Origin of the sequence: Paraburkholderia sp. XV, assembly GCF_020177535.1 — a bacterium.
Lineage (GTDB): Bacteria > Pseudomonadota > Gammaproteobacteria > Burkholderiales > Burkholderiaceae > Paraburkholderia > Paraburkholderia caribensis.
The window spans coordinates 1-57671 of sequence record NZ_JAGUUD010000047.1 but is presented as its reverse complement, the minus strand read 5'-3'; the positions used below and the strand labels follow the sequence as shown (position 1 = coordinate 57671).

Below are 57671 nucleotides of genomic sequence, written 5' to 3'. Positions count from 1 at the left end.
TGCGCCTATGCCCAGGCCGACAAGCGCCGCGCTCATCACGGGGCCTAGCGCGCTGCGCGCAACGCCCCAGTCCTGCACCAGCGAAGGCGCGATGAAGCCGACCGCCGCCGTGTCGAAACCATCGGCCGCGACGACCAGAAAACAGAGGACAAGTATCGTCCATTGAAAAGGCGAAAAGCGTTGGCTGTCGATAAAGTCCTGCACATCAACGGTGTGTTTGGGCTGCTGCATTGCGTGTCTCCTTGAATGCGTCCGATGCTTCTCGCGCATGTTTGTGATGTCGCTGCCTGTTCTGTTCTTTTCTGTTAGCGCAACGCGGTAAGGGTTCTGAATTCGACGCGCCGGATAATCCTGCTCTCCTGCGCCACGATCAGATGCGCCGATGCCTGCAAATAAGCGGGCCATTCGGGGTCTGCGTCGCGTGCGGTGCGGCGCTGGTCGTAATCGCCAATGCTCTCGTAGCCCCACAAATGCACGACCTGGTTGAGCGCGCCAATATCGCTCATATAAAATCCGACTGGCGCGCCGAGGTACTTCAATTGAATGGGCATCGCCAGTCGATCGAATACCTCGATGAACTCCGCCATGCCGCGTGGCCGGATCGTGTAGATGCGATGGTCGATAAAAGGTTTGCCGCTACTCATGGTTCTGTCCTCTATACCGTTTCGGATTGCCGCCTCTGTTGCGCGCTCGTCGCGTTATCGGAAATTCCCGCAAGGCGCCGCCCCGTGATGTAGCCGAACGTCATGATCGGGCCGAGTGTGATGCCCGCGCCTGGATAATTTCCGCCCATCACGCTGGCTCGGTCGTTGCCGACTGCATACAACCCGTCGATCACCGCGCCGCGCGCATCCAGCACTTCCCCCGTGACAGCCGTGGTGATGCCGTCGAACGTTCCCAGGTCGCCCATCACGACCTTGAGCGCGTAGTAAGGGCCACGGGCTATCGGCGCGACGCATGGATTCGGCTTGCATTCGGGATCGGCGAGATAGCGATTGAACGATGTCGACCCGCGTCCGAACTCCGGGTCTTCGCCGCGTGTCGCGCCTTCGTTGTAGATACGCACGGTGGCTTCTAGCGCCTCGGCGTCGATGCCCGCGCGTTGCGCGAGTTCGGCAAGCGTTCGCCCTTTGACAAGATAGCCATTGCGCAACAGCGGCCCCAATGGCACAGGCGCCGGCTTTGCATAACCGAGCCCGTACTTGCGAATCGTCGCGTGATCGCAGATCAGCCACATCGCCGTATCTTTTTCGTCGCGACATGCTTCGATCATCGCCGCGCCAACGTCGTGATAAGAATTCGCTTCGTTCGTAAAGCGCTTGCCCTTGCGCGTCACGCCGATAATGCCCGGCTTGTAGCGGTCCAGAAGATGCGGAAACACACCGAACGTGCCGTCGCGCATCGGCACGCGCGAGACGGGCATCCACGCAGCCGGCTGCGGATAACGTATGGGCACCCGAGCGCCGACGCTTTCTGCCATGCGCGCGCCATCGCCCGTGTTGCCTTTCGGCACTGGCGAACAATGCTCCCCGCCGCGCTTCACATGCGGGTACGCTTGGGCAATGCGCGCGACGTCGTGCGAGAAGCCGCCGCATGCAAGCACGACGCCACGCCGCGCGGCAATACGCATCTCACCTTGCGGGCTTTTGACGATTGCACCCGTCACACGCTTATCCGAAACCATGAGTTCCTGCGCGGCCGTATTCGTGTGAATCGGAATGCCCAGCGAAAGTGCTGTTTTAGCGAGCCGCGCCGCAAGCGCATTGCCACTCGTGATCTGCACGCCGCGCCGGTAGAGCGCGAGATCCTTCAGATGGCTCGCCAGACGCTTCGCCACATAGGCGGCGGATTTGATGGAACGCGTCGCGTTGAAGAAATGCTTGAGATCGGCATTCGACGAATTGAACATCATGCCGATGAACGTGATTGTCTTTAACGGAGGGCGCAGGCGCGCAATGTCGTCGCCAAGCCCGCGCGCGTCGAACGGCGCAGCAACCACCGAGCGGCCGATATCGACTCCACCTCCCACATTCGGGTGATAGTCCGGATAAAGCGTCGGGACGAATTTGACTTCCGTTTCGCGCTCGAAGAAATCGAGCATCTGCGAGCCGGTATCGAGGAATGCATCGACGGCCGCTCCGTCGTAGAACGCGCCTGTTTCGTTGCGCATGTACGTCTTCGCAGCCTCGCGCGTATCGCTCACGCCGTTGGCGCGCGCGTGCCGGTTGCCCGGTATCCACAGCACGCCGCCCGAAAATGCCGTCGTGCCGCCAAAGTACGCTTCCTTTTCGATCACGACGACATCGAGGCCGTGCTTGCGCGCCGTGATCGCCGTCGACAGTCCGCCAGCGCCCGAACCGATGACGAGTACATCGCACGTCAACGGCGCGGGCGAATGGGTGTTGGAATTCATGATGATTGTCTCCTGCCAGATGTCTTTTGGCCTCTAGCGCGCCGGATTGGCCTTTGCGTCAAATCCGGGCCGCGGCACCAGATCCATCAGCATGCATTCCAGCCCGCCGTCGACCACGAGTTCCGTGCCGTTCACGTAGCCCGCGCGCGGGCTCGCAAGAAAGGCCACTACGTCTGCGATATCGACGGGCTCGCCGATGCGGCGGCTTGCCGTCATCGCGCTGCGCCGCTGTTCGACATCGCCTTGCTCGTAGAACGATGCCGACAACGGCGTGCGGATCATCCCCGGACAAACCGCGTTGCTGCGCACGCCACGCGGTCCCCACTCGGCCGCGATCTGCTTCGACAGCATCGCGACGGCCGCCTTGCCGGGGCTATACGCACCGCTCCACGTCTGCGGATGATGCGCAGCCACCGACGCAACGTGCACGATGCTGCCCGCGCCCTTGCGCAGCATCGCGCGGCCGAATGCCTGCGAGCACAGCATGTAGCCGGTGAGATTGACCTGCAGCATTGCGTTCCATGCATCGAGCGCAATGTCTTCGATACCGCCCGGCCGCAACAGGCCGGCATTGTTGACGAGCACATCGGCTGCCCCGAGCTTTGCTTCGACGCTTGCGGCTGCCGCTTCGACGCTTCTCGCATCGCCGATATCGCAGGCGAATGAAAACGCTTCGATGCCGTTCGCGCCGAGTGTCTGCGCGAGGTCTTCACACTTTCCGGCCTCGCGGTCCAGCAATGCGAGATGCGCGCCGCTCTCACCAAGCACTTTCGCAATTGCACTGCCTATGCCGCCCGCCGCGCCCGTGACCACACAAACCTTGTCATTCAGAGCGAGCCATTCATATTCATTTTGTTTAGTCATCCCAATCTCCATGTACTGATCGTTATCGACGAACCCCGAGAGAGTCCGCTCGTTTCATGGAGAAAAGTATAGGGACGCGCCGCCCCGCGAGATTGGACAAAGAGCGCACATCGCAGGACAATCCGTACACGGCAGAGGAAATAGCATGAGGAAAATCCCTAACTACGATTTGTACGGCGAATCCGCGCGGCCGCCGTGGTTCGACGCGTTCAATTTCGAGTGGATTCCCGAGCGAAGCCGGCCCAACGACTGGCATATCGCAGCGCATCGGCATGACGCGTTGCTGCAGGTTCTGTACATTCGGAGCGGCAGCGGGCACGTCGTGATCGAAAGCGAGAAGCATGTGCTCGCGCCGCCGTGCATCGTCGTTTTGCCCGCGCAAACCGTGCATGCGTTCGTGTTTTCGCCCGAGATCGACGGGCTCGTGATTACGGCCGCGCAGCGCGCACTGGAGTCGATTTCGAAAGCGGTGTCGCCGGGTCTGCTGCCCGTCTTTCAGCGCGCCGCCGTGATTCCCGTGAAGGCGTCAGCAGGCGACGACATATTGATGCCGCTCTTCACGCTGCTCGAACAGGAATACCGCGGCAATGCACGCGGTCATATCGCGGCGGGCATGTCGTTGATGATTGCACTTTTCGTGCAAGTCGCGAGGTTGGGCGACGCGGCCGCAATGCCCGCGACGAACGCCGTCGCCGACCGTCGAAGCGGCCAGATCAAGCGCTTTCGCGAACTGGTTGCCGCGCATTTCCGCGAGCATCGAACCGTCGAGTTCTACGCGGAAAAGCTCGGCATTACGACGGCACAGCTAAGCCGCATTTGCCGCGACGAACTCGGCCATTCGCCGATGTCGCTCGTGAATGAACATCTGATACGCGAAGCACAGCGCGATCTCGTCTATTCGGGCCTGACGATCAAGCAGATCGCGCACGCGCTCGGCTTCGAGGACGCGGCGTATTTCAGCCGCTTTTTTCGCAAGCAGACAGGCGCGACGCCGAAAGAATTTCAGGCCGCCGCGCACACTGACCTGTCATTGAACTGAATGCAAGCCGCTTATACCGGCACCGCGCCGACATAGTTCTCGGCCATCGAAATCGCCGCGCTGCGCGAGGTCGTCACGTGCTCGAGTTCCGCGACCTGCAATTGCTGTTCGAACGGCGAGGCATCGTCGAGACGGTGCATCATGCGTGTCATCCAGTACGAGAAATGTTCTGCGCGCCAGATGCGCTTGAGCGCCGTTTCGCTGTAGCTATTGAGCAGGTCGTTGCGGTCTTCCTTGTAGAAGGCGCGCAATGCGTCGGACAGAATACGCACGTCGGAGACGGCCAGATTCAGGCCTTTCGCGCCCGTCGGCGGCACGATATGCGCGGCGTCGCCCGCAAGGAACAGGCGGCCATGCTGCATCGTCGTCGATACGAAGCTGCGCATACCCACAATGTTCTTCTGGAAGATCTTGCCTTCGACCACCTGGTGGCCTTCGTCGGAGTCGACGCGCGCATGCATCTCAGCCCAGATGCGATCATCGGACCAGTTGTCGACGGTGTCTTTCGGATCGCATTGGAAGTACATGCGCTGCACATTCGGCGAACGGGTGCTGACGAGTGCAAAGCCGCGCTCATGGCGTGCGTAGATCAATTCGTCCGATGAAGGCGGTGCTTCGACCAGAATACCGAACCAGCCAAACGGATACACACGCTGATAATCGCGGCGCAGTGCCTCGGGAATCGCATTGCGCGAAATGCCCTGTGAACCGTCGCAGCCAATGATGAAATCGCATTGCAGTTCGTGCGCCTCGCCTTGATGGCGATAGCGAATGCTCGGCGCCGTGCCGTCGGTACCGTGCAGCGATACGTCCGACACTTCGAATTTCAGCGCGCCTTGCGCCGCCACCCGTGCCGCGACGAGATCCTTGATGACTTCGTGCTGCGCATACACCGTGATCGATTTGCCCGTGAGGTCGGTGAGATCGATGCGGCGGCGCTTGCCTTCGAAAGCGAGCTCGAAACCGTGATGCAGCGCACCTTCTGCTTTCATGCGCTCGCCCACGCCGGTTTCGGTGAGCAGATCCATCGTCCCCTGTTCGAGCACGCCAGCGCGTATCGTCGATTCGATCTGCTCGCGGCTGCGCGATTCGAGCACGACGGAATCGATACCTTGCAGATGGAGAAGATGGGAAAGAAGCAGTCCGGCAGGACCGGCGCCGATAATGCCGACTTGAGTACGCATGTGTGTCTCCTAGATGCGTGGTGCGTGTCTTTGATGTGGGTCAAAGTGTGCCGTCGGCGCCTCTATCGAGCAACGCAATAGCGTGAATAAGCGTTATCTCTATTTGCGATAGTAGCTGGATGCGGGTTTTCCCTGAGAACGCAAACGCAGCTTTGGCGGAAGCGGATTGTTGGCTTATCTTTACTGAGCGGTCCAACAAGCAAACAAGGAGAAGCAACCATGAAGATCCGCAACGTCCTGAGGCTGCTCGCCGTCGTCGGTTGCGTCACGCTGACGTCGAACGTGTACGCGCAAGCCAGCGATTCGATGTCGATGGCCTCCACGCCTTCAGCACCGTCGAAGAAAGCGACACCTGCGGACAAGAAGCTTGGCCGCGATGTGCGCAAGGCGTTGTCGAAGGCGCCGGGCTTCAACGTATCGAACGTCTTTGTCAAAGCGCGCGGCGGTGCGGTGGTGTTATCGGGCAGCGTCCCCGATGGATCGCAGATTCCGCAGGCGACGGAAGTGGCCAAAGGCGTGGCTGGCGTTACGTCGGTCAGCAACAAGCTGACGCTGTACTCGCATGGGAACAACTAGCCGTTGCGACAATGCGGGACGGGGTAGCGTCACGTTAGTTTGCCTTGCCCCGTCGCTTCGAGAATCGCCTGCCTGATGCGCGGATAGGTGCCGCAGCGGCATATGATGCCGTGCATCGCGCAGTCTATTTCTTTCCGGCTCGGCGTCGGATTGCGCCGTATGAGAGCGCTTGCGGCCATCAACTGCGCGCTCTGGCAGTAGCCGCATTGCACGACATCGACATGCGTCCACGCTTCCTTCAGCGCGCGCGCTTGCGTCCCTTGCAGACCTTCAATCGTCGTGATGCGGCTGGTGCCGATATCCGAGAGCTTTTCCTGACACGAGGTCTTCGCCTCGTTGCCGACGTGCACGGTGCACGCGCCGCATACGCCGACACCGCAGCCGAACTTCGTCCCCGTCATTTTCAGTTCGCAGCGCAAGACCCAGAGCAGCGGTGTCGCGGGATCGGAGTGCACCTCGACGGTCTTGCCATTGATGTTCAGCTTCAGCATGTTGCGCCCCCGGAGTACAGCTTCATGTTCAGCGGCAATGCGTAGCTGCGCGTGCCCGTCAACGCAAATAGCGCATTCGCGACGGAAGGCGCGACAGGCGGCACCGCAGACTCCCCGACGCCTTGCGGATGGTTTTTCGACGGCATGATCTCGACGGATATGTCGGGGCACTCGTCCATCCGCACCACGTCGAACTGGGTATACAGGCCCTCTACGACTGCGCCATCGGCAAGCGTGATGGCTTCCTTGAACGCAGCGGAAAGCCCGAACACGATCGCGCCTTCCACCTGCTGACGGATCAGGTTCGGATTCACCGGCAAGCCGCAATCGATCGCGCAATACACGTGATCGACCTTCACCGTGTTGTCCGCTTCGAGCGATACATCCGCAACCTGCCCCACCACGCTGCCGAATGCTTCATGAAGCGCGACACCGCGCGCATGCCTGACGCCTTTTTCCGACCACACGGCAGGCGCTCGCCAGCCGGACATGCTGGCCACTTTCTGCAGCACGGCGAGATGACGCGGATGCCGCCTCAGCAGGCTCGCGCGAAATGCAACAGGGTCTTTGCGTCCCAACGCCGCCAGTTCGTCGATAAAGCTTTCGATAAAGAACGCCTGATGCGAATGCCCGACAGAGCGAAAAAAGCCGACGGGCATCGGTAACTCGACAACGCGTTGGCCAATCCACACATTCGGCATTTCATAAGGTTGATCGAATGCGCCTTCGGAAACGGTCTTGTCGAGGTTGAGGCCGAGATCGGGAATGCGATAGTTGCGGGCCAGCCACGTCGCGACGACCGACTGGCTCACTGACGTGTTATGCCACGCAATCAGCTGTCCCTGCGCATCGAGTCCCGCCCTGAAGCGCGACAGGCACGCGGGGCGATAGAAGTCGTGTTGCATGTCCTCCTGACGCGACCAGAGCGTTTGCACGGGACGCCCACCCGCTTCGCGCGCAATCGCGACCGACTGGGCGATGAAGTCGACTTCGAGCCTGCGTCCAAACGCGCCGCCCGGCATCTGCTGCTGCAAATCGACATCGTCCGTGCCGATGCCGAGCAGCCGCGCGACATGCATGCGCGCGACAGCGGGAACCTGCGTCGCCGCCCACACCGTCGCCTTGCCGTCTTTCACTTGCGCCGTGCAATTGACGGGCTCCAGCGGCGCGTGCGCAAGATAAGGCGCGCGATACGTTGCCTTCAACGTGTGCGCGGCACGGTTCAGCGCATCTTCGACGTCGCCATGGCGATACCAAGCGTGGCCTTCGCCTTCGTCGAGCGCCTGCACGAGGCGCCTGTCGACCTCGGCATTGGTCAGTCCTCTGGTCGGTCCATCGTTCCAGTGAATCGTCAGCATGTCGAGTGCGTTCATCGCGATGAAGAGGTTGTCCGCGATCACCGCCACGCCGCCCGTGCCGCCGTTGTACGCATCGACGGCCAGGACCTTGCGCACGCCGGGCAACGCCGCTGCCGCCGCGCCGTCGAAATCCCGCACCGTGCCGCCGGGCGTGGGACACATCTTGATGCTCGCGTAGAGCAGGCCGTCCGGCACGACGTCGATACCGAAGATCGCGCTGCCGTCCAGCTTCGAAGCGGCTTCGATGCGCGTCAGCGGCTTGCCGATCAGTCGAAACGCGGCGGGATCTTTCAACGCGGGATTGCGCGGCAGCGGCTGCCGCGCGGCCTCCATCGCGAGTTGCCCGAACGATGCGCGATGTCCCGCGTCGTGCACCACGATGCCTTTTTCGATGCGGCAATCGGCGGCCTTCACGCTCCAGCGTTCGGCCGCCGCCGCGATCAACATGGTCCGCGCGCACGCGCCTGCTTCACGCATCGGCCGCCAGAGATCGTTGATGGTCGACGAACCGCCCGTCATCACGGTACCGAAATCGCGTGCAAGCTTGCGCGTGAGCCACACCGCGAGTTCCTTGACGACGCTGTCGTCGTCGGGACGAAACGGCAAGTCGCCGACCACGCTTTCGACATTGTTATAGATCTGGTCGAGCGGCGCATTGGCGACGCGGATGTCCGCCCAGTTCGCGTCCAGTTCTTCCGCGACGAGCATCGCCAGCCCGGTATGCACGCCCTGCCCCATCTCCGTCCTGCACATGAGGACCGTGATGGTGTTGTCGGCGGCGATCTTCACGTAGCCATTGAGCGCCGCTTCGCCGGGACGCACGGGCAACGCTTCCGACCCGACGAGCCGCTGGCGCGGCGGCAGCGCCGACCATCCGACCACCAGCGCGCCGGCTAAGCCCACGCCGCCCAGCAGGAAGGTTCGACGCTTCAGCATGGCATCTCTCAGAGGAATCCAGCACGGACACCAGTAAAACGCACCAGCCGCGGCTCGACTGAAATTGCGCATCCGAATACCGGCGTCGCGCCGCTTCACAAGTTCGCGCTCGCCGGTTCGACAAGCGTCAGTCGATCCCGTCAAAGTTCATATTAGTGCGCGTTATGATTTTCGCCGCATTGAATGAGTGGGAATGAGAGGCTGAAAAGTTTGCGAAGACGCGGCAATTCGCGCATTCCTGGCAGGCGCGACGCGCGCGCAAGACACGTGCGGAGCCGCAATAAGCGGATGCCGTCAAGAGGCGTTAAAGCGTGCTGCGACAAGGCTTTAGCGTGCGCCAACGGGTATGCTGCGCTGCAATCCGAACGCTGTGGCATATCGCTTGCATTAATGATCGCCACAAGCGCTGTGTCACGACGACCTCGTGGTCTCGGCAGTCGCACAGGGAGAAAGAGATGCCTTATCTGATTGGTTGGTTGCTAGGTGTGCCGCTTATCGTCCTTGTGATCCTGTATCTGATTTTCCACTAAGGACACGCAGTTACTGCGCGCAGCCATCGCGGTCATTGCGACCGCTACTTTTCCGCAGAACCACGGGCATGCCTGCGGTTCAATGCAAGGGCGGCGACTGTGCATCGCTGATGCACGGCCGCCGCACTGCTTTCCAGCATCAGGTTCCGCCAGCCTGCTTTTTCAACGCGCCGAGAATGTGTTTTTCGAGCGCGGCATAGTCGTGTCCGAAATGATGATCGCCGGACGTGCGGATAACTTCAATACCCGTCTTCGTGAGCGTCGGGCACAGCGTGTCTTCTTCATGCTCGCCGTAGAAACACTGCACGATCTTCGGCGGCAGGCGCGTCAACTCGGGCTTCACCTGCAGCGCCTTGTCGCTTGCTGGCATGCCGAGCCAGCCTGTGACGCGAATCTGGAAGTCCGCCGAGGGCGCGAAGCCAAGCAGCGAAATCAGCGCAACCTTCGCACGCACCGCATCGGGCAAGCGGTTGTACGCGAACGGCATCACGTCGGCACCGAACGAATAGCCGATCAGCGCGACGTGATCCGCATGCCAGCGCGTCGTATAGGTTTTCAGCACACGTGCAAGGTCGTTGCTCGTCTGCTGCGGGGAACGCTCCGACCAGAAGTAACGCAGGCTGTCCCAGCCGATCACCGACACGCCGTCTTTCTGCAGTTCCTCGGCGATCGTCTTGTCGAGATCGCGCCAGCCGCCGTCACCGGAAATCACGATTGCCATCATGCCCGTCGGATGCGCGGCGGGCAGTTCGATCAACGGCAGGTCCGAGACGTCCTCTTCCTTCATGGCGGCGACGCGCAGATGCGGCGCCGTCAGCTCGACGATACGCTGCGTACCCGCCGAAGCGTTCGCGTCCGTTTCGGCAAAACCCGGCAGACCGGGGCCGTGCGTCACGGTCGGGTCCGGCGCGCACGGATTGAAACGCTTGTCGAGATCACGCTGCGCGGCTACGGAGACGGCGCCCGCCACCGTGTTTTCAGGCGCCTGCTTCAGCACTTGCATCGCGAGCGTCGCGCCCTGGCCCGAGCCCGCGACGATCGGCATGAAATAGCGGCTCGACTGCACCTGCCGTTCGAGTTGATGGCTCACGGCTTCGGCATCGCCCACCAGTTGATGACACGCTTCTTTCTTCGCTGCGAGATTCGCCGCGTACTTCGCGGTATCGACACCGACCACCATCGCGCCGTTTTTCGCGAGGGCGTCGGCGGCCTGCTGGTCCGCCGGGTTCCAGCCGCTCTCGCGCGAGAACAGCACGACAAAGCCGCGCACGTCGCCGGTGGGCCTGGTCACCGTGACCTGGCCGTAACGGCCGCCGGATACGGTCTCATAAGCGTGCGCCGCCGGCACCACGCCCGCGAGCGAGCACAACGAAACGCTCGCCAGTGCGGCGAGCCGGTAAAACTTTTGCATGATCATGAACGCCGGCCCCCTGCCAGCAGCGAAAGGTCCGCGAGCGTGAAGAACACGCCGACGGAACCGGATGCAGCGAGATAGCGCGGCTCCCATTGAGGCTGGAATTTGCTCTTGAAAGCGCGCAGTCCGCGGAAGTTGTAGAAGCGGCCGCCGAAGCGCCACACGATATTCGCGAGCCGGTGCCAACGCGACGCGAGCGGCGTCGGCGACATGCCGGAGAACGGCGCGATACCGAGGCTGAGCGAGCGGAACCCCGCGTGCTTCAGATGCAGCGCGAGTTGCGTGAACAGATACTCCATCGCATACGGCGAAGCCTGCGGCACGTGACGCATCACGCCGACGGTGGCCTCGGTGTTGAGGTCCGTCGTCATGAACGTGACGAACGCAACGGGCGCGCCGTTCTGACGCACCAGCATCACCGATTGCGCGGCGAGATAGTCTTCCGTGAACGCGGCGACCGAGAAGCTCTTCTCACGCGCATCGCGGCTGTCGAGCCAGCCATCGGAAATCTCGCGCAGCGTCGCAATCGATTCGGGCACGCGCGCCGGCTCGATCACTTCGACGGCAAAGCCATCGCGCTCGCCACGCTTGAGCGCATAGCGCAAATGCGCGCGGTGCGAGCCCTTCAGATCGAATTCGTCGAGCACGACGTGCGCTTCCTCGCCGAGCTTCATCAGCGTGAGGCCGGCGTCGAGATAGAGCGGCAAGGCGTTCGCGCGCACCTGATAGAACGCCGCGCGGCCGCCGTGCGTGTGCGCGAGCGCCACGAACTTGCTGATCAGCTCCGCCCATTCCGCACGCGGACCAACGGGGTCGTGCAATGCGGCCCACGTGCGCCCGTACTTCGCGTACATGAGAAACGCCTTGCGCGACTCGGAGAACAGAAAGCTCTTGTCGCCCATCAGCGCGAGGCCCGCGTCGCTGCGCTCCTGCGCGCGGAAGATGCGCGCGGCGTCGTCGAGATCCTGCTTCACGGGCTTCACGAAGCGGCCCGCAGCCGGACGCAGCAATTGCCAGAACGCGAACGTCGCGGCGAACAGGCTCGCGGCGAGGGTCGCGCGCAAGGCACGGGGCGCGCGCTCGTCGAATGCGAATTGCCACCACAGGTCGCGGGTGTAGGGCACGTCGCGGAACGCGAACAGCATCACCCACACCGCGAGCATCAGCACCATCGCCACCGAAACCAGCCAGCCCGCCGTAAAGGGCTCGGCGAACAGCGACGAGCGGCGATTGAAGCGCGAGCGCGTCGCGACCAGCAACACGATCAGCGTCGTCAGCACGCCGGCTTCGACGAACGCGAGCCCCTTGGTCAGCGACAGCGCGAGACTCACGACCGCGAGACCCAGCGTAAGCCACCATGCGGCATCGAGACGCCGCGACAGGCCACGCGCGACGAACAGCAATGCAACGCCGACCACGCTGCACAGCATCTGCGAGCTTTCGAGCACCCACAGCGGCACGAAGTCGCGCAGGATCGCGATGCGTTGCCAGAACGCGGGTGTCGCGCTCGAAATCACCAGCATGCCGCCGACCACGAAGGTCACGAGACTCAGGAACAGCGGCGCGAGCTGCGACACGGTGGCCGCGTGATGCAAGGGCAGGTGCTTCTTCAGCGCGCGTCCTTCGAAACCGGCCAGCAGGCCCGCCGACACGATCAGCGGCAAACCGAAATAGATTGCGCGGTACGCGAGCAGCGCGGCGACCATCGAATGCGTCTGCACGCTGCCGCCGAGCGCGAACACCATCGCCGCCTCGAACACGCCCACGCCGCCCGGCGTGTGGCCGATCAGGCCCAGCAGCATCGCCGCCGCGTAGATCGTGATGAACGACACGAAGCCCACCTGCGCGTGCGGCAGCAGCGCCCACAGCGCGAGACCGGCCGCGACGACGTCGAGCACGGCCAGCAGGACCTGTTCGATGAAATCGCGGCGCGCGGGCACGTCGAACGACAGCCAGCTCCAGCGCGTGCGGATCTGGCGCGTCTGCTTGCCGCAGGCGAGCGTCAGCAGACCGAGCACGGTCAGCAGCGCCGCGCCGCCCCAGGCGAGCGCGCCCGTCGGGCTGTGCAGCATCGGCGCGAGCGTGCGCGCGTCGCACAGCATGCCGAGCGCGGTCATCAGAACGAGGGCCAGGGCGAGCGAAACGCTCGTGAACACCGTCATGCGGCCGATTTGCGCCGGGGTCACGTCGGCGACGGCATACACGCGCGCGCGCACCGCGCCGCCCGTCAGCGCGCCGAAGCCGGTCGCGTTGCCGAGCGCCGAGCCCGCCGTCGCGCCGATCCACAGGGCCGCGCGCGGCACGGCCTTGCCGATGTAACGCAGCCCGACGGCATCGCGTCCAACGAGGGCGATATAGCTGAGAATCGTCGCGCCGAGCGCAGCCGACCATTCGCCCGCCGTCAGATGCCGCAGATGGCGGATCACCGAGCGGTAATCGACGGCCTGCGACAGGTGCTGCAGCACGATCAGAAGCAGCACGCAGACACCGAGCGACAACGCGGGCGACAGCACGTGCCGGCTGCAGGCCACGGCGCACGCTCGCTGAAGCAGCGCGGCGGCGCGGCTAATAAAAGAACGGGGAAGGTCAGACATGGATGAACCCGGGTAATGCCTGATGCAGTAACAATGGTCTCGTTGCTATTGCATCGAATGAGGTTGGATTTCGGAGCGCGCCGGACGGGCGTTATCGCCGTCCTGATCTCGCCTTTTCAACTCTTTACAAATGGACAACGGCAATTTATCCAAAAGGTTGACACCGGGAGCAACCCGGAGGCGATTATTTGCAGTTTTCGCTTAAGAAATCCTGATGTGGCCGATGATCGATCGGTAATTGAGTCGAATCTTCCTGTGGACCCAGCGCGGCGCGGCTCGCGAGCGTGACCCCGCGCCGCACGGCCGCAGGCCGCATGGGCACTCGCTTTACTGCCGGCGCGTTCGCGGCGAATGTACCGGTTGGTACAAACCCTGACGGCATTCGTCTCACGTTCCGGCTAGTCGAGCCCGGACGCACGATACCAGATTTGACCTTGCGTTTAGCTTTTTCGCAGATTCATCTTGCTTTCGCCGCCCTACGGTTGGCGAACGGACGAGCCGCGCAAACCGGCTGTTTCACCTCATATGGGACGCCCGGGCCGCCTTCGATATGACGTGTACGTTGCTACTCCGCCATCTCGCAGCCGCAACGCACTCGAACGCGCGGCTACGTCAGCGAAAAAGGCCCCGGCTGCATCTGCGAGCCGGGGCCCTCTCTACCCGGCGAGTGCGCTCAGTGCGCGCCCGCTGCCGCTGCGCCACCGCCGCCGCCCTTGCGCGGCTTCGTCAGCCAGATCAGCGGAATGATGACGATGAAGATCATCGCCGACAACCAGAAGATGTCGTTCAAGCCGAGCATCGCCGCCTGTGCATTGAGCGATTGCTCGAAAAACGCTCGGGCCTGATCCATGCTGCCGCCGAGCGTCGCGTGAATGCTGGAGAGCGCGTTCGTGAAGGCGGGGTTGTTCACGCTCGACTGTTCCGCGAGTTGCGCGTGATGCAGGATCGTCCGGTTGTTCCAGCCCGTCGAGATCAACGACGTGCCCACGCCGCCCGCGAAGATCCGTACGAAGTTCGACAGGCCCGCTGCGGCGGGAATCTTTTCGGCGGGCAGGCCCGACAGGATGATCGCGGTCAGCGGCGTGAAAAAGAGCGCCATGGGAATGCCTTGCAGCAGCGTCGGCACGACCAGGGTGGTCGGGTCGACGCCCGTCGTGTATTGCGAGCGCATGAAGAACACGCCAGCAAAGCCGAGGAACGCCAGCGTCGCGAGCAGCCGTGCATCGGTCCTCGGCATGATCTTCGCCATCACGGGCGCGAGCAGTACGGCGAACACGCCAAGCGGTGCGGTCACGAGACCCGCGTCCACCGAACGATAGCCGAGATAGCCCTGAATCCACTGCGGCAAAATCACGAGGTTCGCGAAGAACACGCCATACGCCACCGAAATCGCAATCGTCCCGCCGCGGAAATTTTGCACCGCGAAGAGCCGCAGATCGACGATCGGGTTTTTTTCCGTAAACTCCCAGATCAGGAAAAAGATAAAGCTTACGGCCGCGACAGCCGTGAGCGTGCAGATCACGGGCGAGCTGAACCAGTCGAGATCCTTGCCCTTGTCGAGCATGATCTGCAGCGATGCGACCCAGACGACCAGCGACAACAGGCCGATCTTGTCGATGGGCAATTTGCGCGTCTGCGATTCGCGGTCGCGATAGAGCATCCACGTCACGCCGGCGGCGAACAGTCCGACGGGAATGTTGATATAGAAGATCCACGACCAGCTGTAGCTGTCGGTGATCCAGCCGCCGAGCGCGGGGCCCGCAATCGGACCGACGGTAGCCGTCATCGCCCACAGCGAAAGTGCCGTCGCGCTTTTCTCCTTCGGATACGAAGCGAGCAGAATGGCCTGCGAAAGCGGCGTCAACGGCCCCGCCACGAGACCCTGCAAGATGCGCGCGGCCAGCAGCACGACCAGGTTCGGCGCGATGCCGCACAGCCACGACGAGAACACGAACAGCAGGATCGAGATGACGAACAGCTTGATCTGACCGACGCGCTGCGTGAGCCAGCCCGTCAGCGGAATGGCGATCGCATTGGCCGCCGAGAACAACGTGATCACCCAGGTGCCTTCGTCGACGGAGACGCCGAGATTGCCCGAGATGGTGGGAATCGCAACGTTCGCGATGGACGAATCCAGCACGTTCATGAACGTCGCGAGCGCGACGGCGAGTGTCGCGAGGACCAGCTTGCCGCCTGTGAACGGGGCCGGTGCGGTTTGCGTCGAGGGATTCATGGCGCTTTCTTTATCTGACCTGTCAATTATCTGAGCGAACGAGGACGCACCTTGTGTTTGCGTCCTCCGTTGCGGCTTAGCCTGCGCGCTGCGCCGTGGCGCGCTTGTCGCCTGGCTTGTCGCCTGCGTCGCGCTTCGCGAGCGGCCGCGACGCATCACGCGTCGTCACCATGTTCTGCGCGATGATCCTGTCGATCTCGGCATCGGCCTGTGCGCCGTATTGCGCGAACACATCCGTGCGATACGTCGTGTTCATCGCCGCGCCGAGTTGCGGACCCGCGTTGTCGTGCGTGTCGACATCGACGTCCATCGACAGGCCGATACGCAGCGGATGCGCCTCCAGTTCCTTCTGGTCGAGCTGGATGCGCGCGGGCAGGCGCTGCACGACCTTGATCCAGTTGCCCGTTGCGTTCTGCGCGGGCAGCGTCGCGAATGCGCTGCCCGTGCCCGCTGAAAAGCCGACCACGCGGCCGTGATATTCGACCTTGCCGCCGTACACGTCGGCCGTCAGCGTGACGGGCTGGCCGATGCGCATGTTGCGCAACTGGTTTTCCTTGTAGTTCGCGTCGACCCAAACGCCGTCGAGCGGCACGACGGCCATCAACGGCGTTCCCGGCGACACACGCTGTCCGACCTGCACGGAACGCTTCGCGACATAACCGGTGACGGGCGCGGGCAGCGTGTTGCGCGCATACGAGAGGTACGCGTCGCGCACCTTCGATGCCGCGGCCTGCACGTTGGGGTGCTGGGCGATCGTCGTGTGGTCGGTCAACGCGCGGTTCGCTTCCGCCTGCTGACGCGCGGCGTCGAGCGCGGCCTGCGCGGCGTTCACGGCGTCGCGTGCATGTGCGATGTCTTCGGCGGATACCGCGCCCGTGCCCGCGACAGCCTGGCGGCGGCGCAGATCGTCCTGCGCGCGCGCCAGGTCCGATTGCTTCTGCGCGACGTTCGCCGCGTAGAAATCGTTGTTCACGTACAGGCTGCTCACCTGACGGACGGTCTGTCCAAGCGCCGCTTCCGCGTTGCCGAGCGCGATCTTCGCGTCGGCGTTGTCGAGCGTCACGACCGGGTCGCCGGCCTTCACGATTTGCGTGTCGTCGGCGTTGACGGCAATCACCGTGCCCGTCACCTGCGGCGTCAGTTGCACGAGGTTGCCGCTGACGTATGCGTCGTCGGTGGTCTCGTGGTAGCGCGAGTAGGTCATGTAGTACGCGCCGTAAGCCGCAGCCGACACGACGACGGCCGCGCCCAGCAGCGAGAGCAGCAACTTGCGCTTGCGCGTGTTGGGTTCGTTCGCTTCGACAGCTTGGGCCGGTGCCGCAGCGGACTTCGCACCGGGCTTTGCATCCGGCGCTTGCGTCGTTTCGCGCTCCGGGGTGTTGATTTCGCTCATTTTCAGTTCTCCAGGCAATGCGATGAAAGGCCGCTCAGTGCGCAGCGGCGGCAGACGTTTCTGTGGCCGAGGCGACGCGCGCGTTCTGACCGGCGTTCGACGTGTCGACGAAACCGCCGCCCAATGCCGACGCGAGCGCGATCTGCTGGTCGCGGCGATCCATGCGCAGGTTCGCGACGGACTGATCGGCGGCGAGCGCGTTGACGTCGGCATTCAGTACGGTCAGCTGGTTCGTGAGTCCCGCCTTGTATTGCACGAGCGCAAGCTGGTCGGCCTGACGCGCGGCGGTCTGCGCCGCTTGCGCATCGACGAGCTGGCCGTCCGTCGAGCGCACGCCGGCGAGTTGCGTGGCGACTTCGCTCAATGCGGTCACGAGCGTCTGGTTGTAGGTTGCGACCGCATAATCGAAGTCGGCGTAACGGCCCTTCAGTTGCGCGCGCAGTTCGCCCGCGTCGAAGATGGGCAGATGGATCGCGGGACCGGCCGAGGCCGTGCGGCTCGCCGCCGTCAGGAAGCGGCCGAAGCCGAATGCGTCGAGCCCGATCGCGGCGCTCAGATTGATGTCGGGATAGAACTCGGCCTTCGCTTCCTTCACGTCATGCGTCATCGCATCGACGCGCCAGCGCGCAGCGACGATGTCCGGGCGACGGCTGACCAGATCGGCGGGCAGGTTGTCGGGCAGGTTCACCTCGTCGCCGATACCCAGCGTCGGCCGCGCGATTTGCAGCCCACGGTCCGGACCCGCACCGAGCAGCGCGGCGATCTGGTAGCGCGTGGTGAGAATCTGTCCGTCGAGCGCCTTCAGCGCGGCGCGGCTCGTCGCCAGATTCGCCTGCGCCGTCTTGCGTTCGACCTCCGTGTCGAGCCCCGTCGCGATACGGCCCGCCGTAATGCGGTCGATCTGTTCGCGCTGCGCGATCTCCTGCTGCGCGATGTCGCGCAACACGTAAAGGCGTGCTAGCTGGTTATAGGTGCGCGCAATCGACGTGGTAAGCGTCAGTTTGACGACTTCCGCATCCGCCTGACTCGCCTGCAACTGCGAGATTGCCGACTTCAACGCTTCGCGGTTCTTGCCCCACAGGTCGAGATCGTACGAAGCGCTCAACAGGCCCTTGTTCTCCGTCTGCCACGAACCGCCCGTCGGAGGCGGCACCAGCGCCGTGCCCGAATACTGCTGGCGCGTGAGCGAGTAGCTGGCGTCGACGCGCGGCATCGTGCTCGCCTTCGCCGTTTCGCTATACGCCGAGGCCGCCGCCACGCGGGCACGCGCCTGGTCGAGCGTCGGGCTGCTCTTCAGCGCTTCGTCGATCAGCGCCTTCAGTTGCGCGTCGCCGAACTGGTCGGCCCAATCGGCGGCGGGCCAATGGCCTTGCCCGGCGGGAATGCTCTGCTGCGTCGCATACTGCTGCGGCTCGGCCGTCTTCGCATCGCTATGAATACCCGCATAGTTCACGCATGCCGACAGCACCGCCGCGAACATCACGGAGACACCGACTTTCAGTGCCCCCGAAATGCGCCAACTGGCGTTTAATTGATCACTCATTGTCTGACCTATCAGATAATTGGGTAAAAGAAATGTTCAACCGTTGAGGAACTTGTGCAGCAGACGGCGCAGTTCGTCGAATTCTTCTTTGGTGAAGCACTGAAGACGCTCGTTCAGCACGCCGGGCGCGATCTCCGCGATACGCAGCGCGACATGGCGGCCCGCATCGGTGAGTTCGAGATTCACGACGCGGCGGTCGTCCGCGCTGCGCGTGCGCGTCAGCATGCCGAGCGTTTCGAGCTTGTCGAGCGTGCGCGTCATCAGGCCCGTGTCGATGGCGAGATGGCGCGACAACGTGGCCGGCGTCGTGTCGATACCGCGCAACAGCGACATGAATATCCCCACATGGTGTGCCCGCACGTTCAGGCCCTTCACCGCTGCATCCATTTGTCCGACCACGAGGTTGCGCGCCTTGCTGATCGCAAAACCGATGTTGTCGGTCAAATGAAAATCTTCCTTCGAATAGTGCGACATCTCTGACTCCTCGCTATTTGCAGCAACAATAATTGACAGGTCAGATACAGTCAACAGCACGGCGGCGAAACTCATTGTTTCATCGGATGCAGCAGTTCTTATCGCTCAATCGGATAATGCGGCGGACACGCGCCGCCCGAAGGCGGCGGGAAGGAGGCTGAAGCGCGAGCGGCGCTCGGGCGCGCAGTCGTTTAGTCGCTCAGGAACTTGCGCAGCAGGCGGCGCAGCTCATTAAGCTCGGCCTTGGTGAAGTCTTTCAGGCGTGCATTGAGGACGTCGGGTGCGATTTCAGGAATCTGGTCGGCGACCGCGATGCCGGGTCGGGTCAGCGTCAGGTTGACGACGCGGCGGTCCTCATCGTCGCGCGAGCGGACCACCAGCCCTTTCGCTTCGAGCTTGTCGAGCATGCGTGTCATCAGGCCAGTGTCGATGCCGAGCATTTTCGATAGCTCGAAGGGCGTCGACGCGAGCTTCTGCCGGAGCATCAGCATGATGCCCATTTGCTGGCTGGAGATGTCGAGGTCCTTCAGCGCCGCGTCCATCTCCGTGGTGATCAGGTTGCGCGCCTTCACGAGCTGGTAGCCCACGCTTTCCGTGAGCCTGAAATTGTCTTTGGTGTAGTGACGCACGCGAAGCCTCCTGAACGAACGGCAATCTGACTGACCAATCAGATACTACCAAATCAGTTCTCGGCGGCCCGGCAAATTGTGGTTATTTCAGGCCAAGACGTCTCGCGAGACGGTTCAGGTTCGCGCGATCCATGCCCAGCGAGCGCGCGACGGCTGCCCAGTTGTGGTTGTTGCGTTCCAGCGCGTCGCTGACGAGCGTGCGCTCGTACGCGGTGACGGCGCTGCGGAAGTCGGTTGCCGTCGCCTCGTCCGCGCCCATGGAAGCCGAAAGGGACGCGGCCGCCGGCAGCTCGCCGCCATGGTTCGCCGACATGCCCAGATCGGGCGCCGTCAGCGTGAGAATGCGCGGCCGCTCGCGATGACGCGACAGCGCCTTGAACGCGCTGCGGCCGATCATATGTTCGAGCTCGCGCACGTTGCCCGGCCAGTTGTACGAAAGCAGCGCGGCTTGCGCATCCTGGCCGAGCCGGATGCTGAGCAGCCCGAGTCGTGCCCGGTTCTCTTCGAGGAAGTAGCCCGCGAGCAGCAACACATCGCGTCCGCGCTCGCGCAACGGCGGTACGCGCAGCGGATACACGCTCAGCCGGTGATACAGGTCCGCGCGAAAACGCCCCTCGCGCACTTCTTCGGCGAGATCGCGGTTGGTCGCGGCGATGAGCCGCACGTCCACCTTGTGCTCGCTATCCGAGCCGATCCGCTGCAATTGGCCGTTCTGCAACACGCGCAGCAGCTTGGCCTGCACGCCGAGCGGCAACTCGCCGACCTCGTCGAGAAACAGCGTGCCGCCGTCGGCGAGTTCGAATTTGCCGCGCCGGTCAGACGATGCGCCCGAAAACGCGCCCCGCACATGCCCGAACAGCTCGCTTTCGACGAGCGTATCCGGCAGTGCCGCGCAATTCAGGCTGATCATCGGCTTGTTCGCGCGCGGCGAGCCGCTGTGAATCGCGTTCGCGACCAGTTCCTTGCCGACGCCCGTTTCGCCCGTCACGAGCACGGTCAGCTCGCTGTTCGCGACCACGCGGATTTCGTTGACCAGTTGCTGATGCGCCGCGCTGCTGCCGATCAGTTCGCGGCTGCTCTGCCCGCTTGCCTGGCGGTACGCCTCCGCGCGCTGACGCTCCTCTTCGGTGTTGCGCTCGAGCGTGTCGATGCGTTCCGCGACGCTCACGGTCGCCGCTGCGAGGCTCAGAAAGGCCTGCAGCGTGTTCATGTCGATACTGTCGAAACGCTCGGGATCGAGCGAGTCGAGGGTCAACAGGCCCCACGGCCTGCCGCCGATCAGCAGCGGACAGCCAAGGCAGTCGTGCACTTCGAGGTGCCCGCTCACGCCTTGCACGAGGCCGTCGTACGGATCGGGCAGATCGGAATCAGCGGGGAAGCGCGTGGGCTCTTCACTCGACAGCAGCGCTTCGAAGCGCGGATGGTCGCTCACGCGAAAGCGGCGGCCCAGTGTGTCGCCCGACAGGCCGTCGATGGCAAGCGGCACGAGGGTGTCCTCATCGAGACGCAACAGGGCCGCTGCATCGCCGGGGAAAAGCGTGCGCAGCGTCGTCAGAAGACGGCGATAGCGCTCGCGTTCCGGCAAGTCGCGCGACAGGTCCTCGACGAGCGGAATCAGCGCGTCGAGAACCTCAGATGCAGTCAATTTAACCCTGTGTGAGGTCGTTTTAACCCTTGTCATATCCACGTCTGGTGTTTCTAAGTCGCTGATTTTACGGTCGTTTGAAGCTGGCCCGATAGATGCATAAGAGATTACCCGAAGCCCGCCGGATTCGCGCGGGACCCCACTCACCCCAACTGCAAGGAATCAACTCATGCTGTCAGCCGAACATCGCGCAATCGTCAAGGCAACTGTTCCGCTGCTCGAAAGCGGCGGCGAGGCGCTCACCACGCACTTCTACAAGACCATGCTGTCGGAGTACCCGAGCGTGCGCCCGCTGTTCAATCAGGCGCATCAACAATCGGGCGATCAGCCGCGCGCGCTTGCGAATGCGGTGCTGATGTACGCGCGTCATATCGATCAACTCGAACAACTCGGTGGACTGGTTTCGCAGATCATCAACAAGCACGTCGCGCTGAACATCCTGCCCGAGCATTATCCGATCGTCGGCGCATGTTTGCTGCGCGCGATTCGCGAAGTGCTCGGAGCGGAAATCGCCACGGACGCCGTGATCGAAGCGTGGGGCGCCGCCTATCAGCAACTGGCCGACCTGCTGATCGGGCTCGAAGAGCAGGTCTACGTCGAGAAGGAAACCGCGACGGGCGGCTGGCGCGGCACGCGTCCGTTCGTGGTGGCGCGCAAGGTCAAGGAGAGTGACGAGATCACGTCGTTCTATCTGCGTCCCGCCGACGGCGGCGCGCTGCTCGAATTCCATCCGGGCCAGTACATCGGTCTGAAGCTGATCGTCGATGGTGAGGAGATTCGCCGCAACTATTCATTGTCGGCTGCGGCAAACGGCCGCGAATATCGGATCAGCGTGAAGCGCGAGCCGAACGGCAAGGCGTCGAACTATCTGCATGATTCGGTGAATGAAGGCGCGACGCTGGATCTGCTGACGCCGTCGGGCGATTTCACGCTGGAGCACAGCGACAAGCCGCTGGTGCTGATCAGCGGCGGTGTCGGCATCACGCCGACGCTTGCGATGCTGAATGCCGCGCTGGAAACGTCGCGTCCCATTCACTTCATTCATGCCGCGCGTCACGGCGGCGTGCATGCGTTCCGCGACCATATCGACGAACTGGCGGCGCGTCATCCGCAACTCAAGCGCTTCTACGTGTATGAGAAGCCGCGTCAGCAGGACGAGGCTCACCACGCCGAAGGCTATATCGACGAAGCGCGCCTGATCGAATGGCTGCCGTCCACGCGCGATGTCGATGTGTACTTCCTCGGACCCAAGTCGTTCATGAAGGCGGTGAAGCGTCATCTGAAGGCGATCGGTGTGCCCGAAAAGCAGAGCCGTTTCGAGTTCTTCGGCCCCGCTTCTTCGCTCGATTGATCCAGCGTTTGTTCTTGTAGTAGTTGTTGCCTGTTGAGGCTACCCTGGTAGTGCTTTGGAAGAGACGGTACTCCGCGTCTCTTCCTTTTTTTTGTTTGCGCGAGCGCCTAGCGATCGTCTTCGTGAATCGACGAAGGATGACGGCACATTGCATCCACCGTTACTTCCATATATGGATAAAGCGGCAATTGCATGAGGATCTCATTGAGTTGCGCGGGGCTTTCCACGTCGAACACGCTGAAATTCGCGTACAGGCCCGCAATGCGCCAGAGATGTCGCCAGATGCCTTCCTTTTGCAGACGCTGCGCCATGGCCTTTTCGGTGGCCTTCAATTCGTTGGCGCGCTCGACGGGCATATCGGGCGGCAGCTTAACGACCATCTTCACGTGAAATAGCATTCGTGGACTCCCTGTAGATTCATTGCAGTTGCGCAGCTTCCACTGCATGCCGCGCTTTCAGACACTGCGGCCACCTGGAACGGCGGCCGCATTCATACACGTTCGGCGATACCAGTGGTATCAGGCGCGCACGCGCTCCACTTCACTCGTCGGCACGTTATTACGGTCCTTGACGAGGCTGAAATCGAAGTCGATCAGCGCGAACTGGCCGTCGATGCCATAAGGCTTGCCCGTTGCGCCCTCTTCCTTCTTGACGGCGGGCACGAGACCTTCGCGCGTCGCGAATGCGAAGTCATCCCACAGATACGGATCGCCTTCGATATTGATCTGCGTGGTCAGCTTGCGAAAACCGGGCGCCGACACGAAGAAGTGAATATGCGCCGGGCGATGACCGTGACGGCCGAGCAGATCGAGCAGTTGCTGCGTCTTGCCTTCCGGCGGCACGCTATAGCCGATCGGCACCACGCTGCGGAAGCTGTACGTGCCGTTCTCGTCGGTGCGGATCGAGCGGCGCAGGTTGAATGCGGGCTGCGATTTATCGAAGTGCGAGTAGTTGCCCAGATGGTTCGCGTGCCACACTTCGACTAGCGCGTCGCGCACCGGCTGGCCCGCTTCGTCCAGTACGCGGCCGCGCATCACCAGCGTTTCGCCCGGTTCGTTGCCGTTGTCGAGCCGTGCATGGCCCGTCGATTCCGGCGCGCCCGCCACATACAGCGGACCTTCGATGGTGCGCGGCGTGCCGCCCTGCAGGCCCGCCCTGGCTTCCGCTTCGTCGAGACGAACGTCCAGGAAGTGCTCGAAGCCGAGGCCTGCTGCCAGCAGGCCGAGCTCGCCGCTTTGGCCCGCTTCGCCGAGATAGTTCAGCGCGGACCAGAATTCGTTCGGTGTGACGTCGAGTTCGTCGATCGTGATGAACAGGTCGCGGATGATGCGGTTGACCACCTGCTTCGTGCGGGCGTTACCTTCGTGCGTGGCGCTTTCGTTGATCTTGTTCAACAGGGCGTCGATGGTTTTGATGTCCATGGGGATGTCTCCTTTTAGTCCAATCACTGATGACGATGTCAGATACGCTTATTGCGCTGCGGATTCAGCACCGCCATCGCTAAGCCTTGACCACACTCGCGCCGTGCTTCGAATCGCGGCGCAGTCTCCCGATCTTCTCCAGGTCGAGTTGAATGCCGAGTCCCGGGCCGCTCGGCAATTGCAACGAGAAGTTCTCGTAGCGCAGCGGCTCGGTGAGAATTTCTTCCGTGAGAAGCAACGGCCCGAACAGCTCGGTGCCCCACTTCAGTTCGCGGAACGTACTGAACAGTTGTGCGGAAGCGATCGTGCCGACCGCACCCTCCAGCATCGTGCCGCCATACAGATCGACGCCGGCAGCAAGCGCAATGGCCGCCACGCTCGCCGCGCCCGTCAGGCCGCCCGATTGCGCGATCTTCACGGCGAACACATCGGCCGCGTGCGCGCTGGCGACATCGAATGCATCGACGGGACCATGTAGCGCTTCGTCTGCCATGATGGGCACTGTCGAGCGATGCGTGAGACGCTTGAGGCCGCGGCGGTCGTCGGCAGCAATGGGTTGCTCGATCAGATTGCAGCCCGCGTCCGCGAGGCGTTCGCTCGCCCAGAGCGCTTCCGCCTGGCTCCACGCCTGGTTCACGTCCACACGGACTTCGGCGCGATCGCCCACCGCCGCCTTGATCGCGGCGACGTGTGCGATGTCCTCGGCCGGCGCGCGCGTGCCGATCTTCAGCTTGAACACGCGGTGCCGTTTCATTTCCAGCATCTGATGCGCTTCGTCGATATCGCGGCCTGTGTCGCCGCTCGCGAGCGTCCATGCGACTTCGACGGAATCCGTCACGCGGCCGCCGAACAGTTCCGACAGCGGCACGCCGAAACGCTGCGCCTGTGCGTCGAACAACGCGGTTTCGATCGCGCACTTCGCAAAGCGGTTGCCCTGGAAGCATTCGCGCAGTTTCGCCATCGCCTGGCCGGGACGGGTCGCGTCCATGCCCTTGAGCATCGGCGCGAAATAGGTGTCGATGTTGGTCTTGATGCTTTCGGGGCTTTCCTCGCCATAGGCGAGACCGCCGATCGTGGTCGCCTCGCCCCAGCCCGCTATACCATCCGTGCATTGAATGCGGATCAGCACCAGTGCCTGGCAATTCATCGTGGCGACCGACAGGCGGTGCGGGCGGATCGTCGGAACGTCGACGAGAATAGTGTCTACAGCGTGTATCTGAACGGCGCTTGGTATCATACGGCTCTCCTGCTGATGTGCCCATACTAGGGGCGCCGGCAAAATCCGTCCAAGACCGATTAAGTCTATTTCCATACCTTCGGGGCATAGATGGAACTGCGTCAACTTCGCTATTTCGTGGCGGTCGCCGAGGAAAGAAACTTCACACGGGCCGCCGAGCGCCTGAACATGACGCAGCCGCCGCTCTCGCGGCAGATCCAGCAGATCGAAGACATGGTGGGACTTGCGTTGTTCGAACGCGGCGCGCGTCCGCTCAAGCTGACGGAGGCCGGGCGTGTCTTTTACGCGCAGGCCAGGCGCCTGCTCGAGGAAAGCGATGAACTGCTGCCGCTCACGCGGCGGCTAGCACAGCTCGCGGAGCGCATCGTGATCGGCTTCGTGCCGTCCACACTGTATGGCCCGCTGCCCGATGTGATCCGCGCGTTTAGAGAAGCGGCGCCCCTGATCCAGATTTCGCTGATCGAGATGTTCACGATCGAGCAGCTGAGCGCGCTCAAGGGCGGACGCATAGACGTGGGCTTTGGCCGGCTGCGTTTCGACGAATCGCAACTGGCGCGCGAGGTGCTCGTCGAGGAGCCGTTGATTGCCGCCTTGCCTGCGGGCCACGCGCTCGCCGACATCGCGCAACTGACGCTCGACGCGCTGTCGAAAGAAACGCTGATCATCTATCCGTCGACACCGCGCCCGAGCTACGCGGATCAACAACTGTCCGCGTTCCGTGACCACGCCGTCGAACCAGCCGCCGTTCATGAGGTACGGGAACTGCAGACCGCGCTAGGTCTCGTCGCCGCTCAAGTGGGCGTGTGTCTCGTGCCGGAGAGTGTGCGGGGCTTGCGCGCGCGCGGCGTGACCTATCGGTCGATCCAGGAAACGAATGTGTCGTCGCCGATCATCATGAGCCGGCGTTTGCAGGATCAAAGCGCTACGACGGACCTGTTTTGCTCAATTGCGCGCGATCTGTTCAAGCGGCCGTTATCCGTCTAGAAGTCGACGCAGGGCTTTCGCGAAATGCAGTACGTGCAAGGCGCTTTAAGGGCGCTGAATGCTTCCGTCGTCGTCATGCCAGGACGCGATATCGACGGCAGCGGGACGCGTGACACGCGACAATCCCAATGCGAGTAAAGCGCCCGCCTTAAGCACGCATTCGACGAGCGATTGCGTAAAGATCCACGCCGATTCGTTCACTTCGACGGGCAGGCCCGGCACGATCGCGACGAGGCTCAGTCCACACAGAAACGAAAAGATCCACTGCGCGCGCTTCTTGCCACACGCAGCTGCCACGCCGATCACGGTCCATATGATCTTCGCCAGTCCGAGGGCCGCGATGCCGAGTTGGCCAGCGGATGGATCGAACTCCGAAGGCGTTTCGATCAACGACCAGCCGCATACACCGAGTATCAGTAGACGCGGTAGCAAAGCGAGCCGCGTGCTGCCGCGTTGCGACGACAACGGCAACACGTCTTCCGGACGCTGCGCATCGTCGCCCATGGCATTCCGGAACGAACGGTCCACGCCTGCCTTCACGTTCGAAACCTCCGCGTCGATACCCGCACGTCATTGCGAAACTGGAAGTGCGCATTGTCGGTCGCGGAAATCGTGAGCGGTAGTTAATCCTTGTTAACACGACTCACGCTACGCGTCCGGTCATCTTCTCCAAACGACCTGATCGGGTGCGGTTTTCAAACGTTTATAAGCGTCGCGATTTTTCGCCTTATCTGTTGTTCTGTTTTTGACCAGGTTCTCTTGCAAGCAACGGCGCCGCGCAGTCGACTACGACAACGAACGCAAGCGCCACCGCGCCAATTACAAAGAGTAGACGATGGTTGCCACCGCTGCTATTGAACAATGCCGAATACGTGTAGCCCGCTAGCGCCTGAAATGCTGCGAAGGTTGTCGTGGCGCGACTCCATGTCTTGTGCTGCCCGGCGTGATCGTGCGGCACGACTTCATGTACACGCGCAAGCATCATCGGCACGATGCCCGGCGGAAAGCTGCCGATCACGAGCGTCAGCACGCCAATCACGATCTGATTGCTAGACATCGCGAACGCCGCGACCACGACGATCTGCAACAGCGTGACCGCGCGGATCGCAAAGCGCCCGCCCAAGCGATCCGCCACGAGTCCATACACGGGCGCGCCAAAAATCGCACCGACGCCATACAGGATCCAATATGCCGCACCGACATGCGCGCCCGCCCCAAGTCCGCGCGCGATGAAATCAACGAGGAAAACCATCGTGGGAACGAGGCCGACCGCCATCAACGCGTACTCGGCATAAAGCACGCGGACTGTCGACGGATTGTGCGTCTTCGCAGACGGAAGCGCGTGCGAAGGCGCGTGCGCTTTGGTCGCCGACGGCCACCCGTACCACGTTGCCAGCGTCAAAACGGCGGAGAGGATCGCGATCCCGATCCACGTGTTACGCAAGCCGAGGTTGAGCAGCAGCGGGACGATCGTCCCCGATGCCGCAATACCGACGCCAAGGCCGAGAAAGATCGCACCGCTTGCGAGCCCCTTCCGGTCCGCGGGCACATGCGGGAGCACCGTCGCAGCGACCAGCACCATGATGGCTCCGCCCGCCACGCCCGACAGCAGCCGCCAGCAGAAAAACCACGCGACGGAAGCCGGAAACGCGCACGCAAGGAAAGTCGCCGTGACCAGCACCATCATGGCCCGCAACGTATGCGTGTTGGTCAGACGATGCGCAACGGGACGGCCGAGCAGTGCACCGAGCAGATAGCCTGCAAGATTCGCCGCGCCCAGATACACCACGTCCGAGGCCGCGAACCAGTGCGCCTGAATCAGCGGCGGAATCAGGGGCGTATAGGCGAAGCGCGCCAGCCCTATGCCGACGAGGCTCGCACAGAAGCCCGCGAAGATGTGTCGCCATATGGCGGTTCGGGCGATTCGACCGCTGGCGGGTGTTGAAAGTGATGCATCGGTGGACATGAGTATGGATTCCGCTAAAGGCCGCGCGTTGCGTGGCAGTTCTGTCATGTTCGGGTCATTTTCCCGCCATCTTTGACACTGCTGTCAATTGTGCGCATTCTAGACATACATGACAAAGATCGCAAGAATCCATTCCGTGGTGAGGGAAATTGCAAGCTGGGCAAGTTGCGCGCGGCGTTGCATGACATCAAAAAAGCGGTTACTCTCGCAACTACGACTCGCTTAGTCGTAGTTAACCGACGTGTTCGACATGACCGTGTGCCGCTTGCTGCGCGGCGCCATCGCAAACCATTCATCCTTCGGAGAGTTAAAGTGAATTTCGTTCAGACCGCTCTTGCGTCTACGGCGGCAGCCTGTATCGCACTGACGGCGCCTCATGCGGCGCACGCGCATGACGTCGATGGTCCTCGCGAGCACATCAGCCCGGCGTTCCAGACGCCCATTGCTAATGTGCCGGGCAAGGCCATGACGGCCATCGTCGTCGACTACAAACCGGGCGGCGTGTCGCCGTCGCATCGTCACGGTCAGGCGTTCGTGGTGGGCTACGTGCTGCAGGGCGAGATCCGAAGCAAGGTCGACGATGGCGAAGCGCGCGTGTATCACGCAGGTGAGAGTTGGACAGAAGCACCCGGCGCGCATCACATGGTCAGCGAGAACGCAAGCAAGACCAGCCCCGCGAAACTGCTTGCCATCTTTGTCGCCGACGACAACGATAAAGATCTCGTCACATGGGACAAGAAGTAATGGCAATACATCTTTAACGCTGCATCCCGCCGTGGCTAGAGCTGATGCGGGCTTTGCCGGGCCTTAAGGAGTTCAGACATCTGAAGCAGAAAGTCTTTCGTTGCACTTTCCGGTTAACAACGCTTAACTTGCTGTATGGCCGCCTGAACGTCCAATATAGAGTCACCGCGCATTGATGTCGGGACTCAGATTCGCGTATCGCTGCGCGCCATGCAGGCAAGTCACTGATCTGCCTTGCGAGCCACACCGTACAACACTGTTGACGTCAGCAGCAGCACCTCGGCCGCGAAGGAGCGTGCCGCCAGCCAAACTCTGTGACGGAGGTGAATGATGACTCGTCCGGTTGAAGAAGATATCGTTAGACGCGCATTGGTAGGCGTCCTGATGCCTACACCCGTTGAATCCAGCAGGAAAGCACAATACGGTCCAAAAAAGAAATTCCGCATGACCAAGCGGCCACCGCCTGAAGCGCTCGAGCCCGTTGCTGTCGAGCCGCCGCCGGCGCATATCTCCATTCTTGAACAACTTTCATCGAAGACGCTTAGCGTGTGCTGGAGCGATCCGCGCTCAGGCCATTATGCCGATCAGGTGTGGCGGATCGGTCTCGCACGCATGGACTCGTTCTGCGTGCTAACGGGTATGCCGATCCGGCGCGGCGACCCCGTGTTCCGCCCAAGAGCTTGCGAAAGCTATTTCCCCGCGAATCGGGACAGGATGATTCTGGCGTCTGCCGTGCCGTCGTGTCCAAGCGGGATCGTGCTCGAATAGTCTCGCGTGCACGTGCTCGCGTGCGCGCCATAAAACCTGAACAAACCTTAAGCGTCACGGGCTGTCATGCCCCGACGCTTCCACATATTGGTGCTGCGCGCTTTTGATCGGCGCGAGCCGGCCGCATGGCAACATTCGTTGCAGGCGCAGCACCGGGTCCCCTCGTCCACGCATGACCCCGTCTTGCGTGCCTTTGTCATACGCGTGACTTTTGCAAGGGTTACGCGAGAAGCGCCCGCGTGCCAACGCGACGGCTCGACGGGCACACGGGTGAAACCTGCGTCGCAACCGCATTCGTCCCGCGCAACACTGCATCCCGTTTTTCTCTCCTATTAGCCTGCCGCACTGCGCAACATCCTCGCGATGCCTTGCTGCGTATGGCCTGCGGCGATTTTCTGCGAGCACGCGAAGCACGCGTGCACCTGCCCAAGCTCACGCCCTTCTGTTGCTCACTGTCAGCAAACTCGCTATCCTCACAACTACGACAACATTGATCGCAGTTACTGGAGAGCAGGATGAAGATTTTCCACGTCGATTCGAGCGCCAAGCGCGAACGGTCCAATTCCCGCGCACTGTCGCGCCAGTTCATCGAGAACCTGCGCGCCGAGGGCGTCGATGTCGAGGTCGACTATCTGGATGTCACGGTGGATACGCCGCCGCACGTCACCGAGGCCTTCGCCATCGCGACCTACAAGCAGGAGCACGAGCGCACAGCCGACATGCGCGCAACGCTCGCCGCATCCGACGCACTCTGCAAGCGCCTGCTCGAAGCCGACGCCTTCGTCTTTGCAATGCCCATGTACAACTGGTCGATGCCCTCGGCATTCAAGGCGTTCATCGACAGCGCCACGCGTCCCGGCATTACCTACAAGGCGGACGCGGACGGGAACATCGTCGGCCAGTTGAACCGTCAGAAGGTGTTGTTCATCACGACGCGCGGCGCAGATTTGCGCCCTGGCAACCCATTTTCGTCGATGGATGCGCTGACGCCGGCGCTCAAAGCCGCATTTGCTTTCATTGGCGCCAACGATCCGCGTTTCGTCGACGCACAGCCACTGCAATTCTCGGATCAGGAAGCGCGCAGCGACGCGCTCAAACGCGCACATGCCGAACTGGCGGACGTCGCAGCCGACTGGGCCGCATGGGAGCGTGTGCGCGTCGGCAGCGAGTTGCAAGAAACGGTGTAATCGTCAGCACAAAGCGGCAAAAACGAAAAGGCCGCAGCGTTCAAGGCTGCGGCCTTCGTCACGTAGACGGCGTATCGCTCAGGAGCGCGCGCCGGGCGTTGAACCACCGCGCGAACTGCCGCGCTCGCGCCGCCTGCCCGTCGTACGGCCGTCCAGCCACTTCACGACTTGCGGCCCATAGCTGCGCGGCGCCTTTGCCGTCGTGCGGACGGCCAGATCCTCCAGCGATTGCGACGCCAACGCCTCGCGCATGCGCTTTTCGGCGTTCTGCATCACGGCGTGAATCGAGCACACGCCGCTCGTCGCCCAGTTCGGCGCGGTCTCGCCGAACACCGCGCAGCGCGTGCGCACTTCACGGCACTCGAACAAGGACTTGTCGCCATCGATCGCCGTCACCACGTCGAGCACCGAAATCTGGTTTGCCGGACGCGCAAGCGCAAAACCGCCCTTCGCCCCTTCCGTTGCAATGACCAGCCCGGCCTTATGCAACTTCGTAAATAGTTTCGCCACGTAGTCGGCGGGCACGCCTTGCAGCTCCGCCAGGTCGCGCACGCTCGCTTCAGGCACGCCGCCGGGCGCCGCTTCCGTCAGAAAAAGCAGGCAGTGCAACCCATATTCGACGCCTGCGCTGATGTGAGACATAGCCACTCCGACAAATTTAATCGGAGTTAGGCTACCGGCTTTTGCAAGCCGGTGCAACCCGGTGTCGGGCAAGCGGCATTAAAGTCTGAACAATCGAAGCGCGTCGCTAAAGCGGACGCAGACTGTCGAGCGAATGCAGTTCGAGCGTATCGTCGACGGACAACTCGCGGGCGATGAAGTCGATGAGCGTGCCCACGCGGCGGCTCGGCACCGCGCCCGCATAGACGGCGAACAGATCGACGCGCTCGCCGATAAACGCGTCCAGCGCCGTTTCGAGTCTGCCCGACATCAGCTCATGGTAGATATCCCAGCGGTTCTTCAGGATCACGCCATAGCCATTCACGGCCCATTCGCGCAGCACGCCGCCGTCGCTCGCCACGCGATTGCCGGACACTCTCACGGCAATCTGTTTGCCGTCGACGACGAACGGCCAGTTCGAAAACGGCGCATCGGGCCGCGAGAGAATCAGGCAGTTATGCGAGGACAATTGCGCAGGATGCATCGGCTTGCCATGCGTCGCCCAATACGACGGCGCGGCGCACACCACACGCGGCCCCGTTAGCAGCAGGCGCGCCTTGAGCCGCGAATCGATCAGCGGGCCATTGCGCAGCGCGAGATCCAGATGTTGATCGACGAGATCGACATGGCCATCCGTCAGCAGCAGCGACACCTGCACTTGCGGATGCTCGCTCATGAACTTGTCGAGCAATGGCACGACGCGCGTGCGGCCGAAGTCGTTGCTGGCGGTTAGCCGGATCGGCCCGTTCAATGGGCCGTCTTCGCGCAGGCTCAGAATCGCGGCATCCCAATCCGCAAGTACGCGGCGCGCGTCGTCGAGAAAGCGCTGACCTTCATGAGTAAAGGCGAGGCGGCGCGTCGTGCGCATGATGAGGCGCGCGCCCACTTCCTCTTCCAGCTTTTGCAGCGCGAGTGTGACTGTCGATGTCGACACCGTGCTCTTTCGCGCGGCCGCGGAAAAGCTCCCGGCTTCGGCGATTTCGACAAACAGCCTTAACGCGTCAAGCCGGTCCATCTTCGTGTCCGTTCGAAAGTCGTAGCAGTATGGAGTTATTTCGATTCGGTGACCCCGCCGCCATATACGATCGGATATGCACGCATAAAACAGCGGCGCGCCGTCGCACGGCACGAATCGACTCCTGAGTATCGAATACTTTGATCGGTCTCTAAAGACAAACTAGCGCCTAAATCGGTCCATAACGCTATTGCGTCGCTATTCGTGCTATAGCGCCAATGCGGCCGGTTCTGCCTGCATCAGGTTCTGCGTGCAGCGCGCATCATGCCAACGTAGAGCACCGCGCCTGCCACCGCACCGATCAGCCAGCCAAAGTTGTTTTCAGGCAGGACGTGCAGTAGTTGTGTGCACAATTCCCAGCCAATGGAAATGCAGCCCGACAGCGCGAGCGCCGCGACGCCGATCTTGTTCCAGCCGCCGTCGTAGTAGAAGCGGCCCGTCGATGACATCGTGTACAGCTCGGCCGTTTGCACCTGCTGTTTCTTGATCAGATAGAAGTCCGCCATCATCACGCCATAGAGCGGGGCAAGCACGGCGCCGAACACGCTGACGAAAATCGTAATCGCCTTCGGACTGTCGACGAATATCCACGGGCACACGAGTACCGCGAGTATGGATGCGATCAGGCCGCCGCGCTTGAAATCGACGTGTTTGGGGAAAAGATTCGCGATATCGTAAGCGGGCGAAACAAAATTGGCGACGATATTGATGCCCATTGTCGCCACGATAAACGTGACGCTGCCAATCACCACGGCCACCTTGTTCTGGATATGCGCGACGATCGCTACCGGGTCCATGATCATCGAGCCGAACACGGTCGCGCTACCCGAAGTCACGATCACCGTGATGATCGCGAACACGATGAAATTGACGGGCAGCCCCAAGAAGTTGCCCACCTTCATTTGATGTTCGCTTTTCGCAAAGCGCGAGAAATCGCCGAAATTCAACAGCAGTGCGGCGAAATAGCTGACGACGAGCAGCACGGCACTGCCCATGCCCGCGAATTGCTCCGCGCCTGTTAGCGTTTTGCCGCCAAGCGTCAGATTCAAACTGCCAAGCCCGGCCTGCGAGAGTATCCACGCCATCAACACGAACATCACCACATAGACGGCCGGCCCGCAAAAGTCGATGAACTTGCGGATCGTCTCCATGCCGCGTTGAAAAATCACCAACTGGAAGAACCACATGAACAGGAAGCTCACCCAACCTAAACCATCCAGGCGCAGAAAGCTGAAGCCTTGCAATGCAGTCGACGCAGGAACGAACAAAACCAGCAGCGTCGCCACCGCTTTCGAAGCGAAGTAGGTTTGCACGCCATACCAGACAATGCCGACCACGCCGCGAATCACGGCGGCGAGGTTCGCGCCCATCACGCCCATGCTCACGCGCGCCATGACGGGGAACGGAATGCCGTGCATATAGCTCGGCTTGCCCACCCAGTTCATCAGCACGTAGACGACGAGAATGCCGACCGTCAGCGCGATCAGCACCTGCCAGCCGGAAATACCGAGCAGAAACAGGCTTGCCGCGAATGTATAGCCGCCGACGCTATGCACGTCGGACATCCACATCGCGAAGATGCTATAGCCCGTCCACGTGCGCCGGGTGTGCGGCACGGGCGCGAGATCGTGATTGTGCAAGCGCGAGTCGGCCTGTTCGCCGGAATCGCCAAGACCGTGCGGCGCGTCGAAAAGCGGTGACGAGGACATGGCTCCCCCAGCTGGTTGCAGCATGGCCGTCTTCCGAAGACCGCCATGATCTGACGATGCGACGTGGTGCGCAGGCACGGTCTACGACAAGCCCGATAGGAATCGCGATCCGCGATGAAGGGTCTTGTTTCTGCAATATAGATTGTTTTATTAATAAAAGCGTCTGTCGATGCTTTCAAAAAAGCGCGGAGGGATGAATGCTTCCGTGACCGATGAACGCGTCGCACGGCGTGGGTTTCGCCGCTGACCGCCCCCGCCGGCGTCGTCTTGCGAATGACGCGGCGCCTGTTGGAGGAGGGTAATCCGCCTGTCGTTGCGGGCAAGGAAGCATGGGAAGAATATACCGGCCGGCACGCTGGATAGGCTTCCTGTTTACGGGGGACGATCCGCTGAACACGGAAGACTATTCCGTTAAAATAAAAATCATCCGAATATTCTTCCACGCTCAATCATGCAAGCCCGCAACCGCCCGCTGGACAATCAGGACCGCGCAATCATGCGCGCGCTGCAGAAGAACGCGCGACTGTCGAATGCGGAACTCGCCGAGGTGGTCGGCATGTCGACGACTGCGTGCTGGAACCGCACGCGTCAGCTGGAAGCGGACGGCTATATCCGCGGCTACGTCGCGTTGCTGGACCAGCAAAAGCTCGGCTTCGCTGATGTCGTGCTGATCGAAGTCACGCTCGACCGGCACGACGACGACGCGCTGGCCCGCTTCGGCGACGAGTTGGCCACACTGCCCGAAGTGCTCGAAGCGTATCTCGTGTCGGGCGAGTACGACTATCTGATCAAGGTTGCCGTCGACGGCACCGCCGGCTACGAGCGATTCCTGCGCGAAAAGCTCTACAAGATCTCGGGCATTCGCCACAGCCGCTCGATGTTCGCGCTGCGCTGCATGAAGAACATTCCGTCGGTGCAGGTCTGAGCGCGCAACCTCTCAAGGCCCGAACTGCCCGAAGTACGTTTCGCGCTCGACCATCACGAGCGCCGCACGCTTGTGCGGAAAATCGAACTCCTTCAGCGTGAACGCGCCCAGCCGGTGCATCCATGCAATGTGGCGCGTGTGATCGATGCGTGGCTCGCCGACTATGCGTTGCGTGCGCGGATCGTCGAGAAACATGTAATGCAGGATGCCGTTGAACCACGCGCGCAGCTTGCCCGCGCTCTGATAATCGCTGTTGCCGACGAGCAAATGCAGGCCGCGATCGAAATCGCCCGCGTCATAGAACGGCGCGACGCGATCCTCCTTCGCCCAATAGACCTCGAAGTAGGCGAACGGCTCGTCGTCGAAGCACCCGATCAGCGGATGCACATGCGGGTCCGCGCACTGCTCGGCCAGGTACGCCGCATGCTGCTCGCGCGTGCCTTTGAAGTCCCAGAAGTGCGCAACGCGATCCTGATTCTGCCAATGGTGAAAGGTGTCCGTGTCACGCTCGACGTCGACCGTGCGCAGTGTGAACGTCATGCCGACCGTCGGCATGAAGCGTCGATACACGGTGCCCTTCGGTTTCGGCGCGCGCACGGGATGACGCCGGTTGTGATGAATCGTGTAGCGCATCGGCATGCCTGCCGAAGAAGGCGCCGTGAGCCACAGCGACGGCTGCTGCCAGAAGCTCGCGCGCGACGTCGTGAGCCGCAGCATCGAGCCTTCGTGCGCCGCCGTATCCGCGATGCCTTCGCGGATCGCGCGTGTGACGAACGCATGCGCCGCGTCGTCGTCGTGCTCGAACGGCAAGGTCAGCGACACCTGCTGTCGCTTCGCATCGCGGCAAAAAATCTCCGCGAGCGCGGGCAGTAGCTGCACGGGTGCCGCATCACGCGGCCACGCCGACAATGCAAAGCCGTCCGGCGTTGGAACGAGTTCCTCAAAGGCCACGCGAGCGTTCATGCTTGTCTTCCTTTCCTCAAATGATCGAATGGCGGTGCTTACCAGTCGTAACGCGCCGTCGCCAGTACCGTGCGCTGGTTGCCGTAGAAGCACGCAAAGGCGCTCTGGCAACCGGTCACATAGCGGCGGTTGAAAATATTCGTCGCGTTCACTGCAAAGCGCCACTTGCTGATGTCGTAATGCACGGCGGCGTCGTACACGGTATAGCCCGGCACATGCAGCGAGTTGTCCGCCGCGCCCGCGCTATAGCTCGCGTAACGCAAACCCGCGCCGAAACCGAGACCCGTCAGCGGTCCCGTGTGCCATGTCCAATCGGCCCACAGCGAAGCTGTCTGATGCGGCAACGGAATCGCGACGGGCCACTTGTTCAGCGAATCGTCGTTGGCCTTGATGTTTTTCACATCCTGATACGCGTACGAAGCGATGATGCTCAGATCGCGCGTGATGTTGCCGACCGCGCTGAACTCGATGCCGCGCGAACGCACCTCACCCGTCTGCACGCTGAACGTCCCTGTCGGATCGGTTGGGTCGGGTGTCGTGACGTTGGTCTGGTTGATCTGATAGATGGCCGCATTCAACATCAGGTTCTTGTTGAACGGCTGCCAGCGCAAACCGAGTTCGATCTGCTTGCCTTTCGTCGGCTGGAAAGGCGTGCCGTCCGCGTTCACGCCAATCACGGGATTGAACGACGTCGCGTAGCTGATATACGGCGACAAACCGTAATCGCCCAGATACACGGCGCCCACGCGATACGTGAACGCGTGATCGTTCTGCCGCTGTTCGGTGTCCGCGACGGTGTTCGTCGTCGTGTTGCGGCTCCAGTCCTGGCGGCCGCCAATCGTGAAGACGACGCGCGGCGTCAGCTTGATCTGGTCCTGCGCGTAGACGCCAAAGCTGTCGAGCTTCGTTTTCGTATCGCTATAGCCGAACGAATTCGGCCCGCTGAAAATATCCGACGTCACGGGAACGTAGACGGGATTGAACATGTTCAGGCTCGGCGCCAGCGCGAGCTGTTCGCTATCCGTCGACAACTGCCGGTTGTATTCGAAGCCGAGCAGCACCGTATGTCCGATCGAGCCGGTGTGGAATTGCGCCTGCGCCTGATTGTCGATGTCGAAGCGCGAATAGTTCGGCTGGAACAGTCCCGCGTAGCGCGTCAGCGACGCTTGCGTCGGATCGGATGAATCGAGGCCGCCGCCGTACACCGTCGAGTTGTTCAACGACAGATGCATGTAGCGGGTGTTCTGGCGGAACGTCCAGGTCGGATTCAAGCGGTGCTCGAACTGATAGCCGACCGACCACTGCCGCTTGTCGTAACGCGCAAAGTTGCCGTCGCCCGTATAGAGATCGTTCGAGATCACGCCGTTCGGGTTCGGCAAAATCGTGCCGGACGCGGGCAGGAAGTTATCCGACACGTCGGTGTTATCGCGCAGATAGGTCGCGTACAGCGTCAACGAGGTATCGGCCGTGGGCTGCCATTTGATCGACGGCGCGAACATCAGACGCTGGTCCGGGTTCGGTCCCGTCGGCATGTTGCCGTCGCGCCCCACGCCGACGAAGCGGTACGTCAGCGTGCCGTCCTTGTCGATCTTGCCGCCGAGGTCGATGCCGATCTGCTTGCGCGCATCCGTGCCGATCTGCAATTCGATTTCGCGGATACGCTCGGCGGTCGGCTGCTTGGTCTGAATGTCGACGAGCGAGCCGGGGTCGCCTTGTCCGTAAAGTACCGACGTCGGGCCGCGCAGCACCGTGATGCTCTCCACCTGATACGGATCGACGCGCCAGCTCGCCAGGTTCAGCGTATTGGGCACCTGCAGGCCGTCGACGAACACACTCGGCGTGAAGCCGCGAATCGCCGTGTACCAGTCCGAGCGCGTGCTCGCGCCGTACGATGAAAAACCCGGCACATAACGCAGCGCCTGGTTGATCGAGGTCGCGCCCTGCTCTTCGATCTGCGCCGCCGTCACGATGTTCACCGTCTGCGGCACTTCGTCGAGCGGCGTATCCGTCTTCGTCGCCGTCGCGGTGCGATGCGCGACGAAGCCTTCCGTATCGCCCGCCGCCGTGCCTTGCACCTTCACGGCGGGCAACGTCGCTGTCTTGTCTGGCGCGCTGTTCTGGTTGTCCGGCGCCTGTTGCGCGTGCGCGTAACCTGTTGCCGTGGCGAGAAAAGTCATGCTGGCTGCCGCAGCAATGGCACGCCGCTGCGTGCCTGTGACCCACTCCATCTGATACCTCGGAATATCGATGACGGCGCGTCGCGCCGCTAGTTGTTATCAAAGAGCGAAAGCCACGCGGCCGCCGCTCACCCCGGTTTGCGCCCCTGTGCGCGTTTGAACTTCGAAACTGTTTTCGTTGTTGCCTGCTTCGAGCGAACCCGCGATTTCGTCCGCGCGGCGCGCGAGGATCGACAGCAGCGTGTCACTCAGACCGTGGCTGTCTTCGCAGCAGCCTTGCAAATAGATGCGCGGCTGGAAATGCGCGGGCGTCGCGAGCATGTAGTCGCGCGCGACTTCGCATTGCTCGACGGGCTTGCCCAATGCGTCGGCGAGCGGGTCGAGCAGCGCGTGATGCGCATCGCGCCGATAGCCCGTTGCGAGCACCACGGCGTCAAAACGTTCGGCACGCGCATCGCCGCCCATCCCGTCGCGCAGACGCATGTCGATTTCATTGCCTTGCTCGCCTTGCACTTCACGCACCGATTCGATTGCGCAGTTGTTCAGCAGACGATGACGCGCCGTGCCGCTCACGTTTTGCACATACAGCAATTCATAGATCTGCTCGATCAGCGGACGGTCCACCACCGAGTAGTTGGTGTCGCGGAACGTATCGAGCAGCGAGCGGCGCGCGTCCTTGGGCTGCGAATAGATGAGATCGGTAAACGACGGGTTGAAGATTTCATTGACGAACGGGCTGTCGTCGGCGGGCTTCAGTGCGGGCGCGCGCATCACGAGCGTCGCGTCGACATGCGGGAAGCGACGCGTCAGATCGATGAACACTTCAGCTGCGCTCTGGCCGCCGCCGACGACAGCCACGCGACGCCGCGCCGTGCCGCCCATGCCATCGCCCATCACAGCGCCGATCGTCGTCAGATAGTTCGACGAGTGGATCACGGCGGCATCGCGCAAGGCCGCGAACGCGGCCGGGATCTGCGGCACGCCACCCATGCCGACAGACAACGCGCGCGTCAGCCGATGCCGCTCCTTGCCTTGCGCATCGCGCGAGTGCACACGCAAGTGCGTGACAGTGCGCGGATCGCTCTCGTCCGTGACGGGCTCGATCTGCGTGACCGATTCGCCGTAGTGCACCTGATCGTCGAATGCGCTCGCGACCCAGCGCAGATAGTCATGAAACTCGATCCGCGTCGGATAGAAGCTCTTCAGGTTGACGAAATCCTGCAGACGTCCACGCTCGAACAGATAGTTGATGAACGTGAAGCGGCTCTTCGGATCGCGCATCGTGACGAGATCCTTGAGGAAGGAAATCTGCATGCGGCTGTCGTCGAGCAGCATGCCGCGATGCCAGCCGAACTCCGGCTGCCGTTCGATGAAGCAGTGTGCGCCCGGCGCGCCGCCGTTCTCCGCGAGGCGCACGGCCAGCGCGAGATTCGACGGCCCGAAGCCGACGCCGATCAGATCGTGAATGTATTCTCGTTGACTCATGAAATGTCTCCCTTCTACCAGTGGCGACGAACGTTGTGCGTGTGACGGGAAGCGCAGTGGCGCATCACAGATGACGGCCATCGAAGAATGCTTCCCGAACCACGCGCATCAGCAACGCGCGTTTGTGCGGAAAATCGAAATGCGCGATTCTCGAAAAACCATGCTGCTTCAGGTAATCGATCATGCGAGCGTTATCGTGACGCGGCTCGCACACGACCGCCTGCGTGCGCGGATCGTCGAGAAAGAGGTAATGCACCAGCGACGGCAGCCATGCCGCCACACAGGCCGCGCCACGCCAGCGCGTATCGCCCACCAGCATGTGCAGACCGCGGTCGAAATCCGTCGATGCCGCGAACGGCGCAATGCGGTCCTCCTTGGCCCAATACGCTTCGAAGTAACCGAACGGCTCGCCGTCGAACGCGCCGATCAACGGATGCACATGGGGCGTCGACAGCACGCGTTCGAGGTACGCGCGATGCGCGTCGAGCGTGCCCGCCTCGCCCCAGAACGCATTGACGCGCGGCTCGTTCATCCACGCATGCAGCTGTTCGAGGTGCTGCGCGACGCAAGCCGTCTGCAGCGTGAAGCGATGCCCGAACTCCGGCACATCGCGCGCGTACACGACGCCGTCCGCATAAGGCGCGCGCCGCGGATGCCGGGCGCCGTCCGTCATCGCAAAAGACAGCGCCGCGTGCGGTGTCGAGGCATCGCGCGAGAGCCACAAATCGGGCTGCTGCGCCCACGCGTCGCGCATGCATAGGTTCTGCGCCGTCAGCACGCCGCTGTGACGCAGCGAGTCGAACGCATCGCGATGCAGCTTGTCGATATCGAGCGCGATCGACTTGCTGTCACCCGCGACTCCAAACGCCGCGCCGAATGCCGCCAGTACCGCGCGGCGTTGCCCGAGCGGCGAAATCCCCTTGCACCATTCGACGATGCGCAGGCCCTTTTCGCGCGTCCAACGCGCGTGCAGAACGATGCCTTCGGCGCGGCCGTCTTCGGCCACCGTGATCGCGTCGCCTTCGAGATACGCCGCCAGCGACGGCTGTTTGAACGTGTTCATGTCACTCCGTATGAAATCAGCGTGCATCGCGCACCTCGGTAGCGGTTTCGCGTGCGTCCTGTGCGACGCTCGCGTCGAGTCGCAGCGACAGCGCGTGAGCCACGCGCGTTAGCGTCTGATGGACGAACACGTCGTCGATCGCGATCGCGTAGCCCGCCGCACCAGCCGCATCGACGAAGCGCACGACGTCGAATGACGTTGCGCCTGCTTCGAACAGGTTGTCGTCGTAATCGGGCGCGTCGACGTCGAAGGTATTGGCCCAGATGCGTGCGAGCGCATGCGTGAGCCGTTCGGCACGCGGCGAAGGATCGACGCGCGCGTGATGCGCTGGTGTCGGCGCAGGAATCGACATCTCGCCCGGAATGACAATCGCTTCTTCCGGCGCGTCAATAAAGCGCGTGACGACGGCCAGATAATCGGCACACAAACGCGCGACGAACTCGCCATCTACCAGTTCGCGTCCATACGAGAACGCACCCGTCACACGGCCATCCGGATGCTCGACGATATCGAGTTCGAGATCGAACACCACGCGATGACGCACGTCGTTGAACTCATCCACTTCGACGCCGCGCCACTGATGCGCACCGCCTGGCGCAGGCCGCAGATAGTTGAACATCACCTGGAAGAGCGGATTGCCGTTCGCGGTGCGCGACGCACGCATACTGTCGACGACCTGCGCGAACGGTACGGCGACGTGCGCGTACGCGCCCAGCGCCGCTTCGCGCACGGCGGCAATCACTTCGCGCGGCGATCCCGCTTCGCGCATCGCCGTGCGCACCACGACAGCGTTGATGAAGAGACCGATCACGTCGTCGGTGCCGGCATCGCGTGTCGATGCGAGTACGCCGACCGCCTGATCGAGCGCGCCCGTCTGACGTGCGAGCGCGACGTTCAGCACCGCGTGCAACAGCATCGGCAGCGTGGCGTGCGAGGACATCGCCAGCGCCTTCGCGCGTTCGACCGTACGCGCGTCGAACGCGAACGCGATGCGTCCCGCGCTCCATTCAGGTGAAACGGGACGCTCGCCCGCAGGCTGCGGCAAACGCATCGACGGTACGTCGCGCAATGCGTCGCGCCAGTACTTCAGGTCGGCGTGCCTCGGCTTCGTGCGGGAGGCGAACACGGGTTTCATCGGCGACGCGCTGGACGGCTCGCCTGTCGCGGATGCCGCATAAGTACGCTGCACGTCGCCCAGCCACACGTCGATCGAATGACCATCGGCAACGATGTGATGGATCACGACCGACAGCACATGATCCTCATCGCCGAGGCGAATCAGGCGCGCGCGCCACAGCGGCGCCTTGGCGAGATCGAACGGCGCGAGTGCGTCTTCATCTGTTAGCCGCGTCGCCGCCGCTATACGTTCATCCGTCGAAGCAAGCGCTCGCAGATCGACGACGGGCAGCGTCACGCGACGATGCGCGTCGATCACCTGACGCGGTTCAGCTGCGCCCTTCGGCGATACCAGACGTGCGCGCAACGCAGGGTGCTTATGCGCTGCGCGATCGAACGCGCTTTCCAGCGCGGTCACATCCACAGCGCCATGCAGGCGCAGCGCGACGGGAATGTTGTATGCCGCGCTTTCCGGCTGCGCGCGCCACAGAAACCACAGCGCGCGTTGCGCATCGCTCAGCGCAAGGTCGGTTGCCTCCTTCGCTTCCGGCTCATGACGCACGCTCTCGCGCGTCCCGACGCGCGGCGATTCGGCCACACGCTGTGCGTACGCGGCGAGCGTCGGCGCTTCGAACAGCGTGCGAACGGGCACGTCGTGCGCGAGCCGTTCGCTGACGCGCGTCGCCACGCTCACGGCCGCCAGCGAATGGCCGCCCAGTTCGAAGAAGTGATCGGCACGGCCCACGCGCTCGACGCGCAGCACTTCGCACCAGATCGCCGCGAGCGCCGTTTCGATGCCCGCTGCGGGCGCATCGAATACGCGCTCGACGCGCACCGGCTCCGGCAACGCCGCGCGGTCGATCTTGCGGTTCGCGTTGCGCGGCAGCGCATCGAGCACGACGAGATGCGGCGGCACCATATAGTCGGGCAGCGCGCGGCGCAAATGCGCTGCGAGCACATCGCCATCGATCCGTGCATTGCGCTTGCGTGCCTCGTCGCTGAGCTCGACATAGGCCGCGAGCGCCGCATCCGCGCCAGTTCCGCGTACCACGGCCACCGCATCGCGCACATCGTCGTGCGCCATCAGGCGCGCTTCGATCTCGCCAAGCTCGATACGCAATCCGCGCACCTTCACTTGATGATCGATACGGCCGACAAACTCCAGCACGCCGTTGGTACGCCGCCGCACCAGATCGCCCGTTCGATACAGCCGCGCACCCGGCGGCCCGAACGGATCGGGCACGAAGCGCTCGGCCGTCAGCGCGGCGCGCGCGTGATAGCCACGTGCGACGCCCGTGCCGCCCAGATACAGTTCGCCCGTCACGCCTGTCGGCAACGGCCGCAGACTCGCATCGAGCACATGCGCGGTGCGCTCGCCGACGGGCGTGCCGATGGGCAGATACGCGGCATCGGCGATATCGCTCGCGTCCTCGTGCGCCTCGATCATCCACAGCAACGGCGTAATCACCGTCTCCGTCGGACCATAGCCGTTCACGACGCGTACATCAGGGAACGCCTGCCGCAGCGCGGTGAAGGCTTCGCGCGAGGTCGCCTCGCCACCGACCGTGAGCGAGCGCAGCGAACGCGGCGCGCCATGCGCGCGCGCCCATTCGGCCATTTGCAGCGCGTAGCTCGGCGGGAATGCGGCAATCGTGATCCGTTCATTCGCGATCGTTTCGCAGGTTTGCGCGGGTGGCCACAATGCATCGTCGGTGATGCGGATGTCGACGCCCGCCGTCAGCGGTGCGAGCCAGCATTCATGCGCGCCGTCGAAGTTGATCGACATGAAGTGCAGCACGCGATCCTTCTCACGCATGCCGTAGCGCGCGGCAATCGCCGCGCAGTGCATTGCGATCGAAGCGTGATCGACCACGACGCCCTTCGGCTTGCCCGTCGAGCCCGAGGTGTAGATCAGATACGCGGCCTGCGTCGGTGCAATGGCCGGTTCGTGCCAGGCGACTTCGTCTTGCACCGCTTCGTCTTCCGCGTCGATCAGCCATAGGCGCGTGCCGTGCCGCAGCGGAAGCTTCGGCACATGGCGCCGCTCGGTGACGACATGTCCGATCGACGCGTCGTCGACGATATGCGCAAGGCGCTCGCGCGGATGCGTCGGGTCGAGCGGCACGAACGCGCCACCCGACTTGAGAATAGCGAGCAGCCCGACGAACAGATCCGTCGAGCGCCCGACCGCGATGCCGACCCGCGTTTCCGCGCCGACACCCGCCGCCATCATCCGCGCCGCGAGCCGCGCGGCGCGCGCATCGAGTTGCGCGCGCGTGAGCGTCGTGCGCGCGTCCGTCACCGCGCTGACGTCGGGCTTGTTCTGCGCATGCTGCGCGAGCGTCACATGCACGGGGACGAACGGCGCGTCCGCGCGTTCGTACGCATTCCACGCATCCAGCTGCGCGCGCTCGTCGTGTGTCAGCCATTCGAGGTCGCCGCCGGGCGCATGCGACGACGCCAGCGCGCTGTCGAGCAGCTGTGCGTACTCGCCCGCCATCCGCTGCACGGCGGGGGCGTCGAACAGATCGGTCGAGTAGACGAAGGCGGCATCGAGCGCGCCGTCTTCGCGCTCCTCGAAGCCGAGTGTCAGATCGAACTTCGCATACGGCGCGCCGAACGGAAGATCGGTCACGCGCACGTCGTCGAACGCGGGCAATGCGCGGCGCGCCGCGTACGACGCCATCACCTGGAACAGCGGATGATGACTCGCGCTGCGCGGCACGCCGAGTGCTTCGACGACCTGCTCGAACGGCACGTCCTGATTCGATTGACCATCGACGAGCGCGCGCTGCACGTTGTCGATCAACGCGTCGAACGGCTTGCGCATATCGACGCGCGCGGCCACCGCGAGCGTATTGACGAAGAAGCCGATCAGCCCCGCCGTTTCCGCGCGCTCACGATTCGCGGCAGGCACGCCGATCTGCACATGCGGCTCGCCGCTCGCCCGCGCGAGCAACGCATGCAAGGCCGCAAGCAGCACCGCGAAGGGCGTCGCGCGACGCGCTTGGGCGAGCGCGCGCACCCGTTGTGCCGTCGCGGCATCGACGGTGAAGTAATGTCGGCCACCGCGCGCGCTGCGTTGCATCGGGCGTGCGCGGCTGCCGGGCAATGCGATCACGCCCGCATCCGCTCGCACCTGCTCGCGCCAGAATTGCAGCTGACGCTCGGCCTCGCCCGCATCGAGCCAGCGGCGCTGCCACAGCGAAAAATCCGCGTATTGAACGGGCAGCGGTGCGAGCGCAACCGTTTCACCGTTGGCATAAGCGCGATAGAACGCGGCCAGTTCGTCGAGCAGCACGTCGATCGACCAGCCGTCGGAGACGATGTGGTGCATCGTCAGCACGAGCCAGTGGGTCGAGTCGTCGAGCGCGATCAGATGCACGCGCACGAGTGAGTCCTGCGCCAGATCGAACGGCTGATCTTCGTCTTTCGCCGCCACATCCGCGGCGATGCGTTCGCGCTCTTCCTTCGCCGCGCGCGACAGATCGGTGAAGCGCCACGGGCACCGCGCAGGCGCTTGCACGACCTGCTCGACGCCGCCATCCGCGGATTCGGCAAAGGTGGTGCGCAGCGCTTCATGACGCGCAATCAGCGCATCGAATGCGTGCCGCAGCACCGCGCGATTCAATTCGCCGTCGAGCCTCAGCCGGCTAGTGACGTGATACGCCGCCGGCTCGTCGATCATCCGCGCGTGCAGCCACAGCCGCGTCTGCGCGAACGAGGCGGGCACGGCGGACGAACGGTCCGCGCGCGTGGGAATCGGCAATACGCGAAAGTCGATGCCCGCTTCACCGAGCTTCGTGATGAACAGCTTGCGCTGCGCATCCGGCAATTGCGCGAAACGCGCGGCGAGCGCCAGCAGGTCGGGTTTGGCTGTCATTCGATCATTCCTTATTGCGCTTCGAGTTCGCCGAGCAGCGCATCGATGGCCCGCGCTGCGTCGTCGAGTGAGTGAGCGCCGCGCGCTTCGAGCGCCGCATCGATGGCGGCCGCGCAGCGCGACAGCGTGCGGGCCTCGAACAGCGTGCGCAGCGGCAGCGCGAGCGACCAGTGCAGATTGATTTGCGCGTTCGCCTGCGTCGCGAGCAGCGAATGTCCGCCCAGCGCGAAGAAGTCGGCGTCGCGACCGATCGCGTGGCTCGCGTCGATGCGCAGCACGCGCGTCCAGATCGCGGCGAGTTCGCGCTCGGTATCGGTCTGCGGTTCGGCCACTTCTGCCGTTTGCAGCGACGGCGCGGGCAACGCGTTGCGGTCGCACTTGCCGTTCGGCGTGACAGGCAACGCGTCGAGTTCGATCACATGAGCGGGCACCATGTAAGCAGGCAACTGCGCGCTCAACGCCGCGAACAGCGCGGCCTGATCGAATGCTTCTTCGGCGCGTCGCGCGACATAGCCGATCAACTGCTCGTCACGCACGATCACGACGGCGTCATGCACGCCAGGCGCCGCGCGCAATAGCGCTTCGATCTCGCCCGGTTCGATACGCAGGCCGCGCAATTTGACCTGCTGATCGGCACGGCCGAGATAGTCGAGCACGCCATCCGCGCGGCGGCACACGAGATCGCCCGTGCGATAGAGACGCGCGCCCGGCGTGAACGGATCGGGGATGAAGCGTTCGGCCGTCAGCGCGGCGCGCCCGAGATAACCGCGCGCCAGCCCGACGCCGCCCAGATACAGTTCGCCGATTGCGCCCGCCGGCAACGGATGCAGCGACGCATCGAGCGCATGCAGTTGAATGTTTGCAATCGGCTTGCCGATGGGGACCGCGACGGCCCGCGCGTCGGCCTCCGTGCAAGTCCAGTGGGATACGTCGATTGCGGCTTCCGTCGGGCCGTACAGGTTGTGCAATTGCGCTTGCGGAAGCAGCGCACGCGCGCGCGCCACGAGTTCGGGCGACAGCGCCTCGCCGCTCGCCACGATGCGCGCGATGCTCGCGCAATGCGCTGCGGCACCGAAGTCCTTCAGATAGCCGAGGAACGCGCCAAGCATCGACGGCACGAAATGCAGCGTCGTTACGCCAAATGTGGCGATGGCGGACGCGAGACGCGCGGGGTCGCGATGATCGCCAGGTGCGGCGACGGCGAGCGTCGCGCCCACCGACAGCGGCCACACGAACTCCCACACGGAAACGTCGAAGCCGAACGGCGTCTTGTGCAGCACGACGTCCTGCGGCGTCAGCCGGTACGCCTCCTGCATCCACGCAATGCGATTCGCCAGCGCGCGATGCGTGTTGCCCGCACCCTTCGGCTTGCCCGTCGAACCCGATGTGTAGATGAGGTACGCAAGCTGATCTGGCTCGACAGCGATGGGCCTGTCGAGCACGGCGTTCGCATCGAGTTCTTCGACGCACAGCAGGCACGCGCTGTCGCTGCGGATCGCATCGGCCACGCGCGCATGCAGCGTCCGTTGAGTCAGCACGACGGCGGGCCGCGCATCGTCGAGCAGATAGGCGATGCGATCGGCGGGATAGTCGGGATCGACGGGCAGATACGCTGCACCCGCCTTCAACACGCCGAACAGCGCAACCACCATGTCGACAGACCGCTCGACGCACAGCGCAACCACACTGTCCGCCGTGACGCCTGCCTTCAGCAACGCAGCAGCCACGCGGTTCGCGCGATCATCGAGTTCGGCATACGTGACACGGGTGCGGTTTCCTTTGGCGTCGATGAAGTCCAGCGCGATTGCGTCCGGCGTCGCGGCCGCATGGCCTTCGAACTGGCGATGAAGCGGCAGGCATTGTTCATCGCGCCATGTCCGCGCGGTTTCGTTGAAGCGCGTGAGTTGCGCACAATCTTCCCGTGTCGCGATCGACACGCTGCCGAGCAACGCATGCGGATCAGCGATGAACGCTTCGACACATGCATTGAACGCGCGATGCAGCGTCTGCACGCGCGCTTCATCGATACGCGCCGTGTCGTAGCCGTAGTCGATCGTCAGCGTGTCGCCCGCCTGCACGACCAGCGTGACGGCCAGATCGGTCGATTCGACGCTGCGAATGTCCGACAGGCGCAGCGCGCGCTCGTCGTTCGCCGACCAGGCGGGATCGACGGGATAGTTCTCGAACACCACCAGCGTGTCGAACATCGCGCCGCCGCCCTGTCCCGCCCAACGCTGGATGTCGAAGAGCGGCGTGTGCGCGTGCTCGGCATTCGCCGCGTTGTCGCGCTGCAGGTCCGCGAGCCAGTCGGCGATGCGCCGCTGCGGCGCGGGCGTCGCAATGACGGGCAATGTGTTGATGAACAGCCCGAGTACGCTGTCGACGTCGGGCAGTGCGTCGGGCCGGCCCGCGACCGTCGCGCCGAATGCGACCGTCGCGTGATGGGTCATGCGCTGCAAGGCAAGCGCCCACGCGCCCTGCACCAGCGTATTCACCGTCAGCCTGAGGCTGCGCGCGAGCGCCGTCAGCTTAGCGGTTGTGGCAGCATCGAGTTGCGCGCGCCAGACGTCGTTGGGTGCGGCGGCAGCATGTTCCGGCGACGCGTTCGGCGCAACCAGCGTCGGCTCGTCGAAGCGTGCGAGGCGTTCGAGCCAGAAAACCTTGTCGGCGTCGTGATCGCGCGCATCGAGCCACGCGATGAAGTCGCGATAGCGCAAGCGCGCCGCCTGGCCGAACGACAACGCGCGGCGCTCGCTCATGTAATCGCGCAATACGTCGGCGAACATGCGCGCCGTGCTCCAGCCGTCGAGCAGCAAGTGATGGCGCGTCCACACGAGGCGCCATTCGTCGTCGGTGAGGCGAACCAGCGTCACGCGCATCAGCGGCGCTTGCGACAGATCGAAGCCTTGCGCTCGATCTTCCGTGAGCCATTGCTCGAAGTTCGCGTCCCGCGTATCGCGGCCACGCCAGTCGAGCACGGCGAATGGCAGCTTCGCCTGGCGATGCACGATCTGCAACGGCACGTCGGCGTCATGCCAGAAGCTCGTGCGCAAGATGTCGTGTTGCGGCACGACGCGATGGAACGCATCCGTCACGCGCGCGATATCCGGCGACGTCAGCGTCGCGACGAGTTGATTGACATACGTGGTGCGATCGGGCGCGTACAGCGAGTGGAACAGAATGCCCTGCTGCATCGGCGACAGCGGATAGATGTCGTCGACCGTGCGCAAGTCCAGTTCGAGGCGCTCGAGCATCGGCTGCGAGAGACCCGCGCGCTGCGCCAGCGGAAAGTCGGCAGGCGTGGCGCTCGCGCCGCGTTTCGACACACGTTCGATGCAGCGCGCCGCGATCTCGCGCAACGTGGTTTCGAACGCGCGCGCGAGTTTTTCGACCGTGCCGGCCTCGAACATCGCCGCGCTATAGACCCAATGCACGTTGAGCTTGCGCGCGCCGTCGATATGCGCGTGAATCGCCAGTGCATTCGACATCGGTCCGGCCGGATCGCGCTCGCAGCCCGCGCCGCCAAAGCGTGCGCTCAGCGCGCGCTCGGTGGACGCGTCGCCGAACTGGCCAAGGTAGTTGAATGTCACGCGCGGACGCGGCAGCGCGGCAAGCGTCGCGCGCGTCGCGTCATCGGCGAGATAGCGCAGCGCGCCGAAGCCGACTCCCTTGTTCGGCACCGCGCGCAATGCGTCCTTGACCGCCGTGAGCGTGTCGGCGCTCGATGCACCGATGGGCAGCGCGACGGGATAGTGGCTCGTCAGCCAGCCGATCGAGCGGCTCGCGTCAAAGTCTTCGAACAGCGCTTCGCGTCCGTGGCCTTCGAGTTCGATCAGCAGCGAATCCGTTTCGACGCTTGTGCCCAAAGTGTGAGCGAGCGCGGCGACGAGCAGGTCGATGGTCTGCGTGCGCCATGCGGCGTTCGCATCCGTAAGCAGTGTCTGCGTGAGCGCGGCGTCGATTGTCCATTCCACTGTGCACGCGTCGGCATTGGTCGCCGTGCCTTGCGGATCGTCGAACGGCAAATCCGCGCTCGCGTGCTGCATCGAGGTCCAGTACGGCAGTTCCTTGCTGAAAAGCGCCGCCGCATGGCTGGCGAGGCGCTGCGCCCAGTCCGGCGCATGCGCGCCTTGCGCTGCGAGCCTGATGGTGCGCCGCTCGCGTGCCGCGACGTAGGCGGCGTCGAGGTCTTCGAGCAGCACGCGCCACGACACGCCATCGACGATCAGATGGTGAACCGCCATCCACACGCGCGGCGTGCCATCGGGCAACATCGCGACGAGCGCGCCCGCAAGCGGACCCCGCGCGAGGTTGAAGCTGCGCTGCAGATCGTCGAATTGCGCGAGCGCATCGTGTTCGTCGCGCGCTTCAATAGCGACGAGGGGCAACGTGTCGAACGGCTTGTCGGCATAGCGCGCGCCCCACGAAGAAGAGGCGTCTTGCGTGAAGCGCAAACGGAATGCGTCGTGATGTGCGAGCACTGCGGCGAACGCCTGCGCGAATGCGTCGAGATCGAAGCGCCCGGCCGCATGCAATTCGATGGCCTGATTCCAGTGGTGGCGCGCGGGAATCGTCAACTCGAAAAAGCGGCGCTGCGCAGGCGTCAACGCAACATGCGATGCATCGGGTTCAGAAACAGCGCGCGTTTGCGCTTTCGGCTCGGCGACGGTAACGGCTTGCGCAACTTGCGCCAGTTGCGCGACGGTCGGTTTGTCGAACAGTTGTTTCGGGGTAAAGCGCACGCCGCGTTTGCGCGAACGCGCGATTACCTGCAACGCGAGGATCGAATCGCCGCCCAGTTCGAAGAAGTTGTCGTCGCGGCCCACGCGTTCCGCGCGCAGCACTTCTTTCCATACGTCCGCGAGAATGTGCTCCGCGCCTTCGAGCGGCGCTTCGCTCGCCGATTGCGCGACGGGCTGTTGCGCAAGCTCGCGCAACTTCGCGCGGTCGATCTTGCCGTTCGGCGTGACGGGGAAGGCGTCGCACAGCGTCACCGTCGTGGGAACCATGTAATCGGGCAGTCGCGCGGCGAGTTGCGCGCGTAGCGACGCTTCGTCGCCCGCACCTTGCACGACGACAAACGACGCGAGACGCGCACGGCCGTCTTCATGGATGGCCAGCGTTTCCGCCTGCCTGATGCCGTCGAGCGCGCGCAACGTCGCACTCACTTCGCCGGGCTCGACGCGATAGCCGCGAATTTTCACCTGATCGTCGAGACGGCCCAGATAGTCGATCGCGCCGTCCGCGCGCAAACGCACGCGGTCGCCTGTCCGATACATGCGCGCACCGCTTGCATCGGGCACGAAACGCTCCGCAGTCGCGGCGGCGCGGCCCAGATAGCCGCGCGCAACGCCCGGCCCGCCCAGATACAGTTCGCCGATTCCGCCCACGGGAACGGGCGCGCCGTTCGCATCGAGCACGCACGCGCGCGCGTTCGGCAGCGGACGCCCGGTAGGCACGCCTGCCGATGCGCTCGCATCGTTCAGATTCGCGCTCGCGTCGAACGTGAGCGCGCCGACGGTCGCTTCCGTCGGGCCATAGTGATTGATCACACGGCACGCGGGCCGCAACGACGTGATCCGTTCGACCAGCGCCCACGGCAGCGGCTCGCCGCCCAGCACCAGCGCGTGCGACGGCAGTACGTCGGCGGGTTGCTGCGCGTCGAGCAGCGCATGCAAATGGCTCGGCACGATCTTCAGCACGCCGACGTCACGTTCGCGCATCGTCGCGGCGAAGCGGTCGGGATCGAACGCTGCTTCTTTCGGCAGCAGATGCAGCGTACGACCCGAACATAATGCGCCGAACAGCGTCGTATGGCCGAGATCGGCGGCAACCGTCGATACCATCGCCATGCTCGCGCCGGGCGCGAACTTCAGTTCGTCGAGCATGCCCTGCACGTAGTCGGCAAGCGCGCGATGCGAGACGACAACGCCCTTCGGCGTGCCCGTCGAACCCGACGTGTAGATCAGGTAAGCGGCCTGTTCGGGTGCAATCGAAACGTGTGCGGCGTCGCCGTGTGTGCCGATCAATGCATCGAGCGACAGAACGGTGGCTTTGCTGTCTATCTGCGGCGCGTTGGCGGCCACGATCACGCAGCGTGCGTCACATGCTGCAACTGAAGCTTCAATACGCTCGCGTGGCGCAACGGGATCGAGCGGCACGGCCATCGCGCCCGCTTTCAATATGGCGAGCAGTGCGACGACGAAATCGACCGAGCGGTCGATGCACAGCGCAACAGCCCGTTCCGCGCCCGCGCCGTGTGCGATCAACGCGCGCGCGGCACGCGACGAAACGCGGTCGAGTTCTTCGAAGCTCAGTTGCCGCTGCGCGTCCGTGACGGCGATCTGCCTGGGCGTGGCGTTCGCGTGATGGGTGAAGGCCGCCACGACATCGGCGAATTCGAAGGTCTGCGCGCGGCCTTGAAGCAGGTTGCTGCGCGACTCGCCACAAGCAAGCGCGCAAACAGCGAGCGCAGGATTCGCCACGCTATCCGTCAGGAGCGCAGCGAAACTATCGAGCCATGCCTGCGCGGTCGCATCGTCGATGCAATCCGTGGCCCACGCGGCGACCAGTTCGATACCGCGCGCGTCGTCAGTGAAGTCCAGCGCGAAGTCGAAGCGTGCCGCGTTGTCGGGGCCGGGCGTCAACGTTGCAACAGCACCCGGCAACGCGACGGGGTCGTCGAACACGAACTGCTGCGCGAACTTCACACGCAGCCATTCTTCGCCGCGCCGCACGGGCGGCTTGACGGCATCGATCACCTGATCGAACGGGATGTCCTGGTTCGCGTATGCGCCTAGCGTCGTGTCGCGCACCTGGGCGAGCAACGCGTTGAACGGCGCGTTCGGTGAAACGTGTGCGCGCAACGCGACCGTGTTGATGAAAAGACCGAGCAGATTCGCCACTTCGGCGCGCTGACGATTGGCCACAGGCGCGGCAATCACGACATCCGTCGCGGCCGTCAGCCGATGCAGCCACGCATGCAACGCAGTCAGCAGCACGATGAATGTCGATGCGTGCGCGCTGCTTGCGAGTTCGCGCACAGCCGCCGATACATGCTGATCGAGCCGCCGCGAAGCGCGCTTGCCGACGAGCGTGCGCGCTGCGGGTACAGTGCGATCGACAGGCAATGCGAGCGGCGCGGGCGCGTCCTTCAATGCGTCGCGCCAATAGCCGAGTTGCCGCTCGCGTTCCGCGCCGTCGAGCCATTCGCGTTGCCATTGCGCAAAGTCGGCGTATTGCGCCGTGAGTACGGGCAGTGCAGCAGCACGGCTTTCCGACAGCGCGGCATAGCATTGCGCCAGTTCCGCGAACGCGCAACGCGACGACCAGCCGTCGCTGATCGCGTGATGTGCCGTCAGCATCAGGCAATGCTCATCATCAGCGAGCCTGACGAGCGATGCGCGCAGCAAGGGGCCGCGTTGCAGATCGAAAGGCCGCGTGGCGTGCTCGTCGGCGAGTTCGCTCGAGCGTGTCTTGCGGGACGCGAGCGCGACGCCGCGCAGATCGGTCTGATCGACGGGCACGGCGATCTGCGCATGAACGCGCTGCATCACGATACCGTTGTCGTCTTCGTGCAGCGTCGTGCGCCACGCTTCGTGACGCTCGATCACTTGCGCGAGCGCCTTGTCCAGCAACGCGTGATCGATCGAACCGCGAATGTGCCAGTGCGCAGCGATGTGATAAGCGTCGCCCGCGTCGCGCGTTTGGGCGAGCACCCAGAAACGCTGTTGCGCAAATGACGCGCGATGGTCCGCGTAATCCGCTGTCGTCTTGCTTCTCGCGGCCGCTTTCAATGGCAGCGGCTGCGTAGGCTCTTCGACTTCGCTCGCGTCGACGAGCGCCGCGAGTTCTTCGAGCGAACGATCGGCGAATAGCGCATCCAGCCGCAGATTCACGCGCAGTTCCGCGCGGATGGAGGCCTGCAGACGCATGATCGCGATCGAGTCGCCGCCGCGTGCAAGAAAGCGGTCGTCGAGGCCGACAGGCTCATCCCCGAGAATCGCCTGCCAGATCGCAGCGAGCTTGCGCGCCGTTTCGCCTTGCGGCTCGCGATACGACGCGACTGTCGATTGCGATGCAACGCGTGCGCGCAGCGATTCGCGATCGAGCTTGCCGTTCAGCGTGTAAGGCAGTATGTCGAGCAGCGCGAAACGATGCGGCTGCCAGGCTTCCGGCAAGTGCTGCGACAGATGCTCGCGTAATGCACTTTCAGCGACTGCGCTTTCGATCACGACACAAGCGGTCAACTGCACGCGCCCGGCCATCTGTTCGACCAGCACTGCCGCATCGCGCACGCCGGGATGCAAGCGCAGGCACTGCGCGATCTCGCGGGGTTCGACACGCACGCCACGAATCTGCACCTGATCGTCGATACGCCCCATGTAGTCATACGTGCCGTCCGCGCGCAGACGGGCGAGATCGCCCGTGCGATACACACGCGAGCCTGGCGCGCCGTCTGCATCGGGGATGAAGCGCTCGGCCGTTTGGGCCGCGCGTCCGTGATAGCCGCGCGCGAGGCATGCGCCGCCCAGCAACAGCTCGCCTGTCGAGCCATCGCCGGTCGGCGCGCCATCAGCCGATTCCGGCGTGCTCACGCGAGCCGTGCGCAACCCAATCGGCCGGCCGATAGGCAACGATGCGCATGACGGGTCATAAAACGGGCGGCTCGCATCGAGCGGCCACAGCATCGGCGAGATCACGGTCTCCGTCGGACCATAGCCGTTGATCAAACGCACGTTGCTAAACGTTTGCCGGATATCGGCGAAGACATCGCCCGGCATCGCTTCGCCGCCGAACGCGAGCACGCGCAATGCAGCGGGCACGCCGTGACGCTGCGCGGCTTGCGCGAATTCACGCAGATAGGCTGGCGGAAACGCGGCAATCGTCACGCGCTCCTGCTCGGCCAGCGCTCGCGCATCGTCGGGCGCGACGGTGCCGGGCGGCGTGATCGCGATGCTGGCGCCTGCCGCCAGCGGCGCAAGCCAATACTCGTGCGCGAGGTCGAAATTCACGGAAGCGAAATGCAGCACGCGGTCCGCGTCGGTCATCGGATAAGCGTCGATCACGGCATCGCAATGCGCGGCAAGCGGGCCATGCTCGACGACCACGGCTTTCGGCGTACCCGTCGAACCCGATGTGTAGATCATGTACGCGGCGGAGCGCGGATGCACCTGCGCATCGTCGAATGCAAGGGCGTGGGTGCTGTCGATTGCATCGACTTCGATGCAGTGTTCGAATCTGGCGCGCATCGTTGCGTCGGCGGCGCGCGTGACGATGCCATGCCGCAAACCCGCGTCGCGCGCCATCCAGTCGAGACGTTGCGCGGGATGACGCGGGTCGAGCGGCACGAACACGCCGCCCGCCTTCAGCACCGCGAGCAACGCGACGAACAGATCGCACGACCTGTCGATGCACACGCCCACCCGCACCTCCGCCCCCACGCCACGCGCGCGCAACACCGCCGCGACTTGCGACGCGCGAGCGTCGAGTTCGCCGCGCGACATGCGCACGGTATGCGGCGAAAACGCGGCGAGCGCGGGTGCGTTGGGCGCGCTGCGCGAGAGTTCGCGCAGGCGAAGATGCAAGGCAGTCGGAAAAGTCGTCATTCGTGTGAAGTCCTTCGGCAAGGCCGCTATACCGCTGCATCGGGGCACGGTTTGTCCCGGTCCCGATTTCAGCGGCTTCACACAGGTGACGAATCGCGCGAAAAAAAATTTACCCCTGCAGCGGAATAAATTCTGCGGAGTCCTTGCTTGCTCGCGTTCGCGCCCGTTTAACTAAAGTTTTGCGACGCCCAAACGTCTATTGGATGGATGACCCTTCATGCGCCTTGCGCACCTTCACTCTCACGCCCGCTTTCGATGACTGTTTCCAACGCACCGCCCGTGAATGGTTCGGATCGCCCGAACAAACCCGCTACCCGTCTGCTGTTGTCGCTATTGCGACGCTCGCGCGGCGCGCTTGCGCTCGCGCTGGTCGCGTGCATTGCGAATGGCGTGTCGAGCGTGCTGCTGGTCGCGACGCTCAACCGCGCTCTGAGCGCACCCGCCGCCGCCGATTTGCCGCTCGCGCTGCGCTTCGCCGCGTGCGCGCTGGTCGCGCTGATCGCACGCATTGTTTCGGGCGTGCTGTTCGCGGGACTTTCGCAGGACACGATGGGCCGCATGCGCGAGCACGTTTCCGCGCGTGTCGCGGCGGCGGAGTTGCGCGACGTCGAGCGTGTCGGCGCGGCGCCTGTGCAATCGATCCTCACCGACGACGCCACCAACGTGTCGATGCTGTTCTTCGCGCTGCCGAACATCGTCATGCATGGCTCGATCGTCGCGGGCTGCCTTGCGTATCTTGCGTGGCTGTCGTGGCCTGTTTGCGTGCTGGCGCTCAGCGCGATCGTGGTCGGCTCGCTCGGTTACCGGTTCGGCGACATTCGCGCGATTGCTTCGCTCGAAGCAGCGGGCAGCGCGCAAGACCGGCTGTTCGACTATCTCGGCTCGCTGTTCGCGGGGGCGAAGGAACTGAAGCTGCATCGCGAGCGCGCGCGGCAATTCGTCGACGGGCAACTGGGCGCCGCCATCAATGAAGTGCGCGACCACCGGCGCCGCGCGTTCGTGGCCTATGCGATCGGCGTGGGCTGGATCATCTTTCTGTTCTATGTGTTTCTCGGCGCGGCGACCTTCCTGCCGTCGATCGGCGTGCACGCCGATGCACAAGCGGCCGCCGGTTATGTGATTGTGTTTCTGTTCATGCTGGTGCCGCTCGATGGCCTGCTGAACAATCTGCCGACCGTCAACGCGGCGCGCGTGTCGCTTGAACGCATCGAGCGCGTGCTTGCCGAGTTCGAGGAGCCGCATGGCGCGGCGGTCTTGCCGGCGCCCGCTGTTGGCGCTCAGGCCGCGGCGTTCGGCACGCTCGCGCTGCGCGGCATTACGCATGCGTATTTTCACGAGCGCGACGAGCGCATGTTCCGTATCGGACCGATCGATCTGACCTTCAAGCCGGGCGAGCTGGTGTTTATCGTCGGCGGCAACGGCAGCGGCAAGACGACGCTCGCGAAGGTGCTGACGGGTCTATATGAGCCGGAAGGCGGCGTCATCGAAGTGGATGGCTCGGCTGTCACGCGGGATACGCGGCCCGCATACCGTGAGCGCTTCTCGACGGTGTTCAACGACTTCCATCTGTTCGACACGCTGCTCGGTATTGTCGATCCCGACGACAACGGTGGCGCGCGCGCCGCGGCCGATGCACGGGCTAATACGCTGATCGCCAGGCTTGCGCTTGATCATAAGGTTAGCGTTGAAAACGGTATGTTCTCGACTCGCGCGCTGTCGACCGGGCAGCGTAAGCGCCTTGCGCTCGTTGTTGCGTATCTGGAAGATCGGCCGTTCTATCTGTTCGATGAATGGGCGGCGGATCAGGACCCGTCGTTCAAGGCGGTGTTCTATGAGCAACTGTTGCCGGAGCTGCGCGGACGCGGTAAGACTGTTGTTGTGATTACGCATGATGATCGGTACTTTTCGCTTGCGGATCGCGTGTTGAAGTTGGATAACGGGGCCATCGTTAATGAAACGCGACGGGGGTCGCGGGAGGATGTTGGGGATGGCACGGGACGTGTGCCGTTCGTTCAGGTGGATGTGGGTTGAAGGTTTTGGTTTTGGTTTTGGTTTTGGTTTTGGTTTTGGTTTTGGTTTTGGTTTTGGTTTTG

38 protein-coding genes (1 of these 38 running past the window's edge) are annotated in these 57671 nt (G+C 63.4%); 9 read left to right on the top strand and 29 right to left on the bottom strand.

Annotated elements, in window-relative coordinates:
• From KFO72_RS21850 to KFO72_RS21835, 4 genes are all read right to left on the bottom strand, one after another.
• Positions 1 to 231 carry the 5' portion of an MFS transporter gene (locus tag KFO72_RS21850; protein ID WP_225033017.1) on the bottom strand. Its footprint begins 1134 nt before the window's first position, so the window shows 231 of its 1365 coding nt (coding positions 1–231); its start codon is at positions 229 to 231; its stop codon lies off the left edge, out of view.
• 74 nt (positions 232 to 305) lie between these two features.
• On the bottom strand, positions 306 to 644 hold the full coding sequence (locus KFO72_RS21845) for an NIPSNAP family protein (protein ID WP_062916067.1): 339 nt from the start codon (positions 642 to 644) through the stop codon (positions 306 to 308).
• Between the two features lie 11 nt (positions 645 to 655).
• Positions 656 to 2413, bottom strand: coding sequence for an FAD-dependent oxidoreductase (locus tag KFO72_RS21840; RefSeq protein ID WP_225033016.1), 1758 nt, complete (start codon positions 2411 to 2413; stop codon positions 656 to 658).
• Between the two features lie 33 nt (positions 2414 to 2446).
• The gene (locus KFO72_RS21835; protein ID WP_225033015.1) at positions 2447 to 3277 is read right to left on the bottom strand and encodes an SDR family NAD(P)-dependent oxidoreductase; all 831 of its coding nucleotides are present in this window, start codon (positions 3275 to 3277) and stop codon (positions 2447 to 2449) included.
• A gap of 145 nt (positions 3278 to 3422) precedes the next feature.
• Between KFO72_RS21835 and KFO72_RS21830 the strand changes: the two genes are divergently transcribed.
• Positions 3423 to 4316, top strand: a complete 894-nt coding sequence (locus tag KFO72_RS21830) for a helix-turn-helix domain-containing protein (protein WP_054933027.1) — start codon at positions 3423 to 3425, stop codon at positions 4314 to 4316.
• An 11-nt stretch (positions 4317 to 4327) separates the two neighbouring features.
• On the opposite strand, the gene KFO72_RS21825 is transcribed toward KFO72_RS21830, so the two are convergent.
• A complete protein-coding gene (locus KFO72_RS21825; protein ID WP_225033014.1) occupies positions 4328 to 5500 on the bottom strand; it encodes a 4-hydroxybenzoate 3-monooxygenase in 1173 nt (390 codons plus the stop codon).
• A 219-nt stretch (positions 5501 to 5719) separates the two neighbouring features.
• Here KFO72_RS21825 and KFO72_RS21820 point away from each other — a divergent pair, with 219 nt between their 5' ends.
• Positions 5720 to 6076 carry a BON domain-containing protein gene (locus KFO72_RS21820; protein ID WP_054933029.1) on the top strand — a complete coding sequence of 119 codons (357 nt, stop codon included), beginning with the start codon at positions 5720 to 5722 and terminating at the stop codon, positions 6074 to 6076.
• Positions 6077 to 6105: 29 nt separating this feature from the next.
• Here KFO72_RS21820 and KFO72_RS21815 read toward each other — a convergent pair whose 3' ends face one another.
• The 10 genes from KFO72_RS21815 to norR form a co-directional block, all read right to left on the bottom strand.
• Positions 6106 to 6567: a (2Fe-2S)-binding protein gene (locus KFO72_RS21815; RefSeq protein WP_054933030.1), complete on the bottom strand. Its 462-nt coding sequence runs from the start codon at positions 6565 to 6567 to the stop codon at positions 6106 to 6108.
• Positions 6561 to 8861 carry a xanthine dehydrogenase family protein molybdopterin-binding subunit gene (locus KFO72_RS21810; RefSeq protein WP_225033013.1) on the bottom strand — a complete coding sequence of 767 codons (2301 nt, stop codon included), beginning with the start codon at positions 8859 to 8861 and terminating at the stop codon, positions 6561 to 6563. The genes KFO72_RS21815 and KFO72_RS21810 overlap by 7 nt, the downstream gene beginning before the upstream one ends.
• A 669-nt stretch (positions 8862 to 9530) precedes the next feature.
• Positions 9531 to 10808: a virulence factor family protein gene (locus KFO72_RS21805; protein WP_225033012.1), complete on the bottom strand. Its 1278-nt coding sequence runs from the start codon at positions 10806 to 10808 to the stop codon at positions 9531 to 9533.
• Positions 10805 to 13399, bottom strand: a complete 2595-nt coding sequence (mprF, locus tag KFO72_RS21800) for a bifunctional lysylphosphatidylglycerol flippase/synthetase MprF (protein WP_225033011.1) — start codon at positions 13397 to 13399, stop codon at positions 10805 to 10807. Before mprF ends, KFO72_RS21805 begins: the two co-directional genes overlap by 4 nt.
• A gap of 673 nt (positions 13400 to 14072) precedes the next feature.
• Positions 14073 to 15632, bottom strand: coding sequence for a DHA2 family efflux MFS transporter permease subunit (locus KFO72_RS21795; protein WP_224100051.1), 1560 nt, complete (start codon positions 15630 to 15632; stop codon positions 14073 to 14075).
• Between the two features lie 76 nt (positions 15633 to 15708).
• Positions 15709 to 17025, bottom strand: coding sequence for an HlyD family efflux transporter periplasmic adaptor subunit (locus KFO72_RS21790; RefSeq protein ID WP_060604273.1), 1317 nt, complete (start codon positions 17023 to 17025; stop codon positions 15709 to 15711).
• A 34-nt stretch (positions 17026 to 17059) separates the two neighbouring features.
• On the bottom strand, positions 17060 to 18568 hold the full coding sequence (locus tag KFO72_RS21785) for an efflux transporter outer membrane subunit (RefSeq protein WP_224100053.1): 1509 nt from the start codon (positions 18566 to 18568) through the stop codon (positions 17060 to 17062).
• Between the two features lie 36 nt (positions 18569 to 18604).
• Positions 18605 to 19042, bottom strand: coding sequence for a MarR family winged helix-turn-helix transcriptional regulator (locus KFO72_RS21780; RefSeq protein ID WP_060604279.1), 438 nt, complete (start codon positions 19040 to 19042; stop codon positions 18605 to 18607).
• 191 nt (positions 19043 to 19233) lie between these two features.
• Positions 19234 to 19671 carry a MarR family winged helix-turn-helix transcriptional regulator gene (locus KFO72_RS21775; protein ID WP_054933038.1) on the bottom strand — a complete coding sequence of 146 codons (438 nt, stop codon included), beginning with the start codon at positions 19669 to 19671 and terminating at the stop codon, positions 19234 to 19236.
• An 82-nt stretch (positions 19672 to 19753) separates the two neighbouring features.
• Positions 19754 to 21352: a nitric oxide reductase transcriptional regulator NorR gene (norR, locus tag KFO72_RS21770; RefSeq protein ID WP_060604282.1), complete on the bottom strand. Its 1599-nt coding sequence runs from the start codon at positions 21350 to 21352 to the stop codon at positions 19754 to 19756.
• A 133-nt stretch (positions 21353 to 21485) separates the two neighbouring features.
• Here norR and hmpA point away from each other — a divergent pair, with 133 nt between their 5' ends.
• Positions 21486 to 22667, top strand: coding sequence for an NO-inducible flavohemoprotein (hmpA, locus tag KFO72_RS21765; RefSeq protein ID WP_225033010.1), 1182 nt, complete (start codon positions 21486 to 21488; stop codon positions 22665 to 22667).
• Positions 22668 to 22774: 107 nt separating this feature from the next.
• Here hmpA and catC read toward each other — a convergent pair whose 3' ends face one another.
• From catC to KFO72_RS21750, 3 genes are all read right to left on the bottom strand, one after another.
• Positions 22775 to 23065 carry a muconolactone Delta-isomerase gene (catC, locus tag KFO72_RS21760; RefSeq protein ID WP_035999743.1) on the bottom strand — a complete coding sequence of 97 codons (291 nt, stop codon included), beginning with the start codon at positions 23063 to 23065 and terminating at the stop codon, positions 22775 to 22777.
• A 120-nt stretch (positions 23066 to 23185) separates the two neighbouring features.
• Positions 23186 to 24088 (bottom strand): catechol 1,2-dioxygenase, encoded by a 903-nt coding sequence (gene catA, locus KFO72_RS21755; protein ID WP_054933041.1) that lies wholly within the window; start codon positions 24086 to 24088, stop codon positions 23186 to 23188.
• 79 nt (positions 24089 to 24167) lie between these two features.
• Complete coding sequence (locus tag KFO72_RS21750) at positions 24168 to 25325, bottom strand: muconate/chloromuconate family cycloisomerase (RefSeq protein WP_060604289.1); 1158 nt, start codon at positions 25323 to 25325, stop codon at positions 24168 to 24170.
• A gap of 90 nt (positions 25326 to 25415) precedes the next feature.
• On the opposite strand from KFO72_RS21750, the gene KFO72_RS21745 reads away from it, so the two are divergent.
• Positions 25416 to 26309 carry a LysR family transcriptional regulator gene (locus KFO72_RS21745; protein WP_107202093.1) on the top strand — a complete coding sequence of 298 codons (894 nt, stop codon included), beginning with the start codon at positions 25416 to 25418 and terminating at the stop codon, positions 26307 to 26309.
• A 45-nt stretch (positions 26310 to 26354) separates the two neighbouring features.
• Here the strand turns inward: KFO72_RS21745 and KFO72_RS21740 are convergent, their stop codons facing one another.
• Together KFO72_RS21740 and KFO72_RS21735 are read right to left on the bottom strand one after the other, a co-directional pair.
• Positions 26355 to 26849: a hypothetical protein gene (locus KFO72_RS21740; RefSeq protein ID WP_054933044.1), complete on the bottom strand. Its 495-nt coding sequence runs from the start codon at positions 26847 to 26849 to the stop codon at positions 26355 to 26357.
• 187 nt (positions 26850 to 27036) lie between these two features.
• A complete protein-coding gene (locus KFO72_RS21735; protein WP_225033009.1) occupies positions 27037 to 28275 on the bottom strand; it encodes a YbfB/YjiJ family MFS transporter in 1239 nt (412 codons plus the stop codon).
• A gap of 312 nt (positions 28276 to 28587) precedes the next feature.
• Between KFO72_RS21735 and KFO72_RS21730 the strand changes: the two genes are divergently transcribed.
• The 3 genes from KFO72_RS21730 to KFO72_RS21720 all read left to right on the top strand — a co-directional run bounded on the left by KFO72_RS21730 (position 28588) and on the right by KFO72_RS21720 (position 30974).
• Positions 28588 to 29019: a cupin domain-containing protein gene (locus tag KFO72_RS21730; protein WP_225033008.1), complete on the top strand. Its 432-nt coding sequence runs from the start codon at positions 28588 to 28590 to the stop codon at positions 29017 to 29019.
• Positions 29020 to 29463: 444 nt separating this feature from the next.
• The gene (locus tag KFO72_RS21725) at positions 29464 to 29787 is read left to right on the top strand and encodes a DUF3331 domain-containing protein (protein WP_060604299.1); all 324 of its coding nucleotides are present in this window, start codon (positions 29464 to 29466) and stop codon (positions 29785 to 29787) included.
• Positions 29788 to 30302: 515 nt separating this feature from the next.
• Positions 30303 to 30974 (top strand): FMN-dependent NADH-azoreductase, encoded by a 672-nt coding sequence (locus tag KFO72_RS21720; protein WP_062916056.1) that lies wholly within the window; start codon positions 30303 to 30305, stop codon positions 30972 to 30974.
• Between the two features lie 78 nt (positions 30975 to 31052).
• Here KFO72_RS21720 and KFO72_RS21715 read toward each other — a convergent pair whose 3' ends face one another.
• The 3 genes from KFO72_RS21715 to KFO72_RS21705 all read right to left on the bottom strand — a co-directional run bounded on the left by KFO72_RS21715 (position 31053) and on the right by KFO72_RS21705 (position 34358).
• Complete coding sequence (locus tag KFO72_RS21715; RefSeq protein ID WP_054933048.1) at positions 31053 to 31616, bottom strand: RrF2 family transcriptional regulator; 564 nt, start codon at positions 31614 to 31616, stop codon at positions 31053 to 31055.
• Between the two features lie 106 nt (positions 31617 to 31722).
• Positions 31723 to 32649 (bottom strand): LysR family transcriptional regulator, encoded by a 927-nt coding sequence (locus tag KFO72_RS21710; protein ID WP_060604309.1) that lies wholly within the window; start codon positions 32647 to 32649, stop codon positions 31723 to 31725.
• A 239-nt stretch (positions 32650 to 32888) separates the two neighbouring features.
• Positions 32889 to 34358 carry an NCS1 family nucleobase:cation symporter-1 gene (locus tag KFO72_RS21705; protein ID WP_225033007.1) on the bottom strand — a complete coding sequence of 490 codons (1470 nt, stop codon included), beginning with the start codon at positions 34356 to 34358 and terminating at the stop codon, positions 32889 to 32891.
• Positions 34359 to 34809: 451 nt separating this feature from the next.
• Between KFO72_RS21705 and KFO72_RS21700 the strand changes: the two genes are divergently transcribed.
• Positions 34810 to 35283: an Lrp/AsnC family transcriptional regulator gene (locus KFO72_RS21700; RefSeq protein WP_035999713.1), complete on the top strand. Its 474-nt coding sequence runs from the start codon at positions 34810 to 34812 to the stop codon at positions 35281 to 35283.
• A gap of 12 nt (positions 35284 to 35295) precedes the next feature.
• Here KFO72_RS21700 and KFO72_RS21695 read toward each other — a convergent pair whose 3' ends face one another.
• The 6 genes from KFO72_RS21695 to KFO72_RS21670 all read right to left on the bottom strand — a co-directional run bounded on the left by KFO72_RS21695 (position 35296) and on the right by KFO72_RS21670 (position 55578).
• The gene (locus KFO72_RS21695) at positions 35296 to 36246 is read right to left on the bottom strand and encodes a GNAT family N-acetyltransferase (RefSeq protein WP_225033006.1); all 951 of its coding nucleotides are present in this window, start codon (positions 36244 to 36246) and stop codon (positions 35296 to 35298) included.
• 38 nt (positions 36247 to 36284) lie between these two features.
• Positions 36285 to 38474, bottom strand: coding sequence for a TonB-dependent siderophore receptor (locus tag KFO72_RS21690; RefSeq protein ID WP_054933052.1), 2190 nt, complete (start codon positions 38472 to 38474; stop codon positions 36285 to 36287).
• Positions 38475 to 38522: 48 nt separating this feature from the next.
• Positions 38523 to 39908 carry a lysine N(6)-hydroxylase/L-ornithine N(5)-oxygenase family protein gene (locus tag KFO72_RS21685; protein ID WP_225033005.1) on the bottom strand — a complete coding sequence of 462 codons (1386 nt, stop codon included), beginning with the start codon at positions 39906 to 39908 and terminating at the stop codon, positions 38523 to 38525.
• A 64-nt stretch (positions 39909 to 39972) separates the two neighbouring features.
• Complete coding sequence (locus KFO72_RS21680; RefSeq protein WP_225033004.1) at positions 39973 to 40971, bottom strand: GNAT family N-acetyltransferase; 999 nt, start codon at positions 40969 to 40971, stop codon at positions 39973 to 39975.
• Positions 40972 to 40987: 16 nt separating this feature from the next.
• Positions 40988 to 45970: a non-ribosomal peptide synthetase gene (locus KFO72_RS21675; protein ID WP_225033003.1), complete on the bottom strand. Its 4983-nt coding sequence runs from the start codon at positions 45968 to 45970 to the stop codon at positions 40988 to 40990.
• 11 nt (positions 45971 to 45981) lie between these two features.
• The gene (locus KFO72_RS21670) at positions 45982 to 55578 is read right to left on the bottom strand and encodes a non-ribosomal peptide synthetase (protein WP_225033002.1); all 9597 of its coding nucleotides are present in this window, start codon (positions 55576 to 55578) and stop codon (positions 45982 to 45984) included.
• A 255-nt stretch (positions 55579 to 55833) separates the two neighbouring features.
• Between KFO72_RS21670 and KFO72_RS21665 the strand changes: the two genes are divergently transcribed.
• A complete protein-coding gene (locus KFO72_RS21665; protein WP_225033001.1) occupies positions 55834 to 57609 on the top strand; it encodes a cyclic peptide export ABC transporter in 1776 nt (591 codons plus the stop codon).
• Positions 57610 to 57671 lie beyond the last annotated feature (62 nt).

Bases quoted from the DNA above. Each gene is read 5' to 3' on its own strand.
- catC (WP_035999743.1), bottom strand. From the start codon at position 23,065: ATGCTATTTCACGTGAAGATGGTCGTTAAGCTGCCGCCCGATATGCCC.
- KFO72_RS21705 (WP_225033007.1), bottom strand. From the start codon at position 34,358: ATGTCCTCGTCACCGCTTTTCGACGCGCCGCACGGTCTTGGCGATTCC.
- KFO72_RS21700 (WP_035999713.1), top strand. From the start codon at position 34,810: ATGCAAGCCCGCAACCGCCCGCTGGACAATCAGGACCGCGCAATCATG.
- KFO72_RS21690 (WP_054933052.1), bottom strand. From the start codon at position 38,474: ATGGAGTGGGTCACAGGCACGCAGCGGCGTGCCATTGCTGCGGCAGCC.
- KFO72_RS21795 (WP_224100051.1), bottom strand. From the start codon at position 15,632: ATGAATCCCTCGACGCAAACCGCACCGGCCCCGTTCACAGGCGGCAAG.
- KFO72_RS21820 (WP_054933029.1), top strand. From the start codon at position 5,720: ATGAAGATCCGCAACGTCCTGAGGCTGCTCGCCGTCGTCGGTTGCGTC.
- mprF (WP_225033011.1), bottom strand. From the start codon at position 13,399: ATGTCTGACCTTCCCCGTTCTTTTATTAGCCGCGCCGCCGCGCTGCTT.
- KFO72_RS21810 (WP_225033013.1), bottom strand. From the start codon at position 8,861: ATGCTGAAGCGTCGAACCTTCCTGCTGGGCGGCGTGGGCTTAGCCGGC.
- hmpA (WP_225033010.1), top strand. From the start codon at position 21,486: ATGCTGTCAGCCGAACATCGCGCAATCGTCAAGGCAACTGTTCCGCTG.
- KFO72_RS21815 (WP_054933030.1), bottom strand. From the start codon at position 6,567: ATGCTGAAGCTGAACATCAATGGCAAGACCGTCGAGGTGCACTCCGAT.
- KFO72_RS21710 (WP_060604309.1), bottom strand. From the start codon at position 32,649: ATGGACCGGCTTGACGCGTTAAGGCTGTTTGTCGAAATCGCCGAAGCC.
- KFO72_RS21735 (WP_225033009.1), bottom strand. From the start codon at position 28,275: ATGTCCACCGATGCATCACTTTCAACACCCGCCAGCGGTCGAATCGCC.
- KFO72_RS21835 (WP_225033015.1), bottom strand. From the start codon at position 3,277: ATGACTAAACAAAATGAATATGAATGGCTCGCTCTGAATGACAAGGTT.
- KFO72_RS21715 (WP_054933048.1), bottom strand. From the start codon at position 31,616: ATGTCTCACATCAGCGCAGGCGTCGAATATGGGTTGCACTGCCTGCTT.
- catA (WP_054933041.1), bottom strand. From the start codon at position 24,088: ATGGACATCAAAACCATCGACGCCCTGTTGAACAAGATCAACGAAAGC.
- KFO72_RS21780 (WP_060604279.1), bottom strand. From the start codon at position 19,042: ATGTCGCACTATTCGAAGGAAGATTTTCATTTGACCGACAACATCGGT.
- KFO72_RS21805 (WP_225033012.1), bottom strand. From the start codon at position 10,808: ATGATCATGCAAAAGTTTTACCGGCTCGCCGCACTGGCGAGCGTTTCG.
- KFO72_RS21785 (WP_224100053.1), bottom strand. From the start codon at position 18,568: ATGAGTGATCAATTAAACGCCAGTTGGCGCATTTCGGGGGCACTGAAA.
- KFO72_RS21725 (WP_060604299.1), top strand. From the start codon at position 29,464: ATGACCAAGCGGCCACCGCCTGAAGCGCTCGAGCCCGTTGCTGTCGAG.
- KFO72_RS21745 (WP_107202093.1), top strand. From the start codon at position 25,416: ATGGAACTGCGTCAACTTCGCTATTTCGTGGCGGTCGCCGAGGAAAGA.
- KFO72_RS21790 (WP_060604273.1), bottom strand. From the start codon at position 17,025: ATGAGCGAAATCAACACCCCGGAGCGCGAAACGACGCAAGCGCCGGAT.
- KFO72_RS21845 (WP_062916067.1), bottom strand. From the start codon at position 644: ATGAGTAGCGGCAAACCTTTTATCGACCATCGCATCTACACGATCCGG.
- KFO72_RS21675 (WP_225033003.1), bottom strand. From the start codon at position 45,970: ATGACAGCCAAACCCGACCTGCTGGCGCTCGCCGCGCGTTTCGCGCAA.
- KFO72_RS21825 (WP_225033014.1), bottom strand. From the start codon at position 5,500: ATGCGTACTCAAGTCGGCATTATCGGCGCCGGTCCTGCCGGACTGCTT.
- norR (WP_060604282.1), bottom strand. From the start codon at position 21,352: ATGACAAGGGTTAAAACGACCTCACACAGGGTTAAATTGACTGCATCT.
- KFO72_RS21680 (WP_225033004.1), bottom strand. From the start codon at position 40,971: ATGAACACGTTCAAACAGCCGTCGCTGGCGGCGTATCTCGAAGGCGAC.
- KFO72_RS21685 (WP_225033005.1), bottom strand. From the start codon at position 39,908: ATGAGTCAACGAGAATACATTCACGATCTGATCGGCGTCGGCTTCGGG.
- KFO72_RS21840 (WP_225033016.1), bottom strand. From the start codon at position 2,413: ATGAATTCCAACACCCATTCGCCCGCGCCGTTGACGTGCGATGTACTC.
- KFO72_RS21830 (WP_054933027.1), top strand. From the start codon at position 3,423: ATGAGGAAAATCCCTAACTACGATTTGTACGGCGAATCCGCGCGGCCG.
- KFO72_RS21695 (WP_225033006.1), bottom strand. From the start codon at position 36,246: ATGAACGCTCGCGTGGCCTTTGAGGAACTCGTTCCAACGCCGGACGGC.
- KFO72_RS21720 (WP_062916056.1), top strand. From the start codon at position 30,303: ATGAAGATTTTCCACGTCGATTCGAGCGCCAAGCGCGAACGGTCCAAT.
- KFO72_RS21750 (WP_060604289.1), bottom strand. From the start codon at position 25,325: ATGATACCAAGCGCCGTTCAGATACACGCTGTAGACACTATTCTCGTC.
- KFO72_RS21665 (WP_225033001.1), top strand. From the start codon at position 55,834: ATGACTGTTTCCAACGCACCGCCCGTGAATGGTTCGGATCGCCCGAAC.
- KFO72_RS21670 (WP_225033002.1), bottom strand. From the start codon at position 55,578: ATGACGACTTTTCCGACTGCCTTGCATCTTCGCCTGCGCGAACTCTCG.